This window comes from Thermosynechococcus sp. NK55a, from assembly GCF_000505665.1.
Classification (GTDB): Bacteria; Cyanobacteriota; Cyanobacteriia; order Thermosynechococcales; family Thermosynechococcaceae; genus Thermosynechococcus.
In genome coordinates, this window is sequence record NC_023033.1 from 1,868,990 (window position 1) to 1,926,660 (window position 57,671).

The 57,671-nt window shown below is 54.9% G+C and carries 49 protein-coding genes, 2 tRNA genes and 2 pseudogenes (2 of these 53 running past the window's edge); 30 read left to right on the top strand and 23 right to left on the bottom strand.

The window, feature by feature from the left end; genetic code table 11:
• Both NK55_RS09055 and NK55_RS09060 read right to left on the bottom strand, forming a co-directional pair.
• Positions 1–210: the beginning of an adenine phosphoribosyltransferase gene (locus NK55_RS09055; RefSeq protein ID WP_024125433.1), read on the bottom strand. Its footprint begins 303 nt before the window's first position; only the first 210 of its 513 coding nucleotides appear in the window; it begins with the start codon at positions 208–210; its stop codon lies beyond the left edge, outside the window.
• A 50-nt stretch (positions 211–260) separates the two neighbouring features.
• Positions 261–1,565 carry an NCS2 family permease gene (locus NK55_RS09060; protein WP_225871747.1) on the bottom strand — a complete coding sequence of 435 codons (1,305 nt, stop codon included), beginning with the start codon at positions 1,563–1,565 and terminating at the stop codon, positions 261–263.
• 406 nt (positions 1,566–1,971) lie between these two features.
• Here NK55_RS09060 and NK55_RS12485 point away from each other — a divergent pair, with 406 nt between their 5' ends.
• From NK55_RS12485 to NK55_RS09095, 6 genes are all read left to right on the top strand, one after another.
• Positions 1,972–3,702 carry a type II secretion system protein gene (locus tag NK55_RS12485; RefSeq protein ID WP_024125435.1) on the top strand — a complete coding sequence of 577 codons (1,731 nt, stop codon included), beginning with the start codon at positions 1,972–1,974 and terminating at the stop codon, positions 3,700–3,702.
• 26 nt (positions 3,703–3,728) lie between these two features.
• Positions 3,729–4,523, top strand: coding sequence for a prepilin-type N-terminal cleavage/methylation domain-containing protein (locus NK55_RS12490; RefSeq protein ID WP_024125436.1), 795 nt, complete (start codon positions 3,729–3,731; stop codon positions 4,521–4,523).
• Between the two features lie 7 nt (positions 4,524–4,530).
• Complete coding sequence (locus NK55_RS09080) at positions 4,531–5,007, top strand: GspH/FimT family pseudopilin (RefSeq protein WP_051372837.1); 477 nt, start codon at positions 4,531–4,533, stop codon at positions 5,005–5,007.
• Between the two features lie 11 nt (positions 5,008–5,018).
• Entirely contained in the window at positions 5,019–5,660 is a 642-nt protein-coding gene (locus NK55_RS09085) for a type II secretion system protein J (RefSeq protein WP_024125438.1), read from the top strand.
• Positions 5,661–5,900: 240 nt separating this feature from the next.
• Positions 5,901–9,203, top strand: a complete 3,303-nt coding sequence (carB, locus tag NK55_RS09090; protein ID WP_024125439.1) for a carbamoyl-phosphate synthase large subunit — start codon at positions 5,901–5,903, stop codon at positions 9,201–9,203.
• Positions 9,197–9,430, top strand: coding sequence for a DUF370 domain-containing protein (locus tag NK55_RS09095; RefSeq protein WP_024125440.1), 234 nt, complete (start codon positions 9,197–9,199; stop codon positions 9,428–9,430). The genes carB and NK55_RS09095 overlap by 7 nt, the downstream gene beginning before the upstream one ends.
• A gap of 44 nt (positions 9,431–9,474) precedes the next feature.
• Here the strand turns inward: NK55_RS09095 and ileS are convergent, their stop codons facing one another.
• Positions 9,475–12,336 carry an isoleucine--tRNA ligase gene (ileS, locus tag NK55_RS09100; RefSeq protein WP_024125441.1) on the bottom strand — a complete coding sequence of 954 codons (2,862 nt, stop codon included), beginning with the start codon at positions 12,334–12,336 and terminating at the stop codon, positions 9,475–9,477.
• A gap of 90 nt (positions 12,337–12,426) precedes the next feature.
• On the opposite strand from ileS, the gene ruvX reads away from it, so the two are divergent.
• Positions 12,427–12,882 (top strand): Holliday junction resolvase RuvX, encoded by a 456-nt coding sequence (gene ruvX, locus NK55_RS09105; RefSeq protein WP_024125442.1) that lies wholly within the window; start codon positions 12,427–12,429, stop codon positions 12,880–12,882.
• Positions 12,883–12,965: 83 nt separating this feature from the next.
• Here the strand turns inward: ruvX and NK55_RS13555 are convergent, their stop codons facing one another.
• Complete coding sequence (locus tag NK55_RS13555; RefSeq protein WP_024125443.1) at positions 12,966–13,586, bottom strand: hypothetical protein; 621 nt, start codon at positions 13,584–13,586, stop codon at positions 12,966–12,968.
• A gap of 158 nt (positions 13,587–13,744) precedes the next feature.
• Between NK55_RS13555 and NK55_RS09115 the strand changes: the two genes are divergently transcribed.
• Complete coding sequence (locus tag NK55_RS09115; protein WP_024125444.1) at positions 13,745–14,911, top strand: aminotransferase class V-fold PLP-dependent enzyme; 1,167 nt, start codon at positions 13,745–13,747, stop codon at positions 14,909–14,911.
• A 66-nt stretch (positions 14,912–14,977) separates the two neighbouring features.
• Here the strand turns inward: NK55_RS09115 and purN are convergent, their stop codons facing one another.
• The 4 genes from purN to NK55_RS09135 all read right to left on the bottom strand — a co-directional run bounded on the left by purN (position 14,978) and on the right by NK55_RS09135 (position 20,653).
• Positions 14,978–15,628, bottom strand: a complete 651-nt coding sequence (gene purN / locus NK55_RS09120) for a phosphoribosylglycinamide formyltransferase (protein ID WP_041429202.1) — start codon at positions 15,626–15,628, stop codon at positions 14,978–14,980.
• The gene (locus tag NK55_RS09125; protein ID WP_024125446.1) at positions 15,609–16,844 is read right to left on the bottom strand and encodes a S41 family peptidase; all 1,236 of its coding nucleotides are present in this window, start codon (positions 16,842–16,844) and stop codon (positions 15,609–15,611) included. The genes purN and NK55_RS09125 overlap by 20 nt, the downstream gene beginning before the upstream one ends.
• A 92-nt stretch (positions 16,845–16,936) precedes the next feature.
• Positions 16,937–18,709, bottom strand: coding sequence for an iron uptake porin (locus tag NK55_RS09130; RefSeq protein ID WP_024125447.1), 1,773 nt, complete (start codon positions 18,707–18,709; stop codon positions 16,937–16,939).
• Positions 18,710–18,976: 267 nt separating this feature from the next.
• Complete coding sequence (locus NK55_RS09135) at positions 18,977–20,653, bottom strand: DUF3685 domain-containing protein (RefSeq protein ID WP_024125448.1); 1,677 nt, start codon at positions 20,651–20,653, stop codon at positions 18,977–18,979.
• Positions 20,654–21,138: 485 nt separating this feature from the next.
• Here NK55_RS09135 and NK55_RS09140 point away from each other — a divergent pair, with 485 nt between their 5' ends.
• From NK55_RS09140 to NK55_RS09170, 7 genes are all read left to right on the top strand, one after another.
• Positions 21,139–22,152, top strand: coding sequence for a hypothetical protein (locus NK55_RS09140; RefSeq protein ID WP_024125450.1), 1,014 nt, complete (start codon positions 21,139–21,141; stop codon positions 22,150–22,152).
• A 93-nt stretch (positions 22,153–22,245) separates the two neighbouring features.
• Positions 22,246–23,397, top strand: coding sequence for an NAD-dependent epimerase/dehydratase family protein (locus tag NK55_RS09145; RefSeq protein WP_041429804.1), 1,152 nt, complete (start codon positions 22,246–22,248; stop codon positions 23,395–23,397).
• Positions 23,398–23,403: 6 nt separating this feature from the next.
• Complete coding sequence (locus NK55_RS09150; RefSeq protein ID WP_041429206.1) at positions 23,404–24,240, top strand: sulfurtransferase; 837 nt, start codon at positions 23,404–23,406, stop codon at positions 24,238–24,240.
• A gap of 28 nt (positions 24,241–24,268) precedes the next feature.
• Entirely contained in the window at positions 24,269–24,865 is a 597-nt protein-coding gene (locus tag NK55_RS09155) for a DUF3611 family protein (protein ID WP_024125453.1), read from the top strand.
• Between the two features lie 24 nt (positions 24,866–24,889).
• On the top strand, positions 24,890–25,594 hold the full coding sequence (pyrF, locus tag NK55_RS09160) for an orotidine-5'-phosphate decarboxylase (protein WP_024125454.1): 705 nt from the start codon (positions 24,890–24,892) through the stop codon (positions 25,592–25,594).
• A 51-nt stretch (positions 25,595–25,645) separates the two neighbouring features.
• Positions 25,646–25,717, top strand: a tRNA-Val gene (locus tag NK55_RS09165).
• A 71-nt stretch (positions 25,718–25,788) separates the two neighbouring features.
• On the top strand, positions 25,789–26,121 hold the full coding sequence (locus NK55_RS09170) for a hypothetical protein (RefSeq protein WP_024125455.1): 333 nt from the start codon (positions 25,789–25,791) through the stop codon (positions 26,119–26,121).
• Here NK55_RS09170 and glmU read toward each other — a convergent pair.
• Positions 26,118–27,467, bottom strand: a complete 1,350-nt coding sequence (gene glmU / locus NK55_RS09175; protein WP_024125456.1) for a bifunctional UDP-N-acetylglucosamine diphosphorylase/glucosamine-1-phosphate N-acetyltransferase GlmU — start codon at positions 27,465–27,467, stop codon at positions 26,118–26,120. The two genes, NK55_RS09170 and glmU, sit on opposite strands and share 4 nt — an antisense overlap.
• 211 nt (positions 27,468–27,678) lie before the next feature.
• Here glmU and NK55_RS09180 point away from each other — a divergent pair, with 211 nt between their 5' ends.
• The 3 genes from NK55_RS09180 to NK55_RS09190 are packed head-to-tail and all read left to right on the top strand — an operon-like array spanning position 27,679 to position 30,305.
• A complete protein-coding gene (locus NK55_RS09180) occupies positions 27,679–28,407 on the top strand; it encodes an HpsJ family protein (RefSeq protein ID WP_024125457.1) in 729 nt (242 codons plus the stop codon).
• 37 nt (positions 28,408–28,444) lie between these two features.
• Positions 28,445–29,614 carry a SpoIID/LytB domain-containing protein gene (locus tag NK55_RS09185; RefSeq protein ID WP_024125458.1) on the top strand — a complete coding sequence of 390 codons (1,170 nt, stop codon included), beginning with the start codon at positions 28,445–28,447 and terminating at the stop codon, positions 29,612–29,614.
• Positions 29,615–29,666: 52 nt separating this feature from the next.
• Positions 29,667–30,305, top strand: a complete 639-nt coding sequence (locus NK55_RS09190) for a histidine phosphatase family protein (protein WP_024125459.1) — start codon at positions 29,667–29,669, stop codon at positions 30,303–30,305.
• A gap of 1 nt (position 30,306) precedes the next feature.
• Here the strand turns inward: NK55_RS09190 and frr are convergent, their stop codons facing one another.
• The 3 genes from frr to NK55_RS09205 all read right to left on the bottom strand — a co-directional run bounded on the left by frr (position 30,307) and on the right by NK55_RS09205 (position 31,696).
• Positions 30,307–30,855, bottom strand: a complete 549-nt coding sequence (gene frr, locus NK55_RS09195) for a ribosome recycling factor (RefSeq protein ID WP_024125460.1) — start codon at positions 30,853–30,855, stop codon at positions 30,307–30,309.
• Entirely contained in the window at positions 30,842–31,570 is a 729-nt protein-coding gene (gene pyrH, locus NK55_RS09200) for a UMP kinase (protein ID WP_024125461.1), read from the bottom strand. The genes frr and pyrH overlap by 14 nt, the downstream gene beginning before the upstream one ends.
• A 52-nt stretch (positions 31,571–31,622) precedes the next feature.
• A tRNA-Arg gene (locus NK55_RS09205) sits at positions 31,623–31,696 on the bottom strand.
• 65 nt (positions 31,697–31,761) lie between these two features.
• Between NK55_RS09205 and nblR the strand changes: the two genes are divergently transcribed.
• From nblR to chrA, 3 genes are all read left to right on the top strand, one after another.
• Positions 31,762–32,451 (top strand): response regulator transcription factor NblR, encoded by a 690-nt coding sequence (gene nblR, locus NK55_RS09210; RefSeq protein WP_024125462.1) that lies wholly within the window; start codon positions 31,762–31,764, stop codon positions 32,449–32,451.
• The gene (locus NK55_RS09215) at positions 32,432–32,944 is read left to right on the top strand and encodes a DUF192 domain-containing protein (protein ID WP_024125463.1); all 513 of its coding nucleotides are present in this window, start codon (positions 32,432–32,434) and stop codon (positions 32,942–32,944) included. The genes nblR and NK55_RS09215 overlap by 20 nt, the downstream gene beginning before the upstream one ends.
• 298 nt (positions 32,945–33,242) lie before the next feature.
• On the top strand, positions 33,243–34,469 hold the full coding sequence (chrA, locus tag NK55_RS09220; protein WP_024125464.1) for a chromate efflux transporter: 1,227 nt from the start codon (positions 33,243–33,245) through the stop codon (positions 34,467–34,469).
• Positions 34,470–34,522: 53 nt separating this feature from the next.
• Here chrA and NK55_RS09225 read toward each other — a convergent pair whose 3' ends face one another.
• The 8 genes and pseudogenes from NK55_RS09225 to menB form a co-directional block, all read right to left on the bottom strand.
• The gene (locus NK55_RS09225; RefSeq protein WP_225871748.1) at positions 34,523–34,930 is read right to left on the bottom strand and encodes a hypothetical protein; all 408 of its coding nucleotides are present in this window, start codon (positions 34,928–34,930) and stop codon (positions 34,523–34,525) included.
• 22 nt (positions 34,931–34,952) lie between these two features.
• Positions 34,953–37,616: an ATP-dependent chaperone ClpB gene (clpB, locus tag NK55_RS09230; protein WP_024125465.1), complete on the bottom strand. Its 2,664-nt coding sequence runs from the start codon at positions 37,614–37,616 to the stop codon at positions 34,953–34,955.
• A gap of 95 nt (positions 37,617–37,711) precedes the next feature.
• Positions 37,712–37,900: a hypothetical protein gene (locus NK55_RS13560; protein ID WP_162147184.1), complete on the bottom strand. Its 189-nt coding sequence runs from the start codon at positions 37,898–37,900 to the stop codon at positions 37,712–37,714.
• A gap of 158 nt (positions 37,901–38,058) precedes the next feature.
• Positions 38,059–38,238: a hypothetical protein gene (locus tag NK55_RS13565; protein WP_162147185.1), complete on the bottom strand. Its 180-nt coding sequence runs from the start codon at positions 38,236–38,238 to the stop codon at positions 38,059–38,061.
• A gap of 254 nt (positions 38,239–38,492) precedes the next feature.
• Positions 38,493–39,020, bottom strand: coding sequence for a hypothetical protein (locus NK55_RS09240; protein WP_024125466.1), 528 nt, complete (start codon positions 39,018–39,020; stop codon positions 38,493–38,495).
• A gap of 4 nt (positions 39,021–39,024) precedes the next feature.
• A complete protein-coding gene (locus NK55_RS09245; RefSeq protein ID WP_225871749.1) occupies positions 39,025–40,344 on the bottom strand; it encodes a TrkA-related ion transporter in 1,320 nt (439 codons plus the stop codon).
• Positions 40,345–40,514: 170 nt separating this feature from the next.
• Positions 40,515–40,763 carry a Ycf34 family protein gene (locus NK55_RS09250; RefSeq protein WP_024125468.1) on the bottom strand — a complete coding sequence of 83 codons (249 nt, stop codon included), beginning with the start codon at positions 40,761–40,763 and terminating at the stop codon, positions 40,515–40,517.
• A 44-nt stretch (positions 40,764–40,807) separates the two neighbouring features.
• Positions 40,808–41,643, bottom strand: a pseudogene (gene menB, locus NK55_RS09255) (1,4-dihydroxy-2-naphthoyl-CoA synthase).
• Positions 41,644–41,914: 271 nt separating this feature from the next.
• Here menB and pcrA point away from each other — a divergent pair.
• The gene (gene pcrA / locus NK55_RS09260; protein ID WP_024125470.1) at positions 41,915–44,242 is read left to right on the top strand and encodes a DNA helicase PcrA; all 2,328 of its coding nucleotides are present in this window, start codon (positions 41,915–41,917) and stop codon (positions 44,240–44,242) included.
• A 600-nt stretch (positions 44,243–44,842) separates the two neighbouring features.
• Here the strand turns inward: pcrA and NK55_RS13700 are convergent.
• The 3 genes and pseudogenes from NK55_RS13700 to NK55_RS14240 form a co-directional block, all read right to left on the bottom strand.
• Positions 44,843–45,394, bottom strand: a complete 552-nt coding sequence (locus tag NK55_RS13700) for a hypothetical protein (protein ID WP_200865501.1) — start codon at positions 45,392–45,394, stop codon at positions 44,843–44,845.
• Positions 45,327–45,986 carry a type I restriction enzyme HsdR N-terminal domain-containing protein gene (locus NK55_RS13705; RefSeq protein ID WP_200865502.1) on the bottom strand — a complete coding sequence of 220 codons (660 nt, stop codon included), beginning with the start codon at positions 45,984–45,986 and terminating at the stop codon, positions 45,327–45,329. The genes NK55_RS13700 and NK55_RS13705 overlap by 68 nt, the downstream gene beginning before the upstream one ends.
• 123 nt (positions 45,987–46,109) lie before the next feature.
• Positions 46,110–46,316: pseudogene (locus NK55_RS14240) on the bottom strand (hypothetical protein); the annotation flags it as partial.
• A 706-nt stretch (positions 46,317–47,022) separates the two neighbouring features.
• On the opposite strand from NK55_RS14240, the gene NK55_RS09280 reads away from it, so the two are divergent.
• The 8 genes in view from NK55_RS09280 to NK55_RS09315 are tightly spaced (at most 22 nt apart) and all read left to right on the top strand, a layout consistent with a single transcriptional unit that may run on beyond the window.
• On the top strand, positions 47,023–48,450 hold the full coding sequence (locus NK55_RS09280) for an SNF2-related protein (RefSeq protein WP_024125471.1): 1,428 nt from the start codon (positions 47,023–47,025) through the stop codon (positions 48,448–48,450).
• 22 nt (positions 48,451–48,472) lie between these two features.
• The gene (locus NK55_RS12500) at positions 48,473–51,994 is read left to right on the top strand and encodes a helicase-related protein (protein WP_024125472.1); all 3,522 of its coding nucleotides are present in this window, start codon (positions 48,473–48,475) and stop codon (positions 51,992–51,994) included.
• Between the two features lie 9 nt (positions 51,995–52,003).
• Positions 52,004–53,026 carry a hypothetical protein gene (locus NK55_RS09290; RefSeq protein ID WP_024125473.1) on the top strand — a complete coding sequence of 341 codons (1,023 nt, stop codon included), beginning with the start codon at positions 52,004–52,006 and terminating at the stop codon, positions 53,024–53,026.
• A complete protein-coding gene (locus tag NK55_RS09295; RefSeq protein WP_024125474.1) occupies positions 53,023–53,445 on the top strand; it encodes a PIN domain-containing protein in 423 nt (140 codons plus the stop codon). The genes NK55_RS09290 and NK55_RS09295 overlap by 4 nt, the downstream gene beginning before the upstream one ends.
• Positions 53,442–56,450, top strand: coding sequence for a DUF1156 domain-containing protein (locus tag NK55_RS09300; RefSeq protein WP_024125475.1), 3,009 nt, complete (start codon positions 53,442–53,444; stop codon positions 56,448–56,450). Before NK55_RS09295 ends, NK55_RS09300 begins: the two co-directional genes overlap by 4 nt.
• Complete coding sequence (locus NK55_RS09305) at positions 56,447–56,692, top strand: DUF433 domain-containing protein (protein ID WP_024125476.1); 246 nt, start codon at positions 56,447–56,449, stop codon at positions 56,690–56,692. The genes NK55_RS09300 and NK55_RS09305 overlap by 4 nt, the downstream gene beginning before the upstream one ends.
• On the top strand, positions 56,689–57,075 hold the full coding sequence (locus NK55_RS09310) for a DUF5615 family PIN-like protein (protein ID WP_024125477.1): 387 nt from the start codon (positions 56,689–56,691) through the stop codon (positions 57,073–57,075). Before NK55_RS09305 ends, NK55_RS09310 begins: the two co-directional genes overlap by 4 nt.
• A protein-coding gene (locus tag NK55_RS09315) for an ATP-binding protein (RefSeq protein WP_200865503.1) crosses the window boundary here: on the top strand, positions 57,072–57,671 show its 5' end (the start). It continues 1,599 nt past the right edge of the window; 600 of the gene's 2,199 nt are visible here — the first part of the coding sequence; it begins with the start codon at positions 57,072–57,074; its stop codon lies off the right edge, out of view. The genes NK55_RS09310 and NK55_RS09315 overlap by 4 nt, the downstream gene beginning before the upstream one ends.

Sequence of the window (57,671 nt, forward strand, 5' to 3'; positions counted from 1 at the left end):
CAGGTGGTAGGCCAAAGGGGCGCCGAAAATAAAGCCGCGGGACTCAATGCCAGCCACATAGTCAATGCCAGCATTGGCGTGTTTTTCCACCAGTTGATCAATGACGTAGCGCAGCCCCGCCTGATTTTGCAGTAGTGTTGTTAAATCCCGAAACAGAATGCCGGGCTTAGGGAAGTCTGGAACATCGCGAATCAGGGATTTGAGATCCATAGGGTAATGTATTTCCAATCAGTTCAGAAGCATCCTATCTCAGATCCTGTCTAACGCCAAAAGTAGTGGGCAACAAAGATAACCGCCAATCCCCAGAGGGCGGGGTGCACTTCTCTGCCTTTCCCTGCAGCTAATTTGACGATTGGATAGCTAATAAATCCCACCCCTAGCCCCTCACTGATGGAGTAGCTCAAGGGCATCACTAACACCACCAAAAAAGCGGGGATCGCCTCCGTCAGATCAGACCAAGGAATCTCTGAGAGCGATCGCGCCATAAAAACACCCACCAGTACCAACGCCGGTGCCGTGGCAAAACTGGGAATAGCCGTCGTAATCGGCAAAAACAGTAGTGAGAGCAAGAACAACCCCCCCACCATCAGTGCCGTCAGCCCTGTCCGTCCACCCACAGCAATGCCCGCTGCCGATTCAATATAGGTGACCACGGTGGAGGTGCCAAAGAGGGCGCCAACAATTGTTCCTACTGCATCCGCCATAAAGGCTCCCAAGGCGCGGGGAAAATGCCCTTGCGGATTGAGAAACCCTGCCTGTACCCCCACCGCTGAAAGGGTGCCTACGGTGTCGAATATATCGGTAAAAAGCAGAACCAGCGTCACTAAGAGAAAAGACCCCACCTGCTGCGGTTGCAATTGTCGAAAGCCCACCAAGGCTTGACCAAAGAGATGGGAGGGCCATTGTGGCCATTGGAGGAAACCCGTTGGCCAAGGGGCAGCCCCCACTAGCCATGCAGCTAAGGCAGTGATCATCACCCCCCAAAAAATTGCCCCCCGCACCTCCTTGGCACAGAGAAAGGCCGTCAAAAGAATCCCAAGGGCAGCGAGGATGGGTGGCCATGTGTGAAAAGTGGTGAGTTTTGTTTTCGTAGCCGCATCAGCGATGATAATTCCAGCATTGCCAAGGCCAATGTAGGCGATAAATAGCCCCACCCCGGCAGCGATCGCCACCTTCAGAGACAGAGGAATCATACTCACAATCAGCGATCGCACCCCCGTGAGGGTCAGTAGCACAAACACAATGCCCTCGAGGAGTACAGCACTCAACGCCACTGGCCAAGGCAACCCCATCTGCCCCACCACTGCAAAAGCAAAAAAGGCATTGATGCCCATGCCAGGAGCTAAGGCAATCGGATAATTCGCCCAAATCCCCATGAGGATACTGCCCACTGCCGCAGATATTGCCGTTGCAATCAGCAACTCCACCTGCAAATCCTGTGGTTGCTCAAGAAAAATTGCATTGGAAAGAATTTGCGCATTGACGGGCAAAATGTAGGCCATCGTTAGAAATGTGGTTAGCGCCGCCAGTGCCTCGGTACAGAGTGAGCTGTGTGCCTGCTGCAAATTGAAGCAAGCCCTAAACCGTGAGTACCAGCGTCCCCTCAAGCGATTACTCCTTATATGGAAGATAGATTTAATTTTGTTAATTTTGTTTACACTGCAGCCAAGGATGAATGAACTGAATAGGGCTTGGGCTTGCCCCTCAGCGCGAGATTCGCCACTTCCTACTGGGAGACTCTTGAAATGTGGCTTTCTGGGGGAAAGTGCAATAAGGAATGGAAAATAGATGTAACCAAGAGCACATTACTTTTGCCAATTTTGCCAAATCTGCGATTAAATTATATCAACTCTGTACAAAACCCAAAAGATTGAGGGCATAGTCAATTCACCATCAGCAGCAACTAAATTCTGGCAGTTAAGATATTATTCAGCCTAATTATTGATAGGGAAAAGGGCAGGAGACAAGCCAATGATCAAGAAATGGGTACGCTCACTAAAACGTCGCTATCCGCCCCTAGGGCATTGGCAGCGGCAGCGGGGGTTTACACTGCCTTTAGTCTTGGGGATGGGGCTGATCATGATCGTGGTTGCCCTGACGCTCCTCTCGCGATCGCAGCTAGATGTCACCACTGCCAGCCTCCAAAAACAAACCCAACAGGCCTTTGCCGTAGCCGAAGGGGGTATGGCCCGTACCCTTGGCTTACTCAATGGCAACTATCAGGTTCTGCTGCGCCGTACCTACAACCCCGCCACCAACACCAACTTTAACCCCCCCAGACCCTACCTCATTGATCGTTCAACAGATGCTACGAAAATTGGTCAGCCCAATACCAGCGGTCTAGCTGTTCCCTCTGTCAATGAATGGACAAAGGAAAGCCTTGGTTCCGATGCTCCCCCCTGCTTTACCCTTGACAATCTGAATACGATTCTCCTCAGCGGCACAATTGGCACCCCTGTGCAGGGCAATTACCGCCTTCTCTCCTATCTCTACGATGCGCCAACGAAAACAGGACACCTGTTGATCGAAGGCCGCTTGCCCAATGACTCACCCGCCAATGCCTTCATCTGGCAAAAGATGGTGATTACAGATCGCGCCGTCCCTTCCAACTTCCCTGGACTCTTGGCAGAAAAGATTAACCTCGGCAACAACGATGTCTTTGGCACGGTTAATGGCAATGTGATCTGCACCAATCCTAGGAACTGTATTGTCCCTGCAAGCCAGTGTAGCAATGGCCAGCCGACCCAAGAGGGACTGCGCAGTGCCGTGGGAGCGCTCAATAACTCAACTATTGAAGGAACGATCGCCATCAATAAAATTGACCTACCGCCCCTTCCTCCCCCTCCTCTACGGGTAGGTATAGATACCCTCAAAGATGGTAGCCTCGTAAATGGTAACTTGACGTCGCCACCCCCTTGGTTACCTCCCGAGCAAGTCTCTGACTTTCAGGAAGCCCTGCGACAGGCGGGGGGATACTACAGTGAAGGCGCCTACGGCGAGTTTTCCATTACAACTTCACTTAGCTTTCCCAGGCTGGACGATCGTGATCGTCCCTACATCGATCCTAACCCCGACATTCCCTTCTTTATCCCCGATCCCCTGCAACCTGGGAAGAAGATAGTCAACCCTGAAAAGGTCTATTACGCCTACCGGGTTAAGGATATCAACCTTAGCGGAAATCAAACCGTTCGGTTCGACACCAGCAACTATGCTATCCGCCTCTATGTCAGCGGCAACATCGCCCTTACAGGTCAAGCAGCGATTCAAAACATCTGTAGCTCCGATAGTTCCACCTGTGGTACCGGTGCCAATATGGGTCTTCCCAGGCGTATAGGTACACCGGATCGCCTACGGATTTATGGCAATCCTCCCGATCCCGACAATGCCAGGCCGGATCAGGTATTTACCCTCAGTGGCGGTGCTACCGCCGGCAGTCTCTTTGTCTATGCTCCGGATGCCAAAGTGGGGATTAACGGTGGCAGTAACAATCCCGATAAAGTGGGGATTAACGGTGGCAGTAACAATCCCGATATTTTCGGAGCCGTGTGGGCCAAGGAATGGAATGGCTCAAGTTCCAATAACGCTGAAATTCGGGTGCCCGATCGCCTGCCGGAAGCCTTGGGCGGTCAGTATGCCAATGCCTCAATTGTTGTGGCACGAACCACAGAGGCTAGCAACTGGAACCGCCTAGCACAGTACTAAACTTTGGAGGCAGTGTTGCAGTGTTGATGGCTCATCCTAAATTCTATTTCCACTGGCTGGTGCAGCAGCGGGGGCGCGGGTTTACCCTGGCGGAGGTCTTGGCTTCTATTTTGGTGATTGGCCTATTTACCCTAGCGGCAATGCAGGCCATTGTGGTCGCTGCCTTTTTCCAAGCCGATGCCCGTAAATTTGCCGAGGCTAGCAACTGGATCCAAGACGATCTGGAAAATATTAAAATTGTTGCCTACGACCTCTGCCAAACCCAGTATGCCCAACGCAAGCTAGCAACATCTGCTCAACCGAGTGACACTACCTTAACCCTGGCACTCATTTCACCTGGTGAAAGCGATTACGATCAAGCCATGCCTCCAGAGTATCGGCCCAGGGGTGCCTGTGAGGTCACTTCAGCCACGGCTGGGTTTCGAGTGGGCGATCGTGTTCTCATTGGTTCGGACGCGGGCACACGCCGCATTGTCTCTATATCAACACCCAACACCATTACCTTAGACTCGCCAGTAGGGGTCTATCGGGGGGTGGGGACTCGTGTCTATGCCCGCTGTCGGATTCAGCCCAATGAAACCAATGGCATTGATGGTGGCTTTGGCGCCTACCTGCAAACCTTGATTCCACCGATGAATAGCAGCAATAATAGTCGCCCCATTGTCAATGAGACGTATACGATGACGCGCACACTGACTACCCGTGCCCAAGCACCCTTCCAAACTTTAGAGCTGGCCTATGCTGTGCGCAATAGTAGGAATCGCATTGTTGCTCAACTATCAACCGAGGTGGTGCCCAATGCATTTTTTCGCTGTCCATAAGCAGGGCATGACCCTGATTGAAATCCTGATTGTGCTGACGGTGGCCGTTATTTTAGCGCTGGCTATCACCCCTAGCTTTCTTTATTGGCTGGAAACGCAGCGGGTCAACCAGGCCCTTGATAGCTTAGAGGGGGCACTGCGGGAAGCACAGCGGGAAGCGATGCGGCGCAATCAAACCTGTCGGGTAGCCATTAATACCGGCGTCAATCCCATCATTGCCGGCCAGCCACCCCAATGTCTGCCCAATGGTCCGCGCCAACTGCAACATGTGACCCTGCGTCGCAATGATGGAACTGCCTCAGTGCAGTTTGGCTTTCAGGGGCGCACCAGTAGTACCGGTACGATTGTGATTGCTGCCACCAATCATCCGACCCTTCAACGCTGTTTGGTGGTTTCCTTGGGGTTGGGCATCATGCGCACCGGCAATTACGTTGAAACCGACACCACGGGTACAACTGCCGATAACTGTCGAGAGCGCAATTAAGGATCAGCAAGATGCAAGGTTGGCGCAGAGGCGATCGGGGCTTTACACTGACGGAGCTACTTGTGGCGGCTGCCGTTGGCGGTATTGTGGTGGCCATGAGTGGTTGGGCAATGGTAGCCATTCTGCAAAACAATCGCCGTATTGAAGAACAGGCAACTACCCGCATGAACCTGAGCCGTGCCCTTGACTTTATCTCCGATGACATTCGCTCAGCCATTCGCATTTCAACAACGGCACCCTCAGATTGGACAATTCCCAGTGGTGGCTACCAGTTGGTAATGTTTATCGAAAAACCAACAGATAACCTCGAGGAGCAGGAGAACGGCAATTTGGCCAGCACAACTCGTGTGGCCTACTACACTCGCCCCAAGACGAGTAGTGTGGTGTGGCGAGGCCCGATAATTCTCTATCGCCAGAAAATTGGCGATTCGACCCCCAATGCGCTCATTGATGGCATTGCCAACACCAGCCCCACCTGCACTAATAACTTGCCGGGTGCAATTGATAGTGGCACCAACAAGGGTGGATTTCGGGTTTTTGTGCAGCATAACCGTAACGTCAAGCTGTGTATTGCTGGTTTGGTGGCGTCAACAGGTGTTGTTTACCAAGCGGATACCCTCGCAGCGGTGCGATCCGGATCTGCTACTCCCTAGAGACAGCGCCGAGTCTTGAGACTCCCTATTTTAGGGCAGTGGCGGTGCGCTGGCAGTTCAAGTGATTGGCGCAGAGGTTGCAATTTGTCTCATTCTCTTTGCATTGTGAGCGAACTCTAACACTGATCGCTCCAAAGGTTTCCCGGTTGGTCATTCTTGATAGGGGAGGACAGGCGCGATCGCAAGCGGGAGTGTAGGATAGGGAAGGCGTCATTTAAACTATTTGGCTGCATTGTCCCTATGCCTCGTCGTACCGACATTTCAAAGATTCTCATGATTGGTTCGGGTCCCATTGTCATTGGTCAGGCCTGTGAATTTGACTATTCGGGCACCCAAGCCTGTAAGGCATTGCGCGAGGAAGGGTACGAGGTGGTCTTGATTAACTCCAACCCCGCCACCATCATGACGGATCCCGAGATCGCCGATCGCACCTACATTGAGCCGCTCACCCCGGAAATGGTGGAAAAGGTCATTGCCGCTGAACGCCCCGATGCCCTGCTGCCCACAATGGGAGGACAAACGGCGCTGAACATAGCGGTAGCGCTGGCCAAATCCGGTGTCCTCGATCGCTATGGGGTGGAGTTGATTGGCGCCAAATTGCCCGCTATTGAGATGGCCGAGGATCGCAAGCTCTTTAAGGAGGCCATGCAGCGAATTGGCGTGGGGGTGTGTCCGTCGGGCTTGGCCAATACCCTGGAAGAGGCGCGGGCGATCGCCCAAGAGATTGGGGTTTATCCCCTGATTATTCGACCGGCTTTTACCCTAGGGGGCACCGGTGGCGGCATTGCCTACAACCAAGAAGAATTTGAAGAAATTGCCGCTGCTGGTCTCGATGCCAGTCCTGTCTCGCAAATTCTCATTGAGCAGTCCCTCATTGGCTGGAAAGAATACGAGCTGGAAGTGATGCGGGACATGGCTGATAACGTGGTCATCATCTGCTCCATTGAGAACCTGGACCCCATGGGCATCCACACCGGCGACTCGATCACCGTTGCCCCGGCCCAAACCCTGACGGACAAAGAATACCAGCGGCTGCGGGATGCCTCGATCAAAATTATTCGTGAAATTGGTGTAGAGACCGGCGGATCGAACATTCAGTTTGCTGTTAACCCCGAAACTGGGGAAGTGATTGTCATTGAAATGAATCCCCGGGTTTCCCGTTCTTCGGCACTGGCCTCAAAGGCAACAGGCTTTCCCATTGCCAAAATCGCAGCAAAATTGGCTGTGGGCTATACGCTGCCGGAAATCCCCAACGACATTACCCAAAAAACTCCCGCCAGCTTTGAACCCACGATTGACTATGTGGTTACCAAAATTCCCCGCTTTGCCTTTGAAAAGTTTCCCGGCTCCCCGCCCGTCCTCACTACCCAAATGAAGTCTGTGGGTGAAGCCATGGCCATTGGCCGCACCTTCCAAGAGTCCTTGCAAAAAGCCCTGCGATCGCTGGAAATAGGTCGAGCCGGCTGGGGGTGCGATCGCCCCGAAAAACTCCCTAGCCTTGAGCAACTGCGGGGGAAACTGCGCACGCCAAATCCAGATCGCATCTTTGCCATTCGCCACGCCTTCCTCTTGGGGATGACCGTTGAGGAAGTTTATGAACTAACGGCCATTGATCCGTGGTTTTTGCGGCAGATGCAGGGACTCCTAGAAACAGAGAAATTTCTTAAGCGCAGCAAACTGGAGCAACTCACGGCCGATGATCTCTGGCGGATCAAGCAACAGGGCTTTAGTGATGCCCAAATTGCCTATGCTACGAAAACCACTGACGATCAGGTGCGGACCTATCGCCAATCCTTGGGTGTCATTCCCGTCTATAAAACTGTAGACACCTGTGCCGCCGAGTTTGAGGCTTATACCCCCTACTACTACTCCACCTACGAGCGACCTGTGGAGCAAATTAACCCTGAGAGCGGCGACGTTGAGCTGCTACCGCCACAATCGGAAGTGCTGCCCCCCCGCAAGCCGCGGGTGATGATTCTAGGATCAGGGCCGAACCGCATTGGCCAAGGAATTGAATTTGATTACTGCTGCTGCCATGCTGCCTACGCGCTGCGGGCCGATGACTATGAAACCATCATGGTCAACTCCAACCCTGAGACGGTTTCTACTGACTACGACACCAGCGATCGCCTCTACTTTGAACCTCTGACTAAGGAAGATGTCCTCAACATTATTGAAGTAGAGCGGCCCGTCGGCATCATTATTCAGTTTGGCGGTCAAACCCCCCTCAAGCTGGCGTTACCCTTGCAACGGTACCTTGAACAGCAGGGCGATCGCCTCGGAACCCAAATCTGGGGCACTTCACCTGACTCCATTGATATTGCTGAGGACCGCGAACGTTTCGAGAAAATTTTGCGGGAGCTCAACATCCCCCAACCCCCCAACGGCACTGCTCGCAGTTATGCCGAAGCCCTGAGCATTGCCCAGCGGATTGGCTATCCAGTGGTGGTGCGCCCCAGTTATGTGCTCGGTGGTCGCGCAATGGAAATTGTCTATTCCAATGGGGAACTGGAACACTATATGAACGCAGCGGTGCAGGTGGAGCCAGAGCGACCCATCCTCATTGATAAGTATCTGGAAAACGCAATTGAAGTGGATGTGGATGCCATTGCCGATGCAACGGGCAGGGTAGTCATTGGTGGGATTATGGAACACATCGAGCAAGCGGGGATTCACTCTGGGGATTCTGCCTGTAGCTTGCCCACCCAATCGCTGTCTCCTGCGGTTTTGGAGACCATCCGCACCTGGAGTATTGCCCTTGCCAAGGCGCTCAAAGTGGTGGGGCTGATGAACCTCCAACTGGCAGTACAAGGGGAGCAAGTCTATATTTTGGAGGCCAACCCGCGGGCCTCCCGGACGGTGCCCTTTGTCTCGAAGGCGATCGGCATTCCCCTGGCTAAAGTTGCTGCTCGGCTGATGTCAGGGAAAACCCTGGCGGAACTCAATTTCCTCAATGAGAAGATTCCCAACCATGTCGCCGTCAAGGAAGCTGTCCTCCCCTTTGAAAAATTTGCCGGTACCGATACAGTGCTAGGGCCAGAAATGCGCTCCACGGGTGAGGCCATGGGGATTGATATGACCTTTGGGGCTGCCTATGCCAAGTCCCAACTGGCAGCCAATCAAAGGTTACCTTTGCAGGGAACCGTTTTTGTGTCGATGGGCGATCGCGACAAAGCAGCAATTGTGCCTGTGGTTCAAGAGTTGCAGTCTCTTGGCTTTCAGATTATTGCCACTGAAGGAACCCGCAATGCCTTGCTTGAGGCAGGGCTGAGCAATATAGAACTCATCCTCAAGCTCCATGAAGGGCGTCCCCATGTCCTCGATGCCATTAAAAATGGGCAAATTCACCTGATTCTGAATACACCCTCCGGTCAGGAAGCCCGTACCGATGCCCAATTGATTCGTCGCACTGCCCTTGCCTATAAAATTCCGATTGTGACGACGATTGCCGGTGCGAAGGCAACGGCTGCCGCCATTAAAACCCTGCAAACCTCAACCCTAGGGGTACGGGCACTTCAAGACTACCATCGGGTGGAATGCTAAACATTGGTTTTGGCAATTACGTCTCACCGCAGCGCCTGCTGGCGATCGTGAGTCCTGACTCTGCCCCGATCAAACGCCTGATTCTTGAGGCACGGGAGCACCATCATCTCATTGATGCCACCCACGGGCGGCGAACTCGTGCCGTACTGGTGTTGGATGGCGAGATGATCGTCCTCTCAGCCTTACATCCTGAAACACTAGTGGCACGCCTCAGTCCACCCGCCTAGCCACGGTGTGCAAGGGCCAACTTCCCCCTCGCGAAAGCTGATATCTAAAATTTCCCTTGCAGGGCGCTTTCACAGCGATCGCACAACTGGGGATGCAAGGCGGATTGTCCCACACTTTCAGAATAATTCCAGCAGCGGACACATTTCTGACCTTGGGCATGGCCAACGCCAATCCATAGCCCCTCCGCTTCAAGAACATAGGGCACGTCCACCGCTTGCCGTTGCGGCATCAGCTCCACCTGGGACACCAAGAAGAGATAGCGCAGTTCATCCACCCCATTACCCCTGAGGGCGTCCCTGGGATTCATCTGTGCGAGGCGATCGCGCCATTCAGAATCGGCAATGTAGAGCCACACTTTTGCCTCCAAAGAAGAGCCAATCAGCTTTTCTGTACGGGCCTGTTCGAGCACCTTGTTCACTTCGAGGCGCAATTGCCGCAGGTGTTGCCACTCACTAGCTAGCCCCGGATCGTGCCACTGGGCCGGAAGCTCTACCCAACCACTTTGAAACACTGAAAGATAGGGGGTTTTGAAGGGTAAATGCTGCCAAATATCCTCGGCTAAGTGGGGGAGCACTGGGGCAATGGCACGGGCTAAGTTTTGAACGGCAATGGCAAGTACGGTTTGACAACTGCGGCGGCGATCGCTCGTGGCGGCACTGATGTACAACCGATCCTTGGCAATATCGAGATAAAAGTTCGAAAGATCAACAACACAAAGATTTTGAATGGTTTGGAAAAAGCGATAGAACTGAAAGCTATCAAAGGCCGCAGTCACTTCACTGAAGACTTCGTGCAGTCGATGCAGCATATAGCGATCCAAGGCCGGCAGTTGAGCATAGGGAATGGCATCCTGATTGGGGTTAAAGTCGTGGAGATTCCCTAGGAGAAAGCGAGCCGTGTTACGAATCTTGCGATAGACGTCCGCCAACTGCTTGAGAATATTTTTACCAATGGGCACATCGTTGGCGTAGTCCACGGAGGAAACCCACAGCCGCAGTACATCGGCACCATAGGGAGGGTCTTGCTTCTGGTTTTTACCCCCCTCGATCACTTCGCGGGGATCCGTGACATTGCCGAGGGACTTGCTCATTTTTCGCCCCTGCTCATCGAGGACAAAGCCGTGGGTCAGGACGGCCTTGTAGGGAGCTTGACCTTTAACGGCAACCCGTGTCAGCAATGAGGATTGGAACCAGCCGCGGTGCTGATCAGAGCCTTCGAGGTAGAGGTCTGCCTGCTGATCGCCGAGAACCGCTGCCCAAGAGGTTCCGGAGTCAAACCAGACATCCATGGTGTCCGTTCCCTTTTCGTAGCGATCCGCTTGATCTCGCAGGGATTCGGGAAGCAATTCAGCAACGGAGAGTTCCCACCAAGCATCGGACCCGCGATCGCGAATAATGGCTTGCACATGGGCAATGGTTTCTGCTGTTAGCAGGGGTTCCCCGGTTTCTTTGTCATAAAAGACGGGGATGGGCACGCCCCAACTGCGCTGACGCGAAATACACCAATCGGACCGCTCCGCCACCATTGCCGTAATGCGGTTTTCCCCTTGGGCAGGAATCCACTTCACCTCAGCGATCGCCCTGAGTGCCGCATCGCGAAAGCCCTCAACGGAAGCAAACCACTGTTCCGTGGCGCGGAAGATAGTGGGTTTCTTTGTCCGCCAGTCATAGGGATACTTATGCACATAGGGTTCCTCCTTTAGGAGCGCCCCACACTCCTGCAAAGCCGCAATGACCGCTTCATTGCCTTCCTGGAGAACATTGAGACCGGCAAATGGTCCTGCTTCCGCCGTAAAGCAGCCATTCTCATCCACCGGCGACAGGATTGGCAAACCGTAGCGCTGACCGACAGCATAGTCTTCTAAGCCATGGCCAGGAGCAGTGTGCACCAGACCGGTGCCCGATTCCGTGGTCACATAGTTACCGCCAATAACAATTTTGCCCTCGCGCTCAAAGAGGGGATGGCGATAGCGCGCATTTTCCAAGTCAGCCCCTTTGGCGGTGGCCACCACCGTGAGCATGCCACCAAGGATGTCACTCAGCCGCTTTACGAGAGCCTTGGCAACAATTAAATACTTGTAGCGGCCACTGGGCTTAGCCTCTACAAGGGCATAGGTGAGATCGGGATTGACACTCACAGCCAAGTTCGCCGGAATCGTCCAGGGGGTTGTTGTCCAAATGGCAACCCCCAATTTCCCTAGGGCTTGATACCAAGCCTTGGCTAGCCCCTGGGGCAGCTCAATCACCTCAAAAGCGGCATACAGACTGCGGGAGGTGTGCCCTTCGGGATATTCCAGTTCGGCTTCGGCGAGGGCAGTTTTTGAGCTGGGACTCCAGTGCACCGGTTTCAGGCCGCGATAGATATAGCCCCGCAGCACCATTTCGCCAAAGACACCGATTTGGGCGGCCTCATAGTCGGGGGTAAGCGTCAGATAGGGGTGTGCCCAGTCGCCCCAAACCCCATAGCGCTGGAAGCTCTGCTTTTGCTCGGCGACGGTTTTGAGGGCAAATTCCTTGGCCTGTTGGCGGAGAGTGAGGGGCGTTAGCTGCGCCCGCTGTTCCGGTTTCAGGTTTTGCAGCACCTTGAGTTCAATGGGTAGGCCGTGGCAGTCCCAGCCAGGGCGGTAGTGAACCTTGCGTCCCCGCAGCAGTTGGTACTTGTTAATGATGTCCTTGAGAATTTTATTGAGGGCATGGCCAATGTGGAGGGCGCCATTGGCATAGGGGGGGCCATCGTGAAGAATAAAGACCTCCCCCGGATTCCTTTGCTGAAGCGTTTCATAAATTTGGTGCTGTGCCCAAAAGGCCTGCAATTGGGGTTCCCGTGTTGCTGCATTTGCCCGCATTTCAAACGTGGTTTGGGGCAAGTTGACGGTGTCTTTGTAGTCGGGGGTCGCATCAGTCATGGGTGGGTACAGCGGGGTATGATTGTTTCAGGGCAAGAAAAACTTGGCAATGGATTCAATTGTAGGGGAACTGTTCTGATTCACTCAAGGATGATTTCCGTTCTAGGCTTGGATCTGGGGCGCAAGCGTATTGGCGTGGCCGGGTGCGATCGCCTGGGGCAGTTGGCCGCAGGCATTACAACGATTCATCGCCGCAATTTTGCCAGTGATGTGGCGCAGCTTCGGCAGATTTGTCAAGAGCGAGGGGTGGAAAAGTTAATTGTGGGCTTGCCCTACACCCTGGATGGTCAATTGGGTTCCCAGGCCCGCCAGGTGCAACATTTGGCGGCAAAAATTGGCGCAGCCTTGAACTTGCCGGTGGAATATGTAGATGAGCGGCTCACCTCCTTTCAAGCGGCGGAAATCCTTAAACAACGCCGGCGATCGCCCCGTCAGCACAAGGACTTAGTGGATCAAATTGCCGCTGCCCTGATTTTGCAACAATGGCTCGATACCCGTTTGCAAACCGCAAGATCAACACTGGCACCCCCTGACCCCCAGCTATAACTGATAATTAATTTGTAATTATTGTAATTTTATTGTAATTAATTTGTATATTCCCAAATGACTGGGCACGATCCACAACTGAGCTACCATGCACGGGGCTGAAACTGCGTATCATTGAGAATCACCACCCCGTCTCCCGACTGTGCCAACACAAACCATCCCTGCCGATAGGCATAGCGAGCTACCTCAGGCGGCACAATCATCCCCGCCACTGCTCCCAAGAGTCTGGTGTCACGATACTGGTGAGCCAAACGACGAAATTTAGCAATGCGCTCTAGATGCTCATCCACATCCCCTTGGCTCAGTTTCGTTTTTACCTCGACGAGAACCGCTTCATCTGTATTGACCACCAGCAGATCAACTTCTAAACTCTCGTTGCCATCTTGGAGAATGACATCGCTGTAAAGTTGAGAGACGGCAATTCCTCGATTTTGAAATAAACGTAGTACCGCTGGTCGTACCTGCCATTCCACAAACTCTCCTAGACGATTGCCCAGTTTCCCCAGTTGCTGGTTGAGTTGACGAGCTTCTTCCCGCAGCAATCGCTCCGTTTCTTGGAAACGTCGGTCAGTTTCCTGAAATCGCCGATCCGTTTCTTGAAAGCGGCGTTCCGTTTCTTGAAAGCGACGTTCCGTTTCCTTTTGAGCTTCTAACAGCTCCCCTAATAATCGCCAAACATCTTCAGGGGTGTATGGCTTTGTCATTGCTTGATTGACGGGATTAATTTACTGGGCCTTGCTTGAAAGCTGCGCACCTTGAGTGAGGAAATGAAAAGGGGACTTAGAAAACATCTTTTATCTTAAATCCTTTTAAATCCTTTGCGGTAGCATCTATCTATCACTTTCCTTTGAAATAACTCTCAATGAACCTAGAAACACTGCGCGCCTATCATGACACCTACCCTGCCCTACTGAATAAGATCTACCTCAACTATGGGGGTCAAGGGCCGCTGCACCAAGACACCTGGCAGGCTATTCGCGAAAGCGATCGCCACATTCAACAACAGGGTCCCTTTGCCAATCGGGTCTTTCCGTGGTTAAGCCAACAACTGCACAGCCTGCGCACAGCCCTAGCACAGCTATTGGGAACAACCCCAGAAACGATTGCCCTCACCGATTCGGTTACCACTGGCTGCAACATTGTTTTGTGGGGCCTCAACTGGCAAGCGGGTGATCATCTGCTGATTTCCAACTGTGAGCATCCGGGGGTAGTGGCGATTACCGAGCAATTGGCGCGGCGATTGGGGGTGGTTGTGGATCGGGTTGCCTTTTGGCCGTGGTGTGACGATGAAGTAGCCGCCATTGAAGCCCAACTCCACCCCCGCACCCGCTTAGTCGTCCTCAGTCATTTGCTGTGGAATACAGGGAAACTGTTGCCGTTGGAGAAGATTGTTGACGTTTGCCACCGTCGCGGCATCCAAGTCTTGGCGGATGGCGCCCAAAGTGTCGGCATGGTACCCCTAAATTTACCAGCCTTGGGCGTAGATTACTATGCCTTTACGGGACACAAGTGGTGCTGTGGGCCCGCAGGACTCGGAGGGCTCTATATTCGGCGCGATCGCCTAGCCACATTGGAACCCACCTTTATTGGCTGGCGCAGCATTCATCAGACCCGTGATGCCCAACCGGCGGGCTGGAAGGAGGATGCCAGTCGCTTTGAGGTGGCCACAACCGCCTTTTCCTTGGTACCGGGGCTAATGACTGCCCTGCGAGTGCATGATCAATGGGGGACCGCCCAAGGGCGATATGAGCGCATTTGTGAGCTGAGCCATCACCTCTGGCAACGGTTACGGGGTATGGTGGGTTTGACCTGTCTTAGTCCTGTGCCGCCCCCCTCCGGCTTGGTAGCCTTTCAGCTGGCCAATGGTCAGCATCGCCAATTGGTACAAGACCTTGAGGCAGAGAATATCTTGGTGCGGGAATTGCTCTATCCTCCCTCGGTGCGTGCCTGTGTCCATTACTTTACGTTGCCGGAGGAGAGCGATCGCTTTGTTGCTGGCCTAGAACGGTGGCTTCAGAATCATCCTTAGGAAGCTGAGGAATTGAAAGAATTGAATTAGAGCGATTCTCCAATGACCTACCCTATTGGCCAAAGCTCAACAGGAAAATTGTGCTTGCCGTGCGGCAATGTCAGCGATCGCCTGCTTGAGAATGCGATGCTCCTGGACTTGAATGCGGGCATGGAGGGTTGCAGGGGTATCATCGGGGAGAACAGGCACCGCTGCCTGAACCAAAATCGGGCCACTATCCACTTCCTCTGCCACCAGATGTACCGTACAGCCCGTAATCTTGACGCCAGCAGCAAGGGCCTGCTCAACGGCATGCAGCCCGCGAAAACTGGGCAGCAAACTAGGATGCAGGTTAATGACCCGCTGGGGATAGGCATTCAGCAGTACCGGTGTAACAATGCGCATCCAACCGGCCATGACCACCCACTCTACTTCATAGGCCTTGAGGGTTTCGACAATGGCGGCATCCAGACTTTCACGGTTGGGATAGTGGCGATGGTTAAGGAGAACGCTAGGAATTTGCCACTGTTTTGCTCGCTCGGCCACAAAGGCGTTGGGATTGTTGTAAATCAACACTTGAATCTGGGCAGCTAGTTCACCAGCGGCGATCGCCTCCGCAAGGGCAGCAAAATTGGACCCACTCCCGGAGGCCAACACTCCCAATCGCAGGGGGCGGCAAGGAAGAGTATTTTCGGGTGCCGCTGGCACAACCAGAGCCTCACTCGACATGACGGGCATGGCGGATTTCGCTGTTCAATAATTCTAAAGCCTTGGCCACCATTGGATCCGTGGGTCGTGCCACCAAGTTAGGATTGAGGCGCAATTCCAGATCGCTCCTGGGATCGCCCGTCACCAGCACATCGGGAGTGATGCCCGCCCCTGTAATATCCCGACCCTTGGGGGTCAGATAGCGCGCCACCGTCACCAGGAGGGCAGACCCATCCCCCAGTTCATGAACCGCTTGGACGCGCACCTTACCAAATGTAGGCGTGCCCACAACGACTGCTCGCCCCTGATCCTGCAAAGCACCCGCCAAAATTTCACTGGCACTGGCAGAGGCCTGATTCACTAAAACCACAAGGGGCAACTGAGTCAAGGCACGTTGGCGGGCACGAATTGTCTCTTCCCGCTGGTTTTGTTGAATGCGCACGATTACCCCAGAATCCAGCCATTGGCGGCTAATTTCAATCCCTGCTTCGAGGAGTCCACCCGGATTATGGCGCAGATCCAGGATAAAGCCTTGCACCTTCTCCCGTTGTAAGATTTCGATCGCCTCTTGCATCTGTTGATGGGAGCGGCTATTAAAACCACTGAGGCGGATGTAGCCCACACGGGGAGAGTTGAGGATTTGAAAATTCACCGTACGGGGAATCTCGCCAGCGCGCGTCAATTCAACACTAAAGGGTTGAGGCCTGCCCTCACGGCGCACCAGCAGATGCAACTTGCTGCCCGCCGGCCCCCGCAGCATCAATGTCGCCCGCTCCAATGTTAAGCGATCGCTACTACGACCATTGATAGCTAGAATTTCATCCCCCACCTTCAGATCGGCCCTGGCCGCCACCGACCCCGCTTCAATGGCCTGAATGCGAAAGAGTTCCCCCGACTCCACGAGGGCAAGACCCACATCCACCTGCTGGCCTTGGGTTTGCAGGAGCAGTTGACGGTACTCTTGAGGGGGCAGAAAGCGGGTGTAGGGATCATTGAGACGGACAAGGGTTTGCTGAATCACCCGATAGGCAGCTTCGCGATCTCCATAGGATCGGGAGAGCAATTCCTGACGAAGGGCCTGCCAGTCAAGACGATTAAAGCTGCGATCTAGATAGCTTCTATAGATAATTTGCCACGCCTCATCCACCAAGGCCTTGGGGGCATCCTTGAGCGTAGAGGTACCCGCCACTGCTGGCGGCATCCCCAATAGCGCAACACCCACTCCCAAAAGTGCCCAGTGTTTCACCCGCCAAATCCATCTAAAACGCCTCGCTCCTATTTATTCTATCGTTCCCCCATAAAAAATCCCCCTCACGGGGAGGGGGAAGGCATTAAAAGCTAGAAGCTAAAGGTCGTGCGGATAGCACCCACAACAATGGCATCGTTATTTGAGTTACTGTTGGGGTTAAAAATGGCAATTACCCCCGGCGTCACCGAGAGATTCTTGGAGACGGCAAAGCGGTAAAAGCCCTCTAGGTGATAGGAATTAAACTGAGTGTAGCTCTCTCCAGGAACACTCGGGACATTGGTAATGCTGATGAGCTGCGGCGGCTGACCAAAGACCAAGCCCGCCAAGTCGCCCTTGCGCCAGAGGTCTGGCGAAGCAAAGGTAATAGCCCAGTTGACGATCTCCGCTTCGCGCCGTGGTCCTGCCAGTCGCACCTGATAGACGTTGGCGTAGCCAGCCCAGCCTGCCAGATTCAACTGCTTAATCGGCCGGTAGGTAAACTGGAAACCCACTGAATCAGCCGCCTGAGCAGCCACACCAAGAGGAATAAGATTAAGAGGATTCGCTGCAGAGCGCGCAAGCGAACTCCCTGTACCCCCAAAGGGATCTAAACCGTAGGAGTGGGTGTAGGTGACCCCGAGGGCTAAATTCTTAATGGGTTGAACATCCACCTGCGCCAGAGCCGCATAGGCACCGTCAAAGAAGCCATTCAAACCATTGTTAGCGTTTGCATCGGGATCATTTGCAAATGGGGCAAGGTAGCCCACGTTAAGGGTAACGCCCGTACCGCGCTTTTTGTTTTGCAGAACGTTGTACTTAAAGGTCACGCCCGCCGCAGTGACACCGCTGCCTGCGCGGTAGATGGGGTTAAAGCGGCCAAAGCGAGACAGGGCACCGGTGTCACTGGATTGTAGGAAGGGATTGAAGTTATTGATGTTGTCGTTGAACTCACCCCCTGCAAAGTCAAGAATCATCTGACCCCGAGAGGTCACCGGGAAGCTGTAGAATGCTTTTTGCAGCTCAAATTGGTTACCGGTAGTGCCATCATAGCCGAGGCGCCCCATGTTGGTACTCGTTAATGCTAATCCTGAGTAGGGAATAATATTGGCTGCCGCCAACCGCAACCGCAGACGGTCTTTGCCGTAGAAGCTGGTATCAAAGTTCAGGCGTACGCGGGTGTTAGCAACAACGTTGGTCTGGACTGTTGCTTGAGGTCCAGGTGCTCCGGGACGCAGCGCTTGGCCCTCCGTCAACACATCTGAAATGTTGAAAATTACCGTGGCATTGAGTTTCGTGAGGGTTGCAAATTGCCGTGCTTCCAACTGAGCAGTGCGAGCCTCTAGCTTATCTACCCGACCGCGCAGGGTCGCCAATTCAGCCTTGAACTCATCCATCAGGCGCCGCAGGGTGGCGAGGTCTTCCTTGGTGGCAAAGCGATCGCTGATTACGTCCAAGCAGGCGTTCAAAGCCGCAGCCATTTCATAACGGGTGGCTGCCCGATTACCCCGGAAAGTGCCATCGGGATAGCCGGCAATACAGCCGTATTTCTCTACCAGTGACGCCAAGGCTTGATAGGCCCAATCGGTGGGGCTGACATCCGAAAGCTGGGACACAGAAGTCACTTGCCCCATAGTGGAGGTGGCAGCATCATCTACCTTTAGATTCGCCACCGAGGGTAGGGGCAGCTTGTTACCGTGGTTCTGAGCAATTAACGTCGTGTTTTGGGGCAGCGGGGTTAAGGATTCAGCCGCTGCGGTTGGGGCTGGCAACTGTGCACCACCAGAATTAGCCGCTACAGTATCGGCTGCCATAGCCGACCCTACAAAGGTTCCTAACAACACAGCAGGGGAGGCCAAGGCCAAGCCTAGGAAAATACGGGACATAACGCTGTACTCCTTCACTCCTCAATGAGCTTCTCCTAGGGAATGAATCCCTAAGAATAGATTTTGTTCATCCTAACCGAGATGAGCGCTAAAGTTATCCATCTGCTAGTAGGCTGAGCTATCAGACTTACCGACAGAGACTTTAGCGCATCTCATAGAAACTATCCCCTAAAGGATAGGGATAGTTAATTAACAGCCAAATTCTAACACCGTATTTGTTGGCTCAAGGTTATCTCAAGGTTAAAAGTGGTTTAAGAATAGGCTGCTTCAAGGTTTAGATGAATTTTTTTGGGCTTCAGCGCGACTCCAGCCACTGCCAACGGATTGACCAATTCCCTGCAAAATGCCTCGGCCAATCAGCCCCAAACCGCGACCAATCACCTGCGTCAGCAGATAGACCACCCCCTTGCCGACCCAAGCCACCACTGCACGCACTGGGGGGGCTAAAGCATCGCGAGCCTCAAGAGCCAAGGTCAGAGCGTAGGGAATCCCTTCTAGTTGCATCAGTTCCTTTTGACGGGGGACAGTCAGCGCCAGTTCCTGAATCCCTCGCTCCGTTAGCCGCAGTAAAACCAAGCGACTTTCAAAGATGTTTTGCGGTTCCTTGACCCAACATTGCCAGCGGTAATGCCAAGAGAGAGCGTTGCGAAAGCGTTCTATTTCCCGCGTTGAGATGTATTGCGACTGGAAAAATGTCTGCTGAATCACCGCGCTATAGCAACACCGATTCAGGAGTGGATAGACGATGCCATTGGCAATAGTGAGCAACCAGTGATCAAGGAGGGCATCGAGGATCTCTAAGGCCGCAGCGGTGCCGTAGCGATAGGTTTGCTGATGGAGGGTGAGGGGCTGCTGGACCAGTAAATGAGCCAGCATCTCCGCCACAAACGGGATTCGCTTCAGATACACGCTGACCACGGTTTCCCTTTCTGTGAGCAATTCCTCAATGAGGTCGGCGTTACTGCCGAGGGCAAAACGATAGGGACGAAAAAACTCCCGCAGGCTCTGCTCCCACAGGTCCTGTAGTAGGGGGTTGCCCCGCTGGTGCAGAAATTCAATACTAGGGGGTGTCGCTTGTAGAGTGCGCACCAGGACATCCCACTGCCGCAGGATAGTATAGAGCAGTTCCCGCCGCTGTTGGAGGATGAGCACCTCTAGCTCCAAAGGCTGCGATGTTAGGTTCAACAGATCCGACTGCAGCCGTTGTAAGCAGCGATCCACCAGTTGGGAAATGATTTCAATCTGCGGACGCACGGGGGATGCCACCGGCCTAAGGGGTGTTTGACTTGGCTGTGGCAGGAAACGGGACACCAACCAGCGGGCGGCCCGAATTTCCCGATGGCGGCCTTCACACACAAGCCGTTCAAGGGGCGACAGGCTCGCCCGACCCAGATGCTGATCCAAAGCCTGCAACCATGCATCCATTTCCCCCAGTCCTTGCTGGAGAACCTGGTACCGCCAACGATCCCACGGATTGGGAAACAGCACCCTCAAAGGCGGCTTCGGGGGCGTTACTGTGTGAACGATTTCCCCTTGGGCAATGGCCAGAATTCCCGCCAACAGATCACTCAGCGCCGTATTGCGATGGTAAATGCCTTCGACAGCGGCCTGTTGAGCAAGGGAGACTAACTCAAGGGCAGCGGGTCGGACGGTGAGAATGATCCGCAGGGCAGGATAGTGTTGTTTCAGCCACTGCCACAGCCAAGGGGTGGTGGCATCATTGACCGTGAGTTGGGCATCACAGAGAACAATCCAAGGCGTGCGTTCCTCATCGAGGGGCGTGTTTTCCAGATAGGTGATTAGGCTGTGGCCATCGTGAAAGACCAGCGGCTCAATTCCCAACTGCTGTCGAATGCCTGTCCAGAGGCCAAGGCGGATAACATCTTCTCCTTCGACAATAATCAGGCCAAAAGTCGGGGAGGCATCAGCAGTGGTAGGAGTCATGGGCCTTTGGTGGAGACTTTGGTGGGGGTGGTAAGGGACTATTCAGGACTATTCAGATATTGACCGAGAACCCCCCTGATAAACAATTCCACAATGTTTGGCACCCACTTAACTCAACGCCAGCATGGAGATCTTTAGGGCTATCTGGAGGGAGGGCAGCGGTAGTTTCTGGGAAATTCCTTGCCAAACCGTTAGCAGCCATTGATTTTCAGCTTGCCGCACGTATTGCTCGACACAGGGGCGCTTTGGGTTAATGAGTAGATATTCCTGAGGGGTTGGAATCTGGCGATAGTCAAAAAACGTTGGCCTGCGATTCCGATTGCTATCTCTTCTTGAGCTCAGTCAGGGGCAGGGGTGAGATGCCTGATCTCTGTTTCCAAGGCTACAGCCATCATGGTTTTTCTCCTAACCCTTCAGAAGGTAGGGTGGTTATCGCCCCTGTGGGCAATAGGCTATACTGCTGAAGCTGTGGTTTTCTCCGACCGATGGAGCCAACGCCTGACTTTGTTTTGCCGATTCCGGCTGCAGATGCCCCCCTGTCTGAGGAGGAATTTTTCCAACAGGTGCGCCAAGCGTGGCAGGTGTGTGAGCGCTTTGACCTGCAAACGGAGATCTGGCGGGGGCAAATTCTACGGACAGTGCGCGATCGCTATCGCCGTCAAGGAGATGAGCAGGGCATCGGCTTTCGGCAGTGGCTCCAGGAACAGGAGATTAGTAAACGCCGTGCCTATGATTTGATGCAGTTGGCCGATCGCGCCGATGAATTGCTCAAGGAACGCCCCCTACCCCCTGAAGCCATTTCTCGTTTTAGTAAACGCGCCTTTTTGGAAACTGCCGCAGCGGATCCCGAGGTGCAGGCCCTGATTACCCAAGCAGCAGCAGCTGGCGATCGCATTACCCACCGCGAAGTGCGTCAACTGCAAGAGGAATGGACTGCCCTGCACTCTGCTTTTCTACCGCCAGTGGTACGCCAAAAGGCCAGCGATCGCACCCTTGCCCCCCGCTACCTCGCCCCCCTGGTCAAAGAGCTAGAAAAGCTTCCCCCCCAGCAGCAGCAGGAACTCTCCCAAGCCCTCGCTAGCGACCCCAGCGTGGAAACTATTAAGGAAATCACGGCAACAGCTCGCCAACTCAGCCGCTATCTTGAGGCCGCCCCCCAAATTCAAGCCCTCAACGCTCACCCGGTGGACTTGGAACAGGTCCTGATCGAAGCCCAGCGCCTTGAGCAACTACAAACCGTTGTCGATCTCCTGCAGCAGGCAGCGCAACTGGAAAGTACCATTGCTCGGCTTTATACCACCTGGCAGCGCCTCAGCCATCTGAGCGATCGCCTCTACCAAGAAACGGGTGCCAGCACGCCACAATTACAGGCGCTATTAGAGGCCCTAGATTTTCTCTCTGGCGATATTGTGCAAATTGACCTGGCGGGACAAACCGTTAAAGTACATATCTTTTCTGAGGGTGAAACTCGTGGCCCCAATTCTCCCCCTGAATTCTAAGCCAGTGGATCAACGAAGTCCCCATTACTGGTAACGTGGTATGGAAGCCATGTTATGGCTGGCGGAGTAGTTATTGATTTGAGCACGGTTAGCATGAGAGTCCTTGTAATTGGCGGTGATGGCTATTGTGGCTGGGCGACAGCCCTGTACCTTTCGAATCGGGGTCATGATGTTGCAATTTTGGATAGCCTAATTCGGCGGCATTGGGATGCTGAACTTTGTGTGGAAACCCTCACGCCGATCGCCCCCATTCAGCACCGTCTGCAACGCTGGCAGGATCTCACTGGCAAAAGGATTGGCCTTTATATTGGCGATATTTGTAACTATCACTTCCTTGAGCGCGCCATGCTCGAGTTTCAGCCGGAGGCAATTGTCCACTTTGGTGAACAGCGCTCTGCCCCTTACTCCATGATTGATCGTGAACACGCCGTCTTCACCCAAGTCAATAACGTTGTCGGCACCCTCAACCTGCTGTACGCCATCCATACCCACAATCCCGACTGCCATCTTGTCAAACTGGGTACGATGGGTGAATACGGCACCCCCAACATTGACATTGAAGAGGGCTACATCACCATTGAACACAATGGTCGCAAAGATACATTGCCCTATCCCAAGCAGCCCGGTAGCTTCTATCACCTCAGTAAAGTTCACGATAGTCACAATATCCACTTTGCCTGCCGCACCTGGGGCTTGCGAGCCACCGATTTGAACCAAGGGGTGGTTTATGGCGTCCTCACCGAAGAAACGGGCATGGATGAACTGTTGATTAACCGCCTTGACTACGACGGTATCTTTGGCACCGCTCTCAATCGCTTCTGCATTCAAGCTGCCATTGGCCATCCACTGACGGTTTATGGCAAGGGGGGGCAAACTCGCGGTTTCTTAGACATTCGCGATACGGTGCGCTGTATTGAGTTGGCCGTTAACAATCCAGCAGCGCCGGGTGAATTCCGCGTCCTTAACCAATTCACCGAACAATTTAGTGTCGGTGACCTTGCCCACAAGGTCCAAGAAGCGGGTAAAGCCCTTGGCCTCAAGGTGGAAATCCAACACCTCGAAAACCCCCGCGTTGAAAAAGAAGAGCACTACTTCAACGCCAAAAACACCAAGCTGCTGGATTTGGGACTACAGCCCCACTATCTGTCGGATTCCCTCCTTGACTCACTCTTGAACTTTGCCATCAAATACAAAGACCGGGTGGATGTCAACCACATTCTCCCGAAAGTGAAGTGGCGCGCCTAAGCTGTGATGACTCCCTATGCTGTAACGGCGTCTTGGCTGGCTGAGCATTTGGCAGATCCAAGCGTTGTGATTGTGGACTGCCGCTTTGACCTTATGGACACGACGCGGGGGCAACGGGAGTATGCCCAGGGACACCTACCGGGCGCTTATTATCTTGACCTAGAGCAGGATCTCTCTAGCCCCCGGCAAGAACATGGCGGGCGTCATCCTTTGCCCGATCCCGAGAAATTAGCAGTACGGCTCAACCAAATGGGGGTCACTCCAGAAACGCTAGTGGTGGCCTATGATGATTCGCGGTTTGCCTATGCTGCTCGCTGCTGGTGGCTCTTGCGCTGGTTGGGACACGATCGCGTGGCGGTCCTCGATGGTGGCTATCGCACCTATGTAGCAGCGGGCCATGCCATCACGAGCCTTGTGCCACCGCCTCGGCAGGGAAACTTCAAGCCCCAGCCTCATCCTGAGTGGGTAGTGGATCGCGCTGCTGTGATTGCTGCTCAAGGCGACCCCCAAACGGTGATTGTGGATGCCCGCGAACCCCGTCGCTATCGCGGTGAAATTGAACCCATTGATCCGATAGCGGGTCATATTCCCGGAGCGGTGAACTATCCATGGCAGGCCATCGCCAATGAGCAGGGGCGACTCAAATCGGTTGCGGAACTGCAAGCCCACTGGCAGCCCTTGGCTAGGGCTAAGCAAATTATTGTCTATTGTGGATCGGGGGTAACGGCCTGTGTGGATATTTTGGGGCTGGCGATCGCTGGCCTGCATCAAACCAAACTCTATGCAGGCAGTTGGAGCGATTGGTGTTCCTATTTGACGGCACCTAACAACCGTTCGCTATGATAGCCTAAGCCCTCTTCCTCACTTGGCTATGGAACGTCTTCCCGGTAATGCTCCCCCGCCGTCCCATCGAGGTACTACCCAACCGCTCCACCGTCTTGGCCGTGAACTGCAACGCTTTGGCTGGATTGGCTTTTGGATCCAGGTCGTCCTTGGCTTTGTCTCGCTGTTGATTATTATTATTGTTATCTTTAGCCGCCAATTTAATATCAATCGTCTGCAAAACGGCATGAACAGTCCCACCCTGGGCTTAGTGTTGGCGATTATTGGCCTAGTGTTTTTGGGTGTGAGTATTTACTGCTGCTATCGCTATCCGCAACTGGGCCGACGCTTGGATCAACCAGAAAAGCGCCCAACTAAGGAGCACGTGATCCGCAGCTTGAATATTGGTCTTTGGGTAAATATCGCTGGCATGATTTTTACCGTGGCCGCCGCAGAGTGGAATGTGGGGATGTTATTACTCAAGGTGTTGTCCATTCCCCAAGGGGCAGCGGTCTATGCCACTAATGTATTGATTGAGCCGTTGGAGATTTTTGTAATTCAGGCGAAGGTGAACACGATTGCTGCTCAGTTGACGGGTATTATTGTGGCGCTGTGGTTGTTGCGCTGTGTGCGCCGTCCAGTGTGAATGATCTGAGGAGATCCACGAGACTTGTTTAATTCTCAAGCGGCTGTTGCTAGCAAAATTATTGTGGCTTTGGATGTGCCCAATTTGGAGGTAGCGATCGCCACTATCCACAGGCTGCCCCAAGTGCAATTTTGGAAAGTGGGGCTAGAACTCTTTTGCGCCAGTGGGCCGATTATTCTTGATGTCCTCAAGGATCAGGGGAAGCGTATCTTTCTCGATCTAAAGCTTCATGATATTCCCAATACGGTAGCGGCCGCCGCACGAGCGATCGCTCCCTATGGGGTGGACTTTGTAACCATCCACACTGCCACTGGCTTAGTCGGTCTGAAAACTGCTCAGGCAGCTCTCAGGGAAAGCGCCACTCAACTCATTGGTGTCACATTGCTCACCAGCATTGGCGCAGACACCCTGCAGCAGGAACTCCAAATTCCCCTTGATCCGGCTACCTATGTAGAGCGCATGGCTAGTCTTGCCCATCAAGCAGGACTGGCGGGCATTGTCTGCTCACCGCAGGAAGCTGCACGGGTGAAACAACGCTGGGGCGAGGATTTCTTGAGAATTTGTCCGGGGATTCGCCCCCTTGGTAGCGCAACGGGCGATCAAGCGCGATCCCTGACGCCTAATGCTGCCTTTGCTGCCGGTGCCTCTTACCTTGTCATTGGCCGCCCGATTTTACAAGCAGCGGATCCCGCCGCAGCCTTTGATGAAATTTGCTGCAGCCTTGTTTAAGCAATTTACAAAAGCCTGCAAACCAAGATATGATTAGAAGTTGCTGAACTAGGGCGATTAGCACAGTGGTAGCGCACTTCCTTCACACGGAAGGGGTCACTGGTTCGAATCCAGTATCGCCCATTGCTCGTTGCCAGTTACAAGTTATAAGATCAACTTCATTGGACTTCATTAGACGAGTTTAGGACTCTGCCATGGATACCCCAATTCCGCCGATTCAGCTTCCCCCCTGTGGTGACTGCACTGCGGAGGCGGAATGGTTGGAGGCAGCCCTTCTCAATTGGCTCAATACCGAGTATTTACCGGAAGCTGTGAATCTGGTGATTGCCCAGCGGGCAGCTCAAGTGTACCGCCGTCAGCGGCTGGAAGGGGAGCACGATCTTGGGGGCATTCTCTTGGCCTTGGTCACGGAGTTGCAAGAGTTTGATTTTTCCCAAAGCTTCTATAGCGAGTTTGCGGTTGCCAATGCGGTGAGTGATCTCCTCCTGCGGCGACTGGGCATTGAACCCTGCTGTGGAGTGGGCTAAGCTTTGGGTTCCCAGTTGGGTTTGACCACTTGACGACAGCGGGCAATGACAAGGGCATTATCCGGTACATCTTCTGTGACGGTCGAACCCGCCGCTACTGTGACATTGTTACCAAGGGTTACTGGTGCCACTAAAACACTGTTAGCCCCTGTCTTGGTGCCGCTACCAATATGGGTGGGGTGTTTGCGAACACCATCGTAGTTGGCGGTGATTGTTCCTGCCCCGATATTGACGCGATCGCCCAAGGTGGCATCCCCCAGGTAGGACAAATGGGAGGCCTTGGTGTCACTGCCCAACTGCGCTTTTTTTAGCTCCACAAAGTTGCCAATGCGGCAGTGATCGGCAACCACACTTTGCTGGCGGATGTGGGCAAAAGGCCCTACTTGGGTATCCTCGCCAATCTCACTGTCGGTAATCACGGCATAGCGAGCGGTCACCCGTTCGCCAATGACACTATTTTCAATCAAGGTGCCGGGGCCAATAATGCTGCCACTGCCAATACGGGTTTGGCCGCGCAGGTGAGTTTGGGGTTCAATCACCACATCCGGTGCTAGCTCAACGGTATCCTCAATCGTGATACTGGCCGGGTCAATTAGGGTCACCCCCGCCTGCATCCAAGCTTTTTTGATTCGATTTTGGAGCACTTGATAGGCTGTCGCCAACTGCACGCGATCGTTGACGCCCAAAATCTCCTCATAGTCTTCCACGTCCACTGCCATCACGGGACTTAGGGCATTGACGGCATCGGTCAGGTAGTATTCCTGCTGATCATTATTGGACTGGAGATGGGGCAACACAGCAGCAAGTTGGGGCCAATGGAAACAATACACCCCAGCATTAATGCGGCGGTTTTGCTTTTGGGCTGTGGTGCAGTCACGATCCTCAATAATTTGCTTCAGCATATTCTGACTGTCGCAAATCACGCGGCCATAGCCTTGGGGGTTGGGAATTTGTGCCGTTAAAATAGTGGCCGCATTGTTGTGTTTCTGGTGAACTGCGAGCAAGTGTGCCAGTGTTTGACCACGCAATAGGGGCACATCGCCATTGAGCACCAAAAGATGGCCTTCATAGTCCTTGAGGTAGGGCAAAAGCTGCTGCACAGCATGACCTGTTCCCAACTGTTCCCGCTGCTCGACAAATTCCACGTGGGGCTGATCCGCTAAAGCGGCACGGACGGCCTCTCCTCCATAGCCAATGATCACAAACTGCCGTTGCGGTTGCAGAGATTGAACTTGGTGTAAAACCCAGCCCACCAGCGATCGCCCACCTAAGGGGTGGAGAACTTTTGGCAGTGAGGATTTCATCCGTGTGCCTCGTCCTGCCGCTAAGACTGCCACAATGACCATGGATTTGTTGTGCCTCAATGAGCAAAGGGATGGCGAACTGGCACTCCCGGGGGGAAGCCGCCCAGCATCAGCGCCATCCACAATTGGAGTATACCAAGGTTGCGGTAGCCAAAGATAGCAGCCCCACGGGCGAGTCAATGCCCCTAAGATGAATCAAGCGCACCAAAATCCAGTAAGGTTGATGCAGTAGTTGACGAGTCACTCACCGTCCATGACCGCTTCAAAATCAACCAAGCGACCTGTCCCCTTGGCAGCTCAGTTCCTAAAACTGGTGGGAATTATCCTACTCCTCACCTTTTTGGTCGAGTGGGGTATTCTCTTTATTACTCCCCAGTTTAATAACAGCCAGTGGCAACTCACGGTTGTCAACCAATTCATTGACCGCGGCGCCACCCCCTTGATTGGGTTTGTCTTTATCTACACTGGCTTTTGGATTCAAGCGGTCTCTGGGAGTGCTACGCAGCCGGAGCCAGGGGAACCTGCCCTGAAGGATTGGCGATTTTGGGTTTTTGTCCTCTCGAGTTTGCTGGGATTACTGTGCCTGCTGGCGATTCCTCTCTACCTATCCATTACAGGCCAAATTACGGAACAGGCGGTCAACCAAATCAATCAAGAGGCGGCACAGGCAGAAATTCGGCTGGAGCAGGAACAGCAACAAATCAAACAACTGGCCAGTAGCGGTCAATTGCAGCAACTTCTGAAAAGCAATCAACTGCCTCCCGATCAACGGGCGATTCTTGAGCAGTTACAAAAAGACCCCCAAGCCCTCGACAAACAAGCGGGTCAGGCACGGGAGCGCATCCGCAGTCAACAACAGGAAGCGGTCAATCGGGCACAACAGGAAGCTTTTTTGAATCGTTTAAGGGTAGGCATTCGTAGTTTTCTATTGGCAGTGGGCTTTATTACCATTGGTTGGAGTGGTCTGCGCGAGCACCGCTAGGCATTGTTACCATTGCCACCTACCTGAGGAGTGAACTATGGTTTACCTCATCGTGCCTTGGCGCTTTCTGTCGCAGTCGGTGGGTCTTGGCTGCTTGATCAGTTTGCTCCTACAACTGACGGCCGCAGCAGTGGAATTGCGGGTCGCGGTTTTGGATCGGGTGCGTCAAGTAACAATTAGTAGCTCCACCCCAGCGCAATTACGGGATGAGGTGGGTCGGGTCCTGACAGTGGCACCGCAGCAGAGTATTACCGCTGTCCTCACAGGGACTGGCCTACAAGCAGGGGGTGTGCATGGCCGGCAAGTTTTCCTCGAACCTCGAGACAATGGCCTCGTGCGAGTGGGCGATCGCTGGTATCGCGGGCGGTTGCAATTGGTGAGTACCAATGAGGGGATTCTCGCCATCAATCTTGTGGATTTAGAGGCGTATCTGCCCAGTGTAGTGGGTAAGGAAATGTATCCCTCTTGGCCGCTAGAAGCCCTCAAAGCCCAAGCAGTGGCTTCCCGTTCCTTTGTTCTCTTTCGGCGCGATCGCGCCCGCCGTCGGCCGGGCAGCCTTTTTGATGTGGGTGCCACCGTTACTCATCAGGTGTATGGGGGGGTCAGTTCAGAAACCGCCAGTACCCTAGCCGCCGTTGCCGCTACCCGCGGTCAAGTGCTGACCTACAATGGCCGAATTATTGAAGCGCTCTTTCATGCCTCCTCTGGCGGGCACACAGAAAATTCAGAAGACCTTTGGCAAACTGTGATTCCCTACCTGCGGGGTACCCCTGACTTTGACCAAGTCTCCCCCAACTTTCAATGGACGGTTCGTTTTACAGCCGCACAACTGCAGCAACGCCTCCCCGGTATTGGTTCAATTGTTGGCTTTCGCCCCTTACAATTGACCCCCCAAGGGCGAGTCATGTCAGTGCAAGTGGTGGGCACAGCCGGTAGCCGCACAATTTCTGGCAGTGAACTACGGCGCGCGTTGGGACTGCGCAGTACCCTACTGACGATCACACCAGAATATGGCAATGTGGCCAGCCAAAGGGCTCAAGGTGTGCCAGTGGCTTTTACAATTACTGGACGGGGTCACGGCCATGGCCTGGGCATGAGTCAATGGGGGGCCTACGGTATGGCCTTGCAGGGTTACACCTACGACCAAATTTTAGGGCATTATTACCAAGGCGTTACATTGAGTGTATTGGACACAACTGAGCGTTGACGAGCTTTATGTCCCTCGACTATGCTGCCCCTAGCGGTATGGAGTCAAGGTTGTGGTCTTAACACTCTATTTCTTGCGCCACGGGCAAACTAGCTTTAGTCGTGCCAATGCCTACTGTGGAGAACTGGATCCACCCTTGACGGATGCTGGCCTAGCGATGGCTGAAGCGTTTGCCGAGCACTATGCCCAGTTGTCTTGGCAGGCAGTCTTTGTCAGCCCAATGGTGCGAACTCGAGCCACGGCACAGCCCCTGTGCGATCGCCTGGGTCTCCAGATGCAGATCCGCGACGGTCTGCGGGAAATTCACTATGGTCAGTGGGAAGGCCTCTCTCCGGAAGAGGTGAATGCCAAGTTTCACGATGACTATGTGCGCTGGCTGGCGGATCCGGGCTGGAATGCCCCCACAGGGGGTGAGCGGGGGATTGACATCTACTACCGCAGTAATGCCGTCCTCTTAGAAATTGAACGGGAGTATCCCGACGGCAATGTTCTGCTTGTTTCCCACAAAGCCACCATTCGGATTATGCTCTGTGGCCTTCTGGGTATTGATGTGGGACGGTTTCGCGATCGCATTGCTGCCCCAGTGGCCAGTGTCAGTGTTGTGGAGTATACCTCCCGTGGACCACTGCTCCTTGCTCTGGCGGAGCGATCGCACCTGAGTCCAGAACTGCGGCACCTGCCGGGCACCTAACCTATACGGTCATAATATCCTTTTCTTTCTCGGCAAGGAGGGCGTCAATTTTGCCGATGTATTTGTCGGTGAGCTTTTGCACTTTCTCTTGCAAATCCTTGACTTCATCTTCGGTGAGCTCGCCGGCTTTACCCGCCTTTTTGATGTGATCAATAGCATCGCGGCGGATGTTGCGAATCGCTACTTTGCCCCCTTCGGCAATTTTGGCGGCGGTTTTCACCAATTCTTTGCGTCGCTCCGTGGTTAAGGGTGGAATGTTGAGGCGGACGCTAGAGCCATCGTTGTTGGGCGTCAAGCCCAAGTCAGAGAGTTGAATGGCTTTTTCAATGCTGGCCAATGTGGAGCGATCGTAGGGCTGAATCAAAATCGTGGTCGCATCGGGGGTGGAGATATTGGCCAAGGAGCGCAGGGGAGTTTCAGTGCCGTAGTAGTCCACCATCACCCGGTCTAATAACGCCGCGTTGGCGCGACCCGTGCGAATGCTATTGAAGTCATGCTGGGTTGCTTCAACCGATTTTTGCATCCGCTCTTCGACATCAGCTAATTTCACAGGAGCCTCCAACCATCGTACCAATGGGTTCCCCAGTCAAGGCGCGGTAGATGTTACCGGCTGTTTCTAAGCTAAACACAATAATGGGGATATCATTATCTTTACACAGGGCGATCGCTGTACTGTCCATCACTGCCAAGTTATGGGTGAGGGCATGGGTGTAGGTGAGACTACGGTAGCGACGCGCGTTAGGATTTTTGTGGGGATCAGCGTCATAGACGCCATCGACCTTAGTGGCTTTGAAGATCACTTCGGCATCAATTTCGGCAGCGCGCAGGGCCGCGGTTGTGTCCGTGGTAAAAAAGGGATTGCCTGACCCTGCCCCAAAGATCACCACCCTTCCCTTTTCTAGGTGACGAATGGCACGGCGGCGAATATAGGGTTCGGCCACCTCCTGCATGGCGATCGCAGTTTGCACTCGTGTGGGCACATTCATCTGTTCAAGGGCATCCTGAAGGGTCATGGCATTCATAACCGTGGCAATCATACCGATGTAGTCTGCGGTTGCCCGATCCATGCCAGCCGCCGCTCCTTTCATACCACGAAAGATATTGCCACCTCCCACCACAATAGCGGTTTGAACTCCCGCCTGCACCACCTGAGCAATTTCACTGGCAAATGCCTGCACCACTTTTGGATCAATGCCGTAGTTCAGGTCGCCCATGAGGGCTTCACCGCTCAATTTGAGCAATACGCGGCGATATTTAGGATTCATTGCGAGGATTCTTGCACTCCAATACGCTCCCCATCAACGATAGCAGGTTAGACGCGCCCGGTTGGACTCGAACCAACGACCAATCGCTTAGAAGGCGAGTGCTCTATTCCGCTGAGCTACGGGCGCATTTTTCAATATTTTCCCACACGGCATAAGCTGAAGATAATATCTGGCTAGTTAGGACGATGCCGATGGATCTAACTTCTCCTCCTTCTCGTTTGCTTTTGGTCTGCGCTGACAACCACCTGTCGCAACGCATGGGGCAAGACCTTCAGGCGGCGGGTTACGATCCAGTGATTGCGACAACAGAAAAAGAATGTCACTTGGCCTGTGCTGAATGGCAGCCTGCCTTGATTATCATGGATCGCTATTTGGGGCGGCTCAACAGTATGGAGTTGTGCCAGCAGCTGCGTCAGCAGGGGATCAGTCTGCCGATTCTACTAATGCTGGAGAGCGATCGCCTCGAAGATCGGGTCGCTGTCCTGGAGTCAGGGGCTGATGATTATCTATTGCTGCCCTACAGTCCCAAGTCTTTTCTCCAGATGATTCAGCTCTACCTGAAGCCACCGGTAACTCAAAGTGAGGTGTTGCGATTTGATAATTTGACCCTCGATTTGTTGACGCGGCGAGCAGAGCGCAATGGGCGGATCATCGACCTTACCATGAAGGAATATGAACTGCTGAAGTTTCTCATGGAGCACCCCCGCGAAGTCCTCACCCGTGAGCAAATTTTAGAAAACGTCTGGGGCTATGACTTTTTGGGTGAATCCAACGTCATTGAAGTCTATATTCGTTACCTGCGGTTGAAGATTGAACCCGATGGTGAAAAACGGTTGATTCACACAGTGCGAGGAGTGGGCTATGTTCTCCGTGAAGCCTAAGTTACGCTGGCTGGTTCTGGCATTGGTGACCTTGGGGTTTCTGCTAGGGTGTCAAAACCGGAGCCAAGGGGATCCGGCAACCCCGCCTCCAATGGTTCGCGCCGTTCCGCAATATCTACCCATTACGGCGAAGGCGCGCATTCACGATACCTGGATTCAATTGGAAGTGGCGCGCACGCCAGCCCAGCAGCAGTTGGGCTTGATGTTTCGTCCCCAATTGCCGGGCGATCGCGGGATGCTGTTTCCAATGTCTCCGCCCCAAGTGGCCAGCTTCTGGATGAAAAATTGCCTGATCCCCCTCGACTTAATTTTTCTCCGGCACGGCAAAGTGGTGGCGATCGCCCCCCAAGCCCCCCCTTGCCCAACCCTCCCTTGCCCCACCTATGAGTCTGGGGTTCCAGTGGATGCGGTTTTAGAACTGGCGGGTGGCCGCGCTGCTGAATTGGGACTCAAGGTCAATGATCCTGTAGAGATACAGTACTTGGAGCCTTGACTGGCGGTCAGGGTTAATTAGCGTCTGAAATATTATTCCAATATTATTCCAAAGTGCTTTGACTAAATTTTTTGCTGTAGCTTATGCCAATAGTAAATGATCTTAGTAATCATAAATTTTTGTAATAGAATTTGTGAATAACATAATTTAACCAGAAATATAAATTAAGTACCAAAAGCCTGTCAGGATTTACTTCACATTTTTGACCTCATCCACAATTGAGGTTCTTAGTTGCTTATTTAACTATATGATAATATAAAAACTACAATTAGCTATAGTCATCGCCAGGGAGGAACCCATGCCGGAGTCGGAGGTTGAAGAGTCATCTCCTTTGCCCCTTAATCTTTGGGAAATGACCGCTGTATTTCTCAAGTTGGGGAGTATTGGCTTTGGCGGTGGAATCGCCATGATTGCCCTCATGGAACATGAGTTTGTCAAGCGACGGCGGCTCTTGGCCATTGATGAATTCCTACACGGAGTTGCCCTCAGCCAAATCCTAGGATCGTTTCCGGTAAATACAGCGCTCTTTGTTGGCTATCGTCTCCATGGATTTTGGGGAGGTCTGTTGGGCAGTCTCGCCTTTTTGCTGCCGTCCGTTGTGGCGGTGATTTTACTATCTTGGCTCTATTTCGGGTTTCATAAGATTCCCTCATTGCAAAGTGCCCTTGCGGGACTAACGCCAGTGGTCATTGGCATTATCTTGGCAGCGGTCTGGTCAATGGGGCAAAAGTCCGTGCGCTCGACGGTAACGATCGCGATCGCCATTGCGGCCTGTCTCGGTAGTTTGACCCGCATCAATCCCTTGCTCATCCTTGGCAGTGGCGGCATCATTGGTCTCATTCTCCAACTTAGCCCACCCACAAAAACCACGAAACTCCAAACTTCCCAAAAATCAGCCCTCGTTGGCTTACCCCTGGCCATCCAAACCCTACCCCACCAAGCTGCCCAAATGGCCACTGCCTCTTCTCAACCCGTTCAGTGGCTAACTCTAGTGTTGACCTTCCTGAAGGTGGGGATTGTTTTCTTTGGTGGTGGCTTTGTCCTAATCCCCGTGCTGAAACAACTCTTGATCGATCAGTTGCATTGGCTGACGCAGCAGGAATTTATTGATGGTGTGGCTATTAGTCAATTGACACCGGGACCGATCGCGGTCATTGCCACCTTTGCCGGATTCCGTGTCGCTGGTATTAGTGGTGCCCTTTTGGCAACCGTGGCCTTATTTTTGCCATCCCTACTATTGATGTTTGCTCTCGCCCACTACTATCAAGTGGTGAAGCATCTCCAACGGGTGAAGCAATTTTTGGCGGGAGTGAATCCTGCAGTGGTGGGTATGGTGTTGTCAGCAGCGATTAACCTTGCTCCTGCAATTGTCCATCCCCAGCCCATCAGTCTCATTCTGAATAGTTTGCTCTTAGTCTTTTCCCTTGTGGCGATTACGCGCCTCAAATGGCATCCAGCAATCGCCCTCGCTGTGGGAGCAACAGTTGGATTACTCGGCGGCCAGTGGTTAACCGGCACCGCCTAGCGAGGAAAACTCAAGCTTGCCCTCGAGTTTTCGAGGGGTCTGAGACTTTAGTGTCAAACTTTCCTTAAGACGAGATTGAGCACGATGTTCAATAATTTTTTGATACATTTTCCATTGCTTTTTTCACTTGCTCCTTCACTTGTAAGCCACTGTTGGGTGCCGGCTGCGGAGCCTTGATTAATTGAATAGCTTGATTTTGCTGTAGAAGCTGCTGAAAGAGTGTCTTGGTTTTTAAGATGGATTCGCTTTGAGGTGGCATAGTATTGGTGGCGGCCAAATAGAAGCCTGAAGGGATAACAGGGCAAAAAGGGATTGCACAATCGGCGCAGCACTGGGGGTGAAAAGCACACAGGTGCTTTGAGAACTCGGCCAGCACGGTGATTAATTGTCGCTTGATCTTGGGGAGAATCCTCAGAGGCAAGTTCAGTTGCTGTTAACTGAACACGCTGAGTATTGATCATTGTGAGTATTGATCACTGTATTTTAGGAGGCGCTGACGGTGTGGCGATCGCCTGTCCCCGCAGGGCTGACTGCACTAAAGGTCAACTCACTACCCACCAAATCCACCAAAATCGTATCGCCAGGGGTAAAGACCTCCTCAAGAAGCTTCACGGCCAGAGGGTTCTCCAATTCCCGTTGAATGGCGCGCTTGAGAGGACGTGCCCCATAGACTGGATCAAAGCCCACCGCCACTAAATGATCGAGCGCTGCTGGGGTGAGGTGCAGGTGAAGTTTTTGATCCGCAAGGAGTTTTTCCACCCGTCGCAGTTGAATTTGGGCAATCTGAGCCAGTTCCGTCCGCCCTAGCCCGTGGAAGAGAATCACGTCATCAATGCGGTTGAGAAATTCGGGGCGAAAATACTTTTGGGCACTTTGGAGCACCCGTTGCCGCATTTCCTCATAGCGGCTGTCATCCACTGCCAAATCTAAGATATGCTCGCTGCCCAGGTTACTGGTCATAATGATCACAGTGTTGCGGAAGTCCACCGTCCGCCCTTGGGAATCAGTAATGCGGCCATCATCCAGCACCTGCAAGAGCACATTAAAAACCTCGGGATGGGCTTTTTCCACCTCGTCAAACAGAACCACGGCATAGGGACGACGGCGGATAGCTTCGGTGAGTTGACCGCCACTGTCAAAGCCAACATATCCCGGCGGTGCGCCAATCATGCGGGAGACGGCATGTTTTTCCATGTACTCCGACATATCAATGCGCACCAAGGCATTTTCATCATCAAAGAGGGCTTCGGCAAGGGCACGGGCCAGTTCCGTTTTGCCAACGCCTGTGGGTCCCATAAAGAGGAATGAACCAATGGGACGGGCAGGGTCTTTCATGCCAGCTCGGGCGCGGCGGATGGCAGCGGCCACGGCGGCCACGGCATCGGTTTGACCAATCACCCGCTGATGGAGGACTTGTTCCAGCTGCAGGAGTTTTTGGCGTTCTGAGGCCATGAGTTTTTGCAGGGGAATTCCCGTCCACTTGGCAACAATTTCGGCAATGTCAGCTTCGGTGACTTGATCGCGCAAAAAGGTGCCACCTGCGGCTTGAAGTTCCAAAAGTTGTGCTTCGGTGGCCTCCAGTTCCCGTTGGAGGGTTTCTAAACGACCATATTTGAGTTGCGCGGCTTTGTTGAGGTTGTAGTCCCGCTCTGCTTGCTCAATTTGCAACTTCACTTGGTCTTCTTCTTCCTTGAGGCTGTTGATGCGCTCCAGCAGTTCTTTTTCTGCTTGCCAGCGGGCTTGCATGGCCTGTTGTCGCGGCTGCAGTTGGGCAATTTCCGCTTCGATGCGCTGCAGGCGATCGCGAGTGGCCTGTAGTGGTGCTTGGCTGAGGGGCAGGCTCTCCTCCTGTTTGAGGGACAGTCTTTCCATTTCCAGTTGCCGCAGGCGCCGCTCAAGGGCTTCCAGTTCAGCGGGCTTGGTGGTGATTTCCATTTTTAGCTTGGCGGCTGCCTCATCCACGAGGTCAATGGCCTTATCGGGGAGGTAGCGATCGCTAATATACCGATCCGAAAGCATGGCCGCGGCCACCAATGCCGAATCGGTAATTTTAACGTTGTGGTGAATTTCGTAGCGATCCTTGAGGCCGCGCAAAATTGAGATCGTATCCTCAACACTGGGCTGGCCAATATACACCTGCTGAAAGCGGCGTTCTAAGGCAGCATCTTTCTCAATGTATTTGCGATATTCATCTAGGGTGGTGGCGCCAATGCAGCGCAGCTCTCCCCGCGCCAACATCGGTTTAAGTAGGTTGCTGGCATCCATCGACGAGTTTTGATTGGCACCAGCGCCAACAACTGTGTGCAGTTCATCAATAAAAAGAACAATTTGACCTTCGGAATGGGTGACTTCGTGAAGAACAGCCTTGAGGCGATCTTCAAAGTCACCGCGAAACTTGGCACCCGCCACCAGACTCCCCAGGTCGAGGGAAATCAAGCGCCGATTTTTTAGGGATTCTGGCACATCGCCGTTGATAATCCGCTGGGCAAGACCTTCAGCAATGGCGGTTTTACCAACACCCGGTTCACCAATGAGAACGGGATTATTTTTCGTGCGGCGGGAGAGAACTTGAATAACGCGGCGAATTTCTTCATCGCGGCCAATGACGGGATCCAGTTTGCCTTGGCGGGCAGCTTCGGTGAGATCACGACCGTACTTTTCAAGGGCAGCGTATTTATTTTCGGGGTTTTGATCTAAAACTTTTTGGGCACCGCGAATGGCTTTGACGGTGGCAGCCAACTGCTCGCGATCGCAATTTAGGGCCCGGAAAAGACGTTGACCAATGCGGCGATCGCCCACAAAAGCCAGTAAAAGATGCTCAATGGAAATGAATTGATCCTCTTCCTCTTGGCGGAGGCGATTGGCCTCATCAAGGAGCGCATCCAAACTGCGACCACAGTAGAGTTCGCTGCCTGCGGGAACGCGCGGCTGTTGCTTAGCAAAATCCATCAGCCGCTTGAGCACCCATTCGGTGTCAATATCCGCCCGCTCAAGAATCAGTTGACCCAGTCCCTCTTCCCGCAGTAGGGCAATCATGACGTGCTCTGTTTCCAGGTATTGGCTGCGATATTCCCGTGCCACATCCTGGGACTGAACAATGGCTTCCCATGCCTTATCAGTAAACTTTGTTGGATCCGTTGGTTGCATAGTGATAATTGCGGGCAAAACCCCACCGACTGTGAATGCATTATGCCATCATCTCCAGTGTAATCAACAGGCCACCACCCCACCCACAGGATGATTTACAGAGGTGGCAAATAGAGAAACGCCCGCAGGAGATTAGCCAGTTTTTTCTTGCTGCTATAGTCACCGCTGTAGTACGGTTGCAGGGGGACTGTGTCGCCAGAGGTCATCTGGACCACGACGCGATAGAGGCGATCGCCGTCAGAATCCTTATGGATATCAATGGCAATGTCCCTAATTTCGCGCAAGAGCAATTCCTTGTGAGTTCGGCAGAAAAATTTGCATGGAGAATTGTCAAGGTACCACTGCCCCGATCTCAATCCAGCGTTAAAACACCGGTGCAGGAAATTAGACTCATCCCTACAAACCCTACAAAAAAGAACACCCCTGCCATGATCCCTACTATCTAGCGATCGTCCGCACGCGCTGAAAGTTCGGTTTGATTGGGATCCCCTAAGAATTGGTTAATTTGCTGTACTATGGCGGCGCGATCGCTCGGCTGTGAGATAGCACTACCCAATACGGTTGACTTGCCCGCCACATCAAGAACAATCAAGAACAATGCGGTATATGCGATCGCTGTCACTGTCAATATCCTCCTCCAACTTTGCCTGTCGTAGGAGGGGAAGCGGAATATTCACTCGCTCTTAGATTACAAAATACGTTGTTGTGACACTACATCCATAGGGCAGGATTTGGCGTTGACGGTGAAGTTGTCCAACTGGGAAGAGGCTCAATGTTAGCATAGATACAAGACAAAAATCCCGCCTATAAACCAATTCCCCAAAGATCTCTGCCGCAAGTGCAGGGAATTGTCCGTTTGCGCCAGTATTTTCACGCCTAATCCTCCTGAGAATGTAAAAATAATCCCACGCTTGTGGCTAACTGCTGAAAATTGGGTTCAATTCGTTGTCCTAAATACTCTTCAACTACCCGAGCAATCATACTTGCTAAAAAGAAGGGGACACCGGTAATGCGTTTTGGATCAATCCTGAGATGGCCACGGCTCGTGATGATCGTTGAGTAACCATTGGCAATAAATTGATTTTCCCCCTGACAGTCAACGGCCTCCGTAAAGGCATGGGGGACAATGCGCCAGCGGGTGAGATAGTGGCGATTGTCCCAATAGCTATAGTCCGTCCATGAGAGCATTGCTTCACTCAAGAATGCCCGTGCCGCCGCTGGAATGTCACCGCCACCATGCCAAACCAAAACCATTTCTAGGCCTTGGGGCTGTTCGTGGCGCGCCTGTACTTCAATTGCTCGCACATTGGGCATCCAGTTCACCAGTTCTGGCAGGCGATCGCGATAGGTGCGATAGACAGCGTCACGGGGAAAGGGTAGCTCTACTTGGGAAGAAATTTCCATGACCTTATCCCCACTGTGGAGACTGCCGCGCAATCACAACCACGTAATCCCCCACCTGCAACTCATAGTTCATCGGTGGATTAATATACGTTTGGCGACGCCCCTCAACGCGACGTTCCACAGCTATCAGGAGAGCATCGTCCTGCTCCTTAAGGTGTCGTTGCGCATACCAAAAGGTTTTGCCTGCCAGCGTTGACGGCAAAGGCAGCCGATAAAATTGGTTCCCCACCTGTACCGTCAGCAGCTCCGCAAAGACGTCCATCGCCCCTTGATTGCGCACTGCATTGCCAATGAGGTGACCTGTCATTTCATCAGCTACAACCACATCCTCCACCCCTGCCGCTTGAAGTTGGACATTGTTATTGCGATCCAAAAGCTGAGCACAGGTGTAGATCGTTGGATTGAGCTTTTCCATGGTCAGCGCAGCAAGAACAGTGCGGGCATCGCGGTCTTGATCACTGCGGGGCTGGCTGGTATCCGCCAAGAGAATGGCACGGGAGGCATGGTAAATCTGCACCTTCTCTAAAACGTCAATGCGGGTATAGTCTCCCGAATAAAAGTAGAGGCGATTTTGATCCGCTGTCCGCAATTCATTCACAGGCAGCTGTGCCAGTTCAGCAATAACGACAATCGGCGCATAGCGGGTTTGGGGATCGGTTTGTAACTCCTCCAGCACAAGGGGGGCACTGCGATTCCAGCCACAAAGAATAATGTGGTTGCGCAACTCATCCAAGTCAAGGTTCTTAATGCTCATGACCGACTGCAACCGCTGCACCATGAAGGCAGACACCACCCCTGTAAACACGGCAAACAAGGTCAGCCCCGACAAAACCACGACTAGGGTAACGATCCGCCCGGCATGGGTTTGAGGATAGGCACCAATGGGTTCGGCAGACACTAAAGAAAAGAAGCTGTACCACAGGGCATCCCCAAGGGTCTTGATGTTTGGGTTTGAGGTTCCTTCGATAATATAAAAAGCCAGCCCCCCAAAGAGCATGATCAACACAATGATTAACAGTGCTGAAATTTGGGCACTGTAGAGACCAGAAATCTGGGGGGCAATGTAGTGGAAGTTGCGGTTCATCAGAATTGAGGCACGGGGCAGACGCAGCAGTGGCAGCAAACGAAACAGTGTCCACTGGGGCGGCGTGGGGAGAATCGCAACTAGATCAAGCCAGTAGTGGCGGAAAAATCGTTGCTTTTTGCGGGCGATCGCAAATCGTAGGAATAACTCAACAACAAAGCACAGCCGCAGGGGTAAATCCGACAGCATCACAAAAAAATTAGGGTACCCGGGCTGTATCCAGAAGAGATCAATAACCACCAAAAGTACCCATATTAAAATCAAAACCAGCAGGCTAATTTCTACCTGTGGAGAGTGCAAAAATAGATCAAGCTGCTGTCTCAGCCGGCTTTGTCCCATAGGTGCAGCAAAAAGAGAGCATTAGATTTGAATTGGCGCGATCGCCGGCTACTAATGAGCGAATAGTGAACCTAAGTGGGAATCAGTTCTCCTGGACGCAGTTTTGCCCACCGTCCCTGTTCTTCGACGAAACTCGCACAGCTGACCACATCCCACTCCAATTGAATTTCTTCCCCTTGGGTGCGGATATTCACATTGATTGTTGGCTCAATCGGGTCAAAGTCTGGCGTCAGGGTCAAATGGGGCTGCTGGTGCTGCGCTTCAACCGCATGATAAGTGGTGCAGCGATCCACCAGGGCGCAGTTAACACAAATACACATGGCGAATTCTCCCAATGCCACATGTTCCTACTGTAGCGCATCCCCTAGGGTCGCCAAGGAAACTGCCGAAAGTTGGGGGGCGTTTTTCCAAAAAGGCGGTCTTGCCCTCGGCACTCTCTTGGGTGAGGTAGTACAGCAGCGTTGCGTTCCCCGCTAACTCCTGGAGGCCGGCCTGGCCATCACAATCAGCATTAAAGGCCGCCTTGAGGCAGCGAATGGCCAAGGGACTTTTACTGAGGATTTCCTGTGCCCAGCGGATTCCCTCTGCCTCTAGCTCCTCAACAGGGACAACGGCATTCACCAAGCCCATCGCCAGCGCCTCCTGAGCGGTGTATTGCCGACAGAGAAACCAAATTTCCCGCGCTTTTTTCTGACCCACAATGCGGGCTAGGTAACTAGCTCCAAAACCACCATCAAAGCTCCCCACCTTTGGCCCCGTTTGGCCAAAAATGGCATTGTCCGCCGCAATGGTGAGGTCACAGACCAGGTGGAGCACATGGCCACCACCAATGGCATAGCCGGCCACAAGGGCAATCACGACCTTGGGTAGGGAGCGAATTTGCCGTTGCAGATCCAGCACATTCAGCCGCGCCACCCCCTGCTCGTCGAGGTAACCTGCCTCAGCGCGAATGCTTTGGTCACCACCTGCACAAAACGCATACTTACCATCCGCGTGGGGGCCTGCCCCCGTGAGCAAGACAACCCCAATGGTGGGATCATTGCGAGCATCCTCAAAGGCCTGACTCATTTCAACAATGGTTTGAGGGCGAAAGGCATTGCGCTTGTGGGGGCGATTAATCGTAATTTTGGCAATGCCCGTCGTTTTGTGGTAAAGGATGTCAGTGTAGTTGTGAACCTGCTGCCAGTGGACGCTGTCCATAAAGTATCATCGCCGAGGTGAACCCCCATTGTACCCTGAGGATTCCCAGGTTGAGAGGGGAATAACATCGCCTAAACAACTGATCTGTTCTACCTGTGGAAGTCCCCAAAAGCAAGCTCACCGACGGCAGCCTGCCAGAAAACGCCTGAGGGTCTCTCGCCATGAATTCTTGATAGCACTCCTGCGATACGAAGGCGCGGGAGGCCACCAATGGGTTGTCCCCCAATCCTCAGGTATCATAAAACTCTAGGCACATGGGCATAGCAGGATCATGAGCAGTGATTTTCTCGCAGGACTCAATCCCTCACAGCGGCAGGCAGTGGAGCACTACTCGGGTCCCCTGTTGGTGGTGGCAGGAGCCGGTTCTGGGAAAACGCGCACGCTCACCTATCGAATTGCCCATTTGATTCGCCATCGTCAGGTAGCACCAGAGAATATCTTGGCGGTGACGTTTACCAATAAGGCCGCCCGCGAAATGAAAGAGCGGATTGAAGCCCTTTTTAGCCAAGAGATGGCCAAGGAACTCTACGGCAGAGACTGGCTGGATCTGTCCCCTGCAGAACAGCAGCGGGTGCGATCGCGCGTCTATCACACCTACACCAAGCCCCTATGGATTGGCACCTTCCACAGCCTATGTGCTCGACTTCTGCGCTTGGAAATTGAGGCCTATCAACATCCCCAAGGGTATCGCTGGACGCGGCATTTTACAATTTTTGATGAGTCAGATGTACAAACCCTAATCAAGGGAATTATTACGGGTGAACTCAATCTCGATGAGCGCAGGCATGATCCGCGCGCTATCCGCTACAAAATTAGCTATGCCAAAAACCGCAGACTCAGCCCAGATCAATTGGAGCAGGAACAGAGATCGCCCGCTGGTCGTGTAGCAGCAGAGGTTTATCGTCGCTATGAGGCAGCTCTTGCCAAGAATAATGCCCTTGATTTTGATGATTTAATTTTGCGAACAGTGCATCTGCTGCAACAGCGCCCTGAGCGTCTTGACTATTGGCATCAGCAGTTCCAGCATATCCTGGTGGACGAGTACCAAGATACCAATCGCACCCAGTACGATTTCATTCGGCTGTTGGCCACCAATGGCACCCCCCCTCAACAGTTTCAGAATTGGGGCAATCGCTCAATTTTTGTGGTCGGCGATGTAGATCAATCCATCTATTCATTTCGCTGTGCCGATTTCACTATCCTGATGAATTTCCAGCAGGATTTTGGCGATCGCCTACCCGATCAGGATACCCGCACAATGATCAAGTTGGAAGAAAACTATCGCTCCGTTGCCAACATTTTGCAGGCCGCCAATTATCTCATTGAGCACAACAGTGAACGCATTGATAAAGTGCTACGTCCCACCAAGGATCCCGGTCCCCCCATTCACTGTGAATGTTGCGACACTGAAACCGATGAAGCCTATTTCATTGCCCAACAGATTAAAGCCTTGGGCAGTCAATCCCTCGAACCCCAATGGGGACGGTTTGCGATTCTCTACCGTACCAATGCCCAATCTCGCCCCTTTGAGGAGGCTTTAGTTCGCGCAAATATTCCCTACACCGTGGTTGGTGGTCTCAAGTTCTATGAGCGCAAAGAAGTCAAGGATATTCTCGCCTACCTGCGGCTGCTGCAAAATCCTCAAGACACCGTGAATCTGCGGCGAATTATCAATGTGCCGCGCCGCGGTATTGGCAAAACCACGCTAGAGCGCCTCAGCGATGCTGCCCAAACCCTTGGCATTTCCCTGTGGGACTTAATTGCTGATACCGAATCCATGACACCGTTGGCTGGGCGAGCCAGCCGGGCACTGCAGCAGTTTGTGACCCTCATGACCCGCCTGCGATCGCTAGTAGACGATATTGAACTCCCTGAACTGGTGAAAACCGTGATTGAAGAGACAGGCTACCGCCGCGAACTCGAAAACGCAGGCACCGACGAAAGCTTAGAGCGACTGCAAAACCTGATGGAATTGGTCAACGCTGCCCAGCAATTTAGCGAGGAGAATGAGGGGGCCAGCCTCAGCGATTTCCTCAACAGTTCTGCCCTTGCCTCAGATTTGGATACATTGCAAGAGGGAGAGGGGGGCGTCTCCCTAATGACCTTACATGCTGCCAAGGGGCTAGAATTTCCCGTGGTCTTTTTGGTGGGGATGGAGCAGGGACTGTTTCCCAACTTCCGCAGTCTCAACGATCCCATGGCCCTAGAAGAGGAACGCCGCCTCTGCTATGTGGGCATTACCCGTGCCCAGGAGCGCCTCTTTCTGACCTTTGCCCAAAGCCGTCGTCTTTACAATGGCAGGGAAGACACGATACCGTCGCAATTTCTGACGGAGCTACCCCCAGAACTGCTCACGGGCAATGTTCAACGCCGCCCCCCAAGGGCCACTGTCATGAAGGTATCCCCCTCGCGGTTAAGCAAGGCTGCTGCCTCGCTTTGGCGGGTGGGCGATCGCATTGTCCATCCCGTCTATGGCGAAGGGGAAATTACCCATGTCTTCAATGTGGGGGCGAAACTCTCTTTGGTGGTTCGCTTTCCGCGACGCGGGCAAAGGGTCGTTGATCCCCGGCTGACGCCCCTTGAGAAGCTCAGCTACTAAACCCGGCTCATACTCTCCAGCTCTCGATGTTCAGCTTTGTGGCCAATGAGTAGGTTCGTCAGCCGTTGAGTTTGTTCAATGAGTTTGTTGACCCAAAGGCCTACACTCTGCCCATTCTCTTGAGTAGCTCAGGTGCAACGTGTCTGCAGCATAGGGGATTGGTAGGAGCGGATCAGAGCTGGATGGAGTCCTCCCGGGATGGGTCATATCCTTGGCAATAAACAAAATTGAGTTTGCAGTCAGTGGCGTGGATCCTGCAGCCATTCGGTATTGGAACTGAATGGGTCCTTTGGGAAAGTAGAGGTGGTAGAGTAGGCGTGCTAACGCATGGCTACACGGACCTCAAGATGCCCTTCTAGATATCATCTCAAGTTTAAGTTACTTGAGGCAGCGGATAAGCCTCTGAGAAACCAAATACCCTGCGCTGAACCCACTCACCCCCCGCCTAGGTTACAGACGCGTGTAAATCAGCATGTGTTCACCTAAACCTCTTGATGGTGTTGCCGGATGACTCGTTTCGCAACTAGTCATTGCACCGCCCGACCGCTAGCGTTTCGGCCACAGCGCGGAGTGAGTCGGTTGGAAGCGCGTGTTGGGCGATTACTCGATGTTTACCCGTATTGCAGAACGAAGCTCTGGGTCAACAACTTCAAGTGCCAAATCCAATATCTGCTGGATATTCTTTCGACTATAGTTTGTTCCCATATACCATCCAGGAACGAGTTCAATAGAGTATGCTTCCGCCAAGTCCGGTCGGCCCGGATAGAGTTCCTGCCTATTACGGGCTATGTATCTCCGTTTCCTTCCATGATTTCTTGATGCAAATCGGTCAAGAAAACCAGCATCAGCTTTCGCCAACAACCGGAAGACCGTTACCATGACCTCTACCGCCGATGCAGCCTTGTACGTCTTGCCTTCAAACACGAATGAAAAACTGCCTGTGGTTCTGGATCGAGAAATCTGCTCCCGGTGTTCTGGTGCCCGGCGCATAGCCGTTTGTTGATGCGACGGTATCGGATATGCAGAAACTACGTCAAGATGGCGATTCGATTTTAAAAATTCGCTACACAAATCCAAATCCGGCTTATAGCCACAGAGATCTGCAACTTTTTCGGCTAATAATTCCAACAACAATAGAATCAGGCTCTTCAAGCAAACTCTCCCAAGCTCTGGGGAGCGTTGCCTCAATTTCTCTATCCCGGGCCACGTTTTGATAATCTGCACGTGCAGATTTTAAAGCTTCGCCAGAACACACTTTTTCATAGTGGAGATATCGTTCAAGCCTGCTGACTGCTTCTTCGATCTCACGTTCAAGCAGGTCGAGCTTATATACTCTCCTTTCATCATATCGGCCCTGTTCACCGGGAAGATAAAAACTCCACTCTTGTCCATCTGTCAGAACAGCCATTGGAACTCCCGAATGAAAAGCGTATTCGAATAGCTGTCTATCAGCCCCTTCGGAAATGCCAACCCTCTTGACCTCAATAAATATCAATGGACGACGGGGAGGATTACATAGTGCAAAATCGACACGGCCCCCTTGGACCGAGAACTCGGGAACAACCACATTTGTATCAAATACGGGCCATCCCAGTTCATGCAAGGTCGGAAGAAGAATTCCCTGGGAAACAGCAGCCTCAGATATAAACTCACCGCGTCGTAGACGCTCTCGAACCTGTTCTATGTGGTTTGAAATTTCCATTGATGCACCTTCTTTTTTATAACTTATTACGAGTATGCTCATTTACGACCGCAAAAACTCGCACAGCGATTCAGGCTGACAAGTTTCACCCGTTTGTGGGTCAAAAATAATGTCATCCCGAAAACAGTAGTAAAGGTGTGACCACCTTTCATACATTTTTCTAAAGATGACGGGGTTATCATCTTCCGATAACGCCAAAGTATCAACTTTGCCCGAGTGCTGTACGCCCGTGGGAAATTCTGACTGCACCAACCGACAATTGAACACTGTTTCAAGATTCCCTTCGACAAGTATTTGAAGATTTTTCTCAAGCGCAAAATTGGATTGCGTCAGAACGGATAACTTTTGATCTGTGATTTCAAATAGTGGCATGGATTTTTCTAAATGATACTTTGATTTTGCAAGGGGGGAAGCCAACGAAGGAAACTGTCGAAAAACCCTTTTTCGCAGAGCGACGCCTGCCTAGGGTGGCTAGCGCGGCGGGGTGAGGGGGCATGCCAAGCGGTTGGAATAGGGATTTTCGGCTAATTCGGCGTCCCAGACACATAGATTTTCCCAATACTATGTACCAATGCGTACAGTTTCCATTGTAGATCTACTTTCGATTTCGAGCGCAGCCTGAATCGGTTCATTTGTTTGTGAATACAAATGTGCGATGTTCCTCTTGCGTTGAAGGGACTGCAGTAAGGTTTTCCTCAACTCCACCACAAGGGCCTCTTGCGCGGGCGAAAGCGTTGTTTGCAGACGGTGCGCTGTGTGTGGGCGCTCTTCAAAGGTGGTGCGCTGTTTCCACTTGAACACCGTCATGGGGGAGGTTCCGTAGCGCCTGGCCAGCGCGCAATCGAGTCAGAGCTCGCCGCAATTCCCGGGCAAATGGGGAGTGTGGTGCGAGCGCACTTGTGTAGCCGGATGATCATGCACTTAGCTCCTTGAAGCGTCGGACCATGCCCGGACGCCCCTAGCCAGCGATCTCAGCTAGGATGCTGCGGGCCATCAGGTAGCCATGGCAGGAAGATATTGTATAATCGCCTGCTGTATTGTATAATTTCCCACCATATTACAGAGCAACGCAATCACAGTGAACGACGGTGACAACAACCTGGCTCCGGGCGACGTGGTCTCGGGCTTGGAGCCCTCTGAGTTCGTCGAGATCCAGCGTGTCGCTCCCTTCGGCGGCAAGACGCTGGTCGAAGGCGTCGGGCTCCAGTCCCGCCGAGTGGTGAAGCGGCCTCTCACCGCTGAGGAGCTGGCCGCGCTCGTCAAAGTCAGCGACCGACTCCGTACGTTCGATGGCGATGCCAGCCTCTTCCTCCTCGGCACCGAGGCCGAGCGCATCCGCATCGCCCACCAGTTCGACCCGCTCTTCGTCGTCAACTCCAGCATCGTGGATCCGTTGCCTCACCAGGTCGAGGCCGTCTATCGCTATCTCCTGCTCCTTCCGAGGATCCGGTTTTTGCTGGCCAACGACACGGGAGCAGGCAAGACCGTTATGGCCGGCCTGCTGATCAAGGAGCTGCTCTTCCGGGGAGTGATCCAGAAAATCCTCGTCATCACCCCAGGCGGCCTGACGAAGCAGTGGCAAGAAGAGGAACTCCAGGAGAAGTTCGGCCTCCACGCGTGGCTACTGGGTCGCGCGACGTTCGAGGCGGAACCAGGCCAGTTCTCCCGCTACGAAGAGAGCATCTTTGTCACCTCCATCGATTTCCTGGCGCGGAATGGACGCTGTCTCAAGGCCGCATTGGAAACTCAATGGGACCTCGTGGTAGTGGACGAGGCCCACAAGCTCTCCTCGGCCTATGAGTACGGCACCAAGCTCAAGGAGAGCAAACGCTACAAGGCGCTGAACGCGATCGCCCGCAAGACCGATCATCTGCTCTTCCTCACGGCGACGCCGCACCGAGGACGAAAGGACACGTTCCGCCGGCTCCTTTTGCTGCTCGATGAAGACCTGTTCCAGAAAGACGAACACGTCGCCGACCGGGTGCGCGAGCAGGCTGCGCCTTACGGAGCCTCAGGACCGGAGGACTTCGAGGACGAGCGCCCGATCAGCCAGGCGCGCAACCGCTTCTTCCTCCGCCGGCTGAAGGAGGAGATGGTGGACTGGGACGGGCAACCTCTTTTCAAGCCACGCCACACCAAGATGATCGGCTACAACCTCACCCCTGAGGAGAAGACGCTCTACGACGCGGTGACACGCTACGTCCGCTCGAAGCGCAAGGAGGCCAAAGAGAAGAGGAATCGGAACGTCGAGCTGGCCCTCATGGTTATGCAACGGCGGCTGGCTTCGAGCCTCTATGCAATCACGCGGACTCTGGAAAACCGGCCGCGCGCCCTCAACGAGGTCCTCGTCATCCTGCGGGATCCGCGCCGGCGGATGGGGCGCATCCAGCGGTACGGTCAGGCGGGCGATGAGCTCCACTATGAGGGGAGGGGTATGAAATTGCAGAATCGGAGAATACTGTGTACCACGATGCCGATTAGCCGTTCAGTATCGGCTCTAACCTAGAGGCGGCAGGAGGATCTGAAGCATGGCTGAGAATCGCCTTTCAACGCGGATCGGACAGCAGATCTCCCTGCCGGGGCACTTCGATGTCCCCGTCTGTCTCGAGCATGTTAGGGCGCTGGGGGCCGACGGCTCGGCGGGCTACGAGTGCCGCGTCCGGCTGCCCGACGGTACGCTTGAGGAGACAGTCATCTCGCCCGCAGAAGCGGCGTCACTCTGTGGCACAGACCAGGAAGGGCCGACGGCGATCAAGCCCGTTGATGCGGAACGACTCCGGCTGTTGATTGAGTCGGCCCGCATACGCTTGGCCTACGCGCACGACCACCAGTTCGCGGTAAGCCTCTCGGGCATCCGTACGCTGCCGCACCAGATCGAGGCCGTTTACCAGGTCATGCTGCCGCAGCCGCGCCTACGCTTCTTGCTCGCCGATGACCCGGGGGCCGGGAAGACCATCATGGCCGGTCTCCTGATCAAGGAGTTGAAACTGCGGGGGGCCATCGAGCGCGTGCTCATCCTCTGCCCCGCGCCCCTCACGATTCAATGGCAGGACGAGATGCTCCAGTGGTTCGGCGAGTCGTTTGACATCATCTCGTCCGCCGTGGACCAGCAGCAGCTCGGGAACCCGTGGCAGCGCTCGTCGCAGGTCATCGCCTCCATCGACTACGCGAAGCAGAACGACGTGCGCGAGCGGGTTTGGCAGCAGAGGTGGGACCTCGTTGTCATTGACGAAGCCCACAAGTGCTCGGCCTATACCAAGTCTTCCTCTTCCTCGGAACGCAGCAACGAAGTGGTCGAGACCAAGCGATATCAGCTCGTGAAGCGACTTTCCGAGGCGGTGGATAACGTGCTGCTCATCACTGCGACGCCGCACCACGGAAACGAAGACAGATTCTCACACTTCCTGCGGCTCATCGATCTCGACCTCTTCCCCGAGCCGCACCGGTTCGGCAAAGAGGCAGCCGAGGCACGCCGAGAGATCTTCAGGCTCGGCAAGGGCTCGCCATGGTGCCTGCGCCGCCTGAAGGAGGATCTGAAGGACCTCAACGGCAAGCGGCTGTTTTCCAACCGGCTTGCCAAGACCGTGACCTTCCGTCTCAATAGCGAGGAGTACGCCCTCTACAAGTCGGTGACGGACTACATCAACAAGTTCATCCCTCACCAGAGCGGCAAGCGCGGGTCATCGGCCGCGCTCACGCGCACGGTCCTCCAGCGGCGCCTGGTCAGTTCGACCTGCGCCATCCACGAGTCCCTGAAGCGGCGGCTCAAGAAACAGCAGGACCTGCTGGATCAGCTGGCGGGCCTTTCTCCCGCCCAGCGCGCCAACCGCCTTGCGGCTCTTCAAGGACGCCTGCCCGACGCAGAGCAGGATGAAGACGACCTCGATAACGAGGTCCGCGACCGGCTCGTCGACGAGTACACAGCGGCGCTGGAACTGGAGCAATTGCGGGCCGAGATCGCCGCCCTCAAGGAACTCGTCGAGCAGGCCCGCAAGGTGCGCGAGCTCGCGAACGATTCCAAGTTGGCCGCCCTCAAGAAGTGCCTGGGTGAGGCCCAGTTCGTTGATCTCAAGGATGGCCGGGGCAAGCTCCTCGTCTTCACCGAGCATCGCGACACCCTCAATTACGTGCGCGAGCACCTTAAGCTCTGGGACTACAGCACCTGCGAAATCCATGGCGGCATGAATCCACACGAGCGCAAACGCGCTCAGGAGCAGTTCCGCACCACTGCCCAAATCTGCGTGGCGACCGAAGCGGCCGGCGAAGGCATCAACCTTCAGTTCTGCCACCTGATGATCAACTACGACATGCCGTGGAATCCCACGCGTCTCGAGCAGCGCTTGGGGCGCATTCATCGGATCGGCCAAGATCGCGACGTTTACGCCTTCAACTTCGTGGCCACGGATTCCGAGGACGGGCAGCCCATCGTGGAGGGGCGTATCCTGCATCGCCTCCTCGAGAAGCTCGACACGATGAACGAGGCCCTGGAAGGGCGCGTCTTCGACGTCATCGGCGAGGTCCTCTCGCTGAACGACGTCAACCTGCCCGACATGCTGCGGGAAGCGGCCTACGATCCACGCCGGCTGGACGAGTACCTGGACCAGATCGACCGCATCGATCCGGCCAAGTTGAAGGAGTACGAAGAGGCCACGGGCATCGCTCTCGCCCGAAACCACGTGGACTTCACGGGATTCCAGCGCCACAACCTCGAGGTCGAGGAGAAGCGGCTCATGCCCCGCTACGTGGAGACGCAGTTCATCGCCGCGGCCAAGGAGGTCGGCCTTCACGTCGAGCCGAGGGCCGACGGCCTCTGGCGTATCGAGCACGTCCTGGCCGACCTGCGTTCAGAGCGACTTCGGTCGGTCCAGCGCTTGGGCAAGCCTGACCCCTCCTACCGCAAGGTCACGTTCCATAAGCACCACCTCGAACAGGCTGCCCATGTCGATGCGGTCCTCATGGGACCCGGCCATCCCCTCTACGCGGCGGTGGACGAGAAGCTCAACGAGAAGCTGGCAGCTCTCCAGGGAGGGATCGGGTTTTACGTGGACCCGCTCACGACCGAGCCGTACCGGCTCCACTTCTTCGAGATCACCATCCGCGGCAAGGACTCCAGGGGAAGCGACGTTCCGCTGCATGGGGAGCTCGTGGCAGTCCGGGAGCAGCGTGGACAGTTCGAGATCGTCCCGAGCGACATCCTGCTCAACCTGCCACCTCAGGCCAACCCGCCGTCCGCAGTCGATCCCGTCGACACCCAGGCGGCCTCGGACTTCCTGAAAAGCACGTATCAGCTCGAGTGCCGCGCTCGCTGCCAGGAAGAGCGCCAGCGGTTCGCCCGCATCTGCCGGGAGTACCTGGAACGCTCCTTCGATGTCCGGATCAAGCGGGCCCAGGAGCGGGCCATGCTCCTCGCGGCAGAGGCGACGACCAAGCCCGAGTACAAGCTGTCGGCGGATGAGGCGCGCAAGTACGTGGAGGAGTTGCAACGCCAGCGCCGGGAGCGGCTTAGCGGGCTCGGTCGGTTGGAAATCGCCCGTACCGGCCCCGTGCGTCACGTGGCCACGGCCATCGTCTTGGCAGCCGGCGCTGACACGGAAACTCAACTGGCGGACCTCGCGGACGAACTCGATCCCAACGTCCGAAGCCGGAGCGAACGAGCGGCCGAGGACCTTGTGGTGACCGCGCTCAAGGAGGAAGGCTTCCCAGGGGATCGCATCGAGCGTGTCGGGCACCTGAAGCTCGGCTTCGACATCCGTGCCCATCGGATCGCGGACGAGGCGACCGGCGAGGTGCTCGTCAAGCGCGTCGAGGTCAAGGGCCGCGCTCGCGGGCAGCCCGTGCGCCTCACGACCAACGAATGGTATAAAGCACAGCAACTTGCCGAGACCTATTGGCTCTACGTGGTGTGGGATCCGCTCGGCCCGAACCCGGAGCTCGTCCGCATCCAGAATCCCGCGGTACGATTGGACCACGCCAAGCGCCAGATCGTCGCGGCGCGGTTTTTCGAGATCCCGGCGGAGGCGGTCGTCGAGGCGGGTCGAGCATATCTTTAGGAGCAGGCCATGAATGACACGAACAAAATTCGCCCATCGCCCTCCCGTGGCCGCCCCGGTTTCTCCATCAAGATCGAGGGACCGAGAGTCGGAGAGGCGCGTCTTTCGGCGAACGACCTGGCGACGATCATCCTCCGTACGCAACAGGCGTTGAAGCGCATCGGGCAGGTGCTCTACGGGGAATCGTCCGTCGGTCAAGGGCGAAAGAAGAAGGAGATCGAAGAGTTGTGCGAGCTCTTCGTTGTGGGCTGGAAGCCGGGAAGCGCCGTCGCCGAGGTCGAACTTGCCGAGCCTCCGGCCCAGATGAGCTTCTTCGGGTACATCGGAGAGGAGAGCCTCAAGGCCTTCCTCAATGGCATGATGCGTATCAAAGATGAGCCGATCGAGACCCTTCAGATGGTGCCGGCAGGTTTCGATCCCGGAGTGCTCCAGACCTGCGACTCCCTGGGACACGTGCTGGATCACGGCGTTGACACGATCACCTTTCGGCCGATCCATGTGGAGACAGTACCTCCCGTCACATTCGATCGCCCGCTTCGAGAGAAGGTCAGGGGGCTGCTCGGGAAGCCCCTCGACCAGCGTCAGGTGGAGAAGGTCGGGCGCCTCGAGGTGCTCGACGGCCATCGCGGCGTGCAGGGACGTCTTTGGGAGCCGGATGGGACGAGGTGGCTTTGCATCTTCAAGCCCGAACATGTGGAGCTTCTTCCGGATTTGTGGCTGCGCACGGTAAGGGTGGTTGGCGAGGCGGTTGTCGAGCCGAACAGGGAACGCGTCCTCAATGTCGCGTCCGTTGTTACTGTCGAGGAGGAATTCCAAGAGAGCGCTCTGGGCGGAGAGGTGGAACTCGCGCCCTTTTGGACCTCTCTCCCGTTGGAGAAGCTGGCTGAACTTCAAGGCGTTCAGCCTGCCGACGACCTCGACCAGATCAGCGCGCTCTGGCCGGTGGACGACGATCCGGATCAGATGCTCGCTCACATCCTCGAAGAGCGCTCGGCGCGCCGCGGCATCGCACGGGGGGAGCATGACCGATGAGCGTTGTGCTTCTCGATACGACGGTCGCGAGTCTCCTGCATCCCAAGAAGAAGGGGAGCGAGATTCGAGCCAAGTACGAGACGCACATGCGGGGACAAACCCTCGCCTTGAGTTTTCAAAGCGTGGCCGAACTGTGGCACTGGGCAGAGACGAATGGGTGGGGAGAGAGCGCTCGCCAAGGGCTTGATAGTTTCGTGCGTCGGTTTCTCGTGATTCCCTACGACTATGAGCTGGCTCGGGTCTGGGCGCGGGTCATGGAAGAGAGCCGGAAGGAAGGCCGTCGCTTCGAGGCCGGAAACTGTTGGATTGCCGCCACTGCGGTGCATCGGCAAATCCCCCTTCTCTCCCACGACAAGGATTTCGCCGGGCGCGCCATCAGCGGGCTAAACGTGATCACCCATGTGGAGGAAATGAAGTGACCGACGACCGGCGGCTGATCGAGGACTACCTCCCCATTGAGGCGATCAGCAAGGAGGCCTCGCGGGAGAAGTCCGTACGCAAGGGGCACATCTCCACGCTGCATCTGTGGTGGGCGCGGCGTCCGCTCGTAGCCTGCCGAGCCGCGGTATACGGAGCGCTGGTGCCGGCGAGTCGGTTCCGGCCGGCGAACGGGCCGGAGGAGAAGCGGGACAGCTTGACCCGGGCCAACGCGGCGAAGTTCGTCGAGCGGCTCTGTCAGTATCCGGGCTCCCCGCAGGCCATCGCCGAGGCGCAGAAGCACATCCTCGAGGCGCACGCCGAGCGCCTGACGAAGGAGACCGGGAATCCGGTCAGTGTGCAAGACATCGTCCAGGGCCGCGCTCCGCGGCCGAAGGTCCTCGACATGTTTGCCGGCGGCGGGGCGATCCCGCTCGAGGCGCTGCGGCTCGGGTGCGAGGCCTACGCGCTCGACTTGAACCCCGTGGCCCACATCATCGAGCTCTGCACGCTGGTCTACCCGCAGAAGTATGGCAAGCCCGACCCGAACGCGCGCGGCATGACCGGCCCCAAGAACGCGAAAGGCGAGACCACATGGGGCGGGCTGGCCGAGGAGGTCCGCTACTGGGGCAACTGGGTCCTCCAGAAGGTCAAGGCCGAAATCAGCGACCTCTATCCACTCATCCCCGACCCAGACAACAATGATGAGAGACCTCTCGTCAAAGCCGAAATGTGGCAGTCCTCTGAAAGGGAAACTGTCCCGCCAGGGTATCTCGTGCCCGTCGCTTATTTGTGGACACGGACTGTTCGATGCAAAAATCCTTCGTGCGGGGCGACTGTGCCACTGGTACGCCAGACCTGGCTATGCAAAAAGAAGGATCGCTATGCGGCGCTGCGGATGATCGCGCCCAAGGGCGAAAAAAGGGTCCGCTTCGAGGTGGTGGAAAGCCACACCGAGAAGGGACTGGGTTTCGACCCGGCAGGCTTTTCCAAGGCCGGCAACGCTACCTGCCCGTTCTGTGGAACCGTGGCCGACAGCGATTACGTGAAGGCTGAGGGCTGTGCCAAGCGCATGGGCGAGCAGATGATGGCCATCGTTTGCACCCGGCCGGGAAGGCAGGGGAAGGTGTACTTGTCAGTGGAACAGGCCCTGGAAGCGACAGGCGGGACGCCTGTCATCCCACCTGAAGAAGAGATTCAAAAGCGCATCGAGGCGCTCTGCCGGAAAACAGGGCTGACGGTGCCGAGGGAGCCGATGGATGTAAATGATCCCACCACTGTTGCCGGAAGAGGTTTTGGCATTAAAACATTTAGTGACCTCTTCACCCCGCGCCAGATGCTCTGCCTGCTCACCTTCGCCGCGGCGGTGCGGGAGGCTTATCAAACCATGGTGGGACAGGCCGGTGGCACAGGCTTCCAGCCTTTGAATCAAGGCACAGGCAGGATGCCTGTGCCACCATTGGATGAGGAGAGGGCCAAGGCGGTAGTGACGTATCTTGCAGTTATTCTCGACCGCTTGGCGGATTTCAACTCGGTTCTTGCAACCTGGAAAGAATCCGCAGGCCATACCTTCGGCCGACAGGCGTTGCCAATGGCATGGGACTTCTCCGAGGTTAACCCGTTGTGCGGCGAGACTGGCAGTTGGGGATCACAGCAGCGCTACGCGATTGAGCACGTAGATTCATCTATCGCTAACGGCCTTCCCGCCACCGTCACCCGCGGCTCGGCGACCGCGCTCCCCTGGCCTGATGGAACCTTTGACGCCGTCATCACCGACCCGCCTTACTATGACAACATACAGTATGCTGCTCTTTCGGATTTTTTCTATGTCTGGCTCAAGCGGACCATCGGCCACCTCTACCCGGAGCATTTTGGTGCAGAGCTCTCACCGAAGAAAAACGAGGCTGTTGCTTCGCCATGGAGGCATAAAAGCAAGGTAGATGCAAGAAAGGCCTACGAAGAGATGATGGCCAAGTCCTTTGCCGAGGCGAACCGGGTCTTGAAACCAGGCGGCCAGATGGTCGTGGTCTATGCCCACAAAACGACGCTCGGCTGGTCCACGCTCGTGGATGCCTTGCGGAAGGCGGGGTTCATCGTAACAGAAGCCTGGCCGCTCGACACCGAAATGAAATCACGGCTTGTGGCAAAGGGAACCGCTGCCCTTGCCTCCAGCATCTTCCTGGTTGCCCGCAAACGGGAAGGGACGGAGACGGGCTCCTACGAGGACGAGGTCCGGCCCGAGCTGGAGCAGATCGTCCGCGAGCGGGTGGACTCGCTCTGGAAGATGGGGATCACCGGCGCGGACCTGGTGATCGCCGCCGTGGGCGCGGGCCTGCGCGCTTTCACGCGGTTCGCCCGGGTCGAGTACGCCAACGGCGAGGAGGTCCCGGCCGAGAAGTTCCTCGCCGAGGTGGAAGGGGTGGTGCTGGAGACGCTGTTGGAAAAGATCTTCGGCATGGCCGGCAGTGGCGTGGCCGCCGTGGACGGACCGAGCCGCTTCTACGTGCTCTGGCGCTATACCTACAAAGTAGCCGAGATGGAGGCGGGCGAGGCGATCGTCTTCACCTACGGGCAGAACGTGGAACTCGACGGCGCGAAGGGCCTCTCCACCGGAAGGCATGCCCTAGTCGAAAAGAAGAAGGGGAAGTACCGCCTGCGGGACTTCACGGAGCGGGGTGAGGACGAAAAGCTGGGTCTCCCCGACAACAGAACGGCGGCACCGCTGATCGACGCCCTGCACCGTATCCTGTGGCTCGTGGAGAACCAGCCGCGCGCGCTCAACAAGTTCCTCGATGAGGCCCGGCCCAACCGGGAACGCCTGCGCCTGGTGGCCCAGGCCCTGGCCGGGACTGCTCTTGCGGGCAAGAAGGATGATGGCCCGGACCACACGGTGGTCACGACGGCCGCCGAACAGGCGGCGCTCAAGAAACTGGTCGCCAACTGGCGGGCGCTGATCGACCAGCGGCTCGCCGAATTGCCGCTTTTAGCGACGGAGGATTCACCATGACTGACTGGCAAGACCGTATCTCCATCGATCCCAACGTGTGTCATGGCCGCCCGTGCATCAAGGGCACGCGGATCTGGGTGTCGTTGATTGTGGACAATCTGGCAGAAGGCATCTCCGAGCAGGAATTGCTGGCGGCCTATCCACAGCTCACGATCGAGGACATTCGGGCCGCGCTGGCCTATGCGGCGGAAATGACGCGTGAGCGGATCATCCCCATTCCGGCGAAGGCAACAGGGGCATGAGCCTGAAACTCGACGAGAACCTCGATGTCCGCCTCGTGTCCATGCTGCGGGACGAGGGGTTCGATGTCGATACCGTTCGCGACGAGGGATTGTCGGGATCGTCAGACGAAGTGATCTATCAGGTTTGCCGGGACTCCCGGCGAGTGCTCGTTACGCTCGACCTCGACTTTGCCAATCCCGTTCGCTACCCGCCGGAGCCCACCGAGGGCATCGTGGTGGTCCGTGTCCCACGGCCCCTGTTGGGCCTGATCCGGGCGACGTTGCTTGACGCGTTGCCGGAGATCAAGTCCGGTCCGTTGAAGGGATCTCTCTGGATCGTCGAACCGGGAAGAATCCGCGTTCACGAGCACCGCAAAGGCAACGGCGAGGAGGAGTCGGAATGAGCACCCGAGGCCTCCGCCCGTGGACCGACCTCGTGAAGTTGCACCCTGATGTCGAAGGGGGCGCGCTCACGGAGGCGGTCTTCGCCATTGACCTGGGAGCCATCGCCTCGGGCGACCCCAACGTGCCCGTCGTGAACCGGGACCCAGAGGCCTTCTTCCGGGCAACGTACCTCACCGCGGATCTCCAAAAGCTCCTCGAGGAGGTGCTGGCGTCGCTCGCCGGAAAGTCGGGCTACAACCGAGTCCTCAAGCTCCGCACGCCGTTCGGAGGCGGCAAGTCGCACACGCTGGCGGCACTCCTCCACGCCGCACGGAAGCGCGAGGCCCTGGACAGCATCCCCGAGGGGAAGGGATTCACGCGGCCGAAGGACGTGGCGGTGGCGGTGTTCGACGGGGAGAAGTTTGACGCCCGCAATGGCAAGGAACTCGAAGGCGGGCGCACGATCCGGACGATGTGGGGCTGGCTCGCCTGGCAGATCGACCCCGAGACGGCCTTCCCCATCGTCGCCCAGCACGATGAGGATCGCGTCGCTCCCGGCGGCGATGTGATCCGGGAGCTTCTGACGAAGGGAGCGGGGGGACGTCCGGTCCTCATT

Bases quoted from the DNA above. Each gene is read 5' to 3' on its own strand.
- NK55_RS09155 (WP_024125453.1), top strand. From the start codon at position 24,269: ATGGAACGTCTTCCCGGTAATGCTCCCCCGCCGTCCCATCGAGGTACT.
- nblR (WP_024125462.1), top strand. From the start codon at position 31,762: ATGGATCTAACTTCTCCTCCTTCTCGTTTGCTTTTGGTCTGCGCTGAC.
- glmU (WP_024125456.1), bottom strand. From the start codon at position 27,467: ATGGTCATTGTGGCAGTCTTAGCGGCAGGACGAGGCACACGGATGAAA.
- NK55_RS09170 (WP_024125455.1), top strand. From the start codon at position 25,789: ATGGATACCCCAATTCCGCCGATTCAGCTTCCCCCCTGTGGTGACTGC.
- NK55_RS12490 (WP_024125436.1), top strand. From the start codon at position 3,729: ATGGCTCATCCTAAATTCTATTTCCACTGGCTGGTGCAGCAGCGGGGG.
- NK55_RS09135 (WP_024125448.1), bottom strand. From the start codon at position 20,653: ATGACTCCTACCACTGCTGATGCCTCCCCGACTTTTGGCCTGATTATT.
- NK55_RS12500 (WP_024125472.1), top strand. From the start codon at position 48,473: ATGGCTGAGAATCGCCTTTCAACGCGGATCGGACAGCAGATCTCCCTG.
- NK55_RS09145 (WP_041429804.1), top strand. From the start codon at position 22,246: ATGAGAGTCCTTGTAATTGGCGGTGATGGCTATTGTGGCTGGGCGACA.
- NK55_RS09130 (WP_024125447.1), bottom strand. From the start codon at position 18,709: ATGTCCCGTATTTTCCTAGGCTTGGCCTTGGCCTCCCCTGCTGTGTTG.
- carB (WP_024125439.1), top strand. From the start codon at position 5,901: ATGCCTCGTCGTACCGACATTTCAAAGATTCTCATGATTGGTTCGGGT.
- NK55_RS09150 (WP_041429206.1), top strand. From the start codon at position 23,404: ATGACTCCCTATGCTGTAACGGCGTCTTGGCTGGCTGAGCATTTGGCA.
- NK55_RS09310 (WP_024125477.1), top strand. From the start codon at position 56,689: ATGAGCCTGAAACTCGACGAGAACCTCGATGTCCGCCTCGTGTCCATG.
- NK55_RS09115 (WP_024125444.1), top strand. From the start codon at position 13,745: ATGAACCTAGAAACACTGCGCGCCTATCATGACACCTACCCTGCCCTA.
- NK55_RS09085 (WP_024125438.1), top strand. From the start codon at position 5,019: ATGCAAGGTTGGCGCAGAGGCGATCGGGGCTTTACACTGACGGAGCTA.
- NK55_RS09095 (WP_024125440.1), top strand. From the start codon at position 9,197: ATGCTAAACATTGGTTTTGGCAATTACGTCTCACCGCAGCGCCTGCTG.
- NK55_RS13555 (WP_024125443.1), bottom strand. From the start codon at position 13,586: ATGACAAAGCCATACACCCCTGAAGATGTTTGGCGATTATTAGGGGAG.
- clpB (WP_024125465.1), bottom strand. From the start codon at position 37,616: ATGCAACCAACGGATCCAACAAAGTTTACTGATAAGGCATGGGAAGCC.
- NK55_RS09185 (WP_024125458.1), top strand. From the start codon at position 28,445: ATGGTTTACCTCATCGTGCCTTGGCGCTTTCTGTCGCAGTCGGTGGGT.
- ruvX (WP_024125442.1), top strand. From the start codon at position 12,427: ATGATTTCCGTTCTAGGCTTGGATCTGGGGCGCAAGCGTATTGGCGTG.
- pcrA (WP_024125470.1), top strand. From the start codon at position 41,915: ATGAGCAGTGATTTTCTCGCAGGACTCAATCCCTCACAGCGGCAGGCA.
- pyrH (WP_024125461.1), bottom strand. From the start codon at position 31,570: ATGAATCCTAAATATCGCCGCGTATTGCTCAAATTGAGCGGTGAAGCC.
- NK55_RS09180 (WP_024125457.1), top strand. From the start codon at position 27,679: ATGACCGCTTCAAAATCAACCAAGCGACCTGTCCCCTTGGCAGCTCAG.
- NK55_RS09215 (WP_024125463.1), top strand. From the start codon at position 32,432: ATGTTCTCCGTGAAGCCTAAGTTACGCTGGCTGGTTCTGGCATTGGTG.
- NK55_RS13705 (WP_200865502.1), bottom strand. From the start codon at position 45,986: ATGAGCATACTCGTAATAAGTTATAAAAAAGAAGGTGCATCAATGGAA.
- NK55_RS09295 (WP_024125474.1), top strand. From the start codon at position 53,023: ATGAGCGTTGTGCTTCTCGATACGACGGTCGCGAGTCTCCTGCATCCC.
- NK55_RS09080 (WP_051372837.1), top strand. From the start codon at position 4,531: ATGACCCTGATTGAAATCCTGATTGTGCTGACGGTGGCCGTTATTTTA.
- NK55_RS09290 (WP_024125473.1), top strand. From the start codon at position 52,004: ATGAATGACACGAACAAAATTCGCCCATCGCCCTCCCGTGGCCGCCCC.
- NK55_RS09240 (WP_024125466.1), bottom strand. From the start codon at position 39,020: ATGGAAATTTCTTCCCAAGTAGAGCTACCCTTTCCCCGTGACGCTGTC.
- ileS (WP_024125441.1), bottom strand. From the start codon at position 12,336: ATGACTGATGCGACCCCCGACTACAAAGACACCGTCAACTTGCCCCAA.
- NK55_RS09225 (WP_225871748.1), bottom strand. From the start codon at position 34,930: ATGATCAATACTCAGCGTGTTCAGTTAACAGCAACTGAACTTGCCTCT.
- NK55_RS09250 (WP_024125468.1), bottom strand. From the start codon at position 40,763: ATGTGTATTTGTGTTAACTGCGCCCTGGTGGATCGCTGCACCACTTAT.
- NK55_RS09305 (WP_024125476.1), top strand. From the start codon at position 56,447: ATGACTGACTGGCAAGACCGTATCTCCATCGATCCCAACGTGTGTCAT.
- purN (WP_041429202.1), bottom strand. From the start codon at position 15,628: ATGCCCGTCATGTCGAGTGAGGCTCTGGTTGTGCCAGCGGCACCCGAA.
- NK55_RS12485 (WP_024125435.1), top strand. From the start codon at position 1,972: ATGATCAAGAAATGGGTACGCTCACTAAAACGTCGCTATCCGCCCCTA.
- chrA (WP_024125464.1), top strand. From the start codon at position 33,243: ATGCCGGAGTCGGAGGTTGAAGAGTCATCTCCTTTGCCCCTTAATCTT.
- NK55_RS09140 (WP_024125450.1), top strand. From the start codon at position 21,139: ATGGAGCCAACGCCTGACTTTGTTTTGCCGATTCCGGCTGCAGATGCC.